The following is a 57,671-nucleotide window of genomic DNA, read 5'->3' as shown; positions in this document are numbered from 1 at the left end:
CGAGTAATAGCGGGGCTATTGATTAGTTTTCTAACGCAGAAATTTAGCTTTTCAAACTTTTTAACATGATTCACGACTTATACAGAGGTCTCCTTTAAATAAGATACAAAATACTGTGTCGTATGCGCCGTGAAAGGATGGCTTTGGCGCCTAAGTACATCGGTTCCAGATTATCGGTGAGAATAATCTTGCCGGTATCGTCAATCTCAATAATGTTTTCTTCTGCCAACTGTTTGATAAAATGTTTAAACAGATTTTTATCAAAAAAGTCCGGTGAATTAAACTCGTATAAGAGTGTGAGCTGGCTGGCAATTTGATGGCACAGCAATTCCAGTTCGTTGGCGGTTAATACACCGGAGCCTTTGGATTTAAGCACCGCTATGACAATAAAAAAGCGTTCATAAGTTTGCATCAGGGCATTGGCCAACACCCGCAGTTTACCGGCTTGCAGGGATCCGCCCACATGGCGTTGCAACTGGCGACCATCAGAAATCAGCAAATCATATTGTTTAAACAACTGCAGTGTACGGCGACCGTATTCAATAAATTCTTCGCGATTCCATTTTAAGAACAGTTCATTTTTGATGTAGGGGTAGATAATCGCCATGATGCGCAGCAGGTCCTTGCGGGGGTATTTGGCCTGATTAATAAAAAACATGGCAATAAATGAACTTGCCGCAAACAGATGCAGGACATTATTGCGGTAATAAGTCATCATCACACCCATGTCTGATTTGACTCGAATCACATCCCCAAGATCATGCTCTACCCGTTCGATAAAACCGAGTTTAATACCGTGTTTGATGATTTCAGCTTCGCTTAAACCGGTGACAGTGGTTCGGTTCGAGTACGGCAGACCTGTTAATAAGTCTTTGTAAAGCTGAATTTGTGCGGTCAGGTTGGTGACCGAAGCTGCCTGGTTGGGGGTTGCCAGTAAACTGACCGCCAATAAGTTAACCGGGTTGACATGTGATGACTCATTGATGTGGGTTAAAATCGAATTGCCGGCTTCAGAAACCACCGCCTTAAACCAGCTTGGTTTTTCTTTAACACCGAGCTTTAAACCCCGCCAATCCGGTTTGTGTTTATCTAATAAATCATCCAGTTCAATGGCTTCGGCAAAGTTCACGGTTAGGCGACCGTATTGATCTTTCAAAAGTTTCAGGGTTTTAAACAAACCGCCGATGGACTCCTTTTTCTTGGCCTGACCACCCAGTTCGGATTTGTAGGATGCTCCTTCCATCAGTTTTTCATAATTGAGTGAGGCCGGTATAAAAACCAATGGTTTGCCGCGTTCATTAATATAACTGCGCACCGTCATGGCCAGCATACCGGCTTTGGGGTGCAGTAAACGGCCGGTGCGGCTGCGGGTGCCCTCGATAAAATATTCAATCGACACACCATGACTGATTAAAGAACTTAAGTACTCTGAAAAGATGGTTGAATACAGTGTTGAATTAAAGGAACGACGAATAAAAAAAGCGCCTGACCCCCGTAAAATCCGACCGATGACAGGCAGGTTTAAATTGATGCCGGCGGCAATATGCGGCGGCACCAAGCCTTTTTCATACAGGGAATAGGACAGAATCAAATAGTCAATGTGACTGCGGTGACAAGGGGTGTAAATAATTTCTTTTTCGGTGGTGAGGTTGCGAAATTCAGCATAAAAATTCAGTTTAACGCCATCATAAACCTTGGTCCAAAACCACCTGAACACCTTATGCATCAGACGAATGCTGCTGTAGGAATAATCAGCGGCAATTTCCCGAATAATTTTTTCGGCTTCGCGTTGGGCTTTTTCGGGGCTTATTTTTTGGCGTTGTGCATATTGCTGAATTTCATTGTGAACCACAGGTCGCGATAAAATGTTTTTGGCGATGGTGCGCCGGTGTGATAAATCTTGACCCACCACTGCGGTTTTGACGCGGTTAAAATGTAAGCGCAATACCCGTGATAGTTTATGCGCCAGTGCTGTTGGGTTATCGTCAGCCGAGCCCAGATTTTTATCCACCAGAATCGGACGACTTAAACGTACCAGGGTGTGATTGCCATGGGCCAGAATGCTGAAAAATTTGCGCAAACGACCGGTCAGTCCCCAGCGCTCTGAGAACAGAATTTTAAATAATCCGTGGTTTTTGTCCGGTGCCCGACCTAAAAACACCGACACCGGTATAAGCTGAAATGATTTTTCAGGGTTGTGCTGAATAATCTGAATCAGTTCATTCAGTTGTTCCTCGAAAGGTTTGTATTCAACCCGACGACGAAACCATCCGGTGATTTTTTTGTTGGCCAAAACATCATGGCTCTTGGAAGTGCCTGTGGCATCAGAGGGATTTGTTAAAGCCACCGGTTTGGGTAAATGACCCCGCCTGATTTCTTCGCGTAAAATACTCCTTGAAACGGTGGAATCTGCCGACAACACATAAATAAAGGGTTTTTGCGTGTCCACTTCAAGGGTGGTCAAGTCATCGGGACTGAATTCAACCCGAACCCGAAGATAGAGAATTTTACTGAGCAATGACATGGTCATGACGGGTGACCTGAACGGTCACCCGATAACTAATTAAGGTTGGGGATTGATCACCCAAAAGCCGTCTCTTTTTGCCATGTGCACTTGTGAACAGGCGGTTTTACCGAATACCTCAAAGCTGGCAATCAAAGTGGCTTTATCTCCGCTGATGTTGACATCGCTGACTTCAGCAGAACGTAAGATGCCGTTGACATCAATACCATGGGCATTTAAAGCATTTTTAAAGCCGGTCAAGACTTCGCCACCCATATCCAGCGCCTGGTTGAAGTCCAGTTTTTGCAAGTCATCAGCGGAAGACAGGTTCAGGCCCTGTCCGGTTTTGACCAATTCTGCAACGCTGTTTTTGACTTTGTCTTCTTGCAAAATATCGTTATCCATAATCCAGGTGACGGTGCCGTCCACCACTTCTGAATTGCTGTTGCAGCGTGGGGCTAAACTGTTCTGATCGCCACCCAATTGCTGACTAATCTGGTCTTTGGCGCCCATCAGCATCATCGGCATAAAAGCACGTATTTGTGTCAATTGTGGTGCAATCATGTTATAGATTTGCTCCTCAGCATTATCCTGATTAATCATCTGTAGTGCCTGATTGAACTGCATTTTTTGCTGTTCGTCCATGGGTTGTTTTTGCTGACTTTCAAACTCACTGACCAGTTCAGTGTATTTTTCTTCAGACAGGCTGTTCTGGATGGCTGATTTAAGGTCGCTGTCCGCCAGCGTGTGCATGGTCAGTAAAAAAGCGCCGTCTGGGGAATTTTTGTCTAAATCCGAAGCATCAATCTGTCCCGGTTCATCGCCGCCACAGGCCGCCAGTAAAAAAGCAGTGGTTATCAGTAATAAGGAGTTACGCAATAAATTATTCATCATTTGTTATTTTTTAAAAAAGGGGTTCATTATCCCTTTAAATTATTGGGTTCACAAGTTTTGCTTACAAAATATAACGGCTTAAATCTTCATTTTTGGCCAGTTCACCCACGGTTTTATCGACCAGTTCGGCGTTAATGACATAATCTTTACCGGCATTGTCGCTGGCCACAAAAGCCACTTCATCGAGAATTTTTTCGAGTACGGTGTGTAAGCGTCTGGCGCCGATGTTTTCGGTGGTTTCATTCACTGAATAAGAAATTTCGGCAATGCGTTTAATGCCGTCTTCAGTAAACACCAGGTCCACATCTTCAGTACCGATCAGGGCTTTGTACTGTTCGGTTAAGGAATGTTTTGGTTCGGTCAGGATGCGTTCAAAATCTTCGCTGGTTAAGGCCCGCAGTTCGACCCGAATCGGTAAACGGCCTTGCAGTTCGGGGATTAAATCAGAGGGTTTAGCCAGGTGAAAAGCCCCCGAGGCCACAAATAAAATATAATCGGTTTTAATCTGCCCGTATTTGGTGTTGACCACGGTGCCTTCAATTAAAGGCAATAAATCACGCTGCACGCCTTCGCGTGACACCTGACCGGAATCACCCAAACCGCTGCCTTTGGCCACTTTGTCAATTTCATCCAGAAATACGATGCCGTTTTGTTCGGCATTCTGCAAAGCCTGGTGCTTAATTTCTTCTTCATTAACCAGTTTTTGTGCTTCTTCTTCTACCAGAATAGGACGCGCGGCTTTGATGGTGAGTTTTTTTGTCTGGGTTTTTTTGCGACCCATACTCTCAAACATACTTTGCAGTTGGTCAGTCATTTCTTCCATGCCGGGTGGTCCCATGATATCGACACCGAGGTTCTGGCTGACTTTAATTTCAATTTCCTTGTCTTCCAAATCACCGTTGCGTAAGCGTTCCAGGAATTTTTGACGGGTGGCGTTCTCACGTGGGGCGTCGGTTTCGCCGGGCAGGGTGGACGGTTCACTGCGTTGCGGCAGCAAATAATCCAAAATACGCTGTTCGGCAGCGGCTTCGGCTTTTTTCACCACTTTTCGTTTGGCCGCTTCGCGGGTCCGTTTCATTGACGTTTCCACCAAATCGCGGATGATGGATTCCACGTCTTTTCCCACGTAGCCGACTTCGGTGAATTTGGTGGATTCGACTTTAATAAACGGCGCATCAGCCAACACCGCCAGCCGTCGGGCAATTTCAGTTTTACCGACACCGGTGGGGCCAATCATTAAAATATTTTTCGGGGTGATTTCTTTGGCCAGCTGTGGATCCAGTTGCATACGTCGCCAGCGATTACGCAAGGCAATGGCAACCGCGCGTTTGGCCTGACTTTGACCAATGATGTGTTTGTCCAGCTCCTGGACGATTTCTCGGGGTGTCATGTTGTTCGACATAAGGTTTCCTTATAAATCTAATGTTTCAATGGTGTGGTTGTGGTTGGTGTAGATACAAATATCGCCGGCAATGGTTAAGGCCTCTTTAACCAGTTGATCCGCCGGTATTTCACTGTTCTTCATCATCGCCAGGGCCGCTGCCTGGGCAAAGGGTCCGCCGGAGCCGATGGCAATCAAACCATGCTCCGGTTCAATGACATCACCGTTACCGGAAATAATCAGAGAAGTGGTTTTATCGGCCACCGCCAACAAAGCTTCTAAGCGACCCAGTCGGCGATCAGTGCGCCATTCCTTAGCCATTTCCACCGCCGAGCGCGTCAAATGACCGGAATGTTTTTCGAGTTTGCCTTCAAAAACCTCAAACAGGGTAAAAGCATCGGCGGTGGCGCCGGCAAAACCGGCCAGTACTTTATTGTTGTACAGTCGGCGAATTTTACGGGCATTGGATTTCATGATGGTGTTGCCCAGGGTAACCTGACCGTCGCCGCCAATAACCACCTGGTGTTTGTTGCGGTAACTGACAATGGTGGTACCGCGGTAATTGTGCATGGATTCTTTCATGGTGTCGGGAATGTTGAGGTATCCCCTAAAATGGGTCGTTCAGTATAAAATTCAAGCAAAAAGGTTTAAACGGACAGATATTATGACCAATGGCGGTTTTTACTTTAGACTGGCAGATACTATAATAATCCCATGAAATTAAATTCTAAATCACTGCTGGCAGCGGTCTTATTGGTCATCGGCCTGGTATTACTGTTGTTGTTATTGGTGTTGGCTGAAAAACTGCTGAGCATCTGGCATTATCTGCAGCAAGCGCCGCTGTGGTTTTGGATGTTATACGGCCTGGCGATAGTGGTTGTGGCGGCTTTGCCCTTGTGGCTGTGGTTTAAGTGGGCAGTACCCAAAGATCCGCAGAACAAAAAACCACAGGTTGTCGATGAGCCAGGCTTGCAACAGGCTTTGGAAGCGGCTGAACAACGCGGTGTTGATACTTCACAAGCCCGGCAAGAACTCGATGAGCTGGCGCGCCGAAGAGACAATCAGCGATTTTATATTTGTTTGTTAGGTCAGGCTTCCAGTGGTAAATCATCTTTTGTTCAGGCACTGATGCCCGAAGCCAGAACCGACATAGATGTGATCAAAGGCACCACCCTTGAGGTGTTGCGTTATCAATATGAAAATCTGGAAATCACCGATTTACCCGGATTTGATGCGGTGCAACAGGAGCAGTTAGCGCAGCTGGCGGTGACAGAGGGCCAGCGCGCTCATGTGGTGGTGTTTATCTTAAACAGTGATTTCACCCGCACCGAGATGGATTTTTTTCAGGCCTTAAAAAAATGGCACAAGCCGATGGTGATTGCGCTGAATAAATCTGACCGTTACAGTGAACAGGAACTGGCGCGCGTTAAACATGCCATCAGCGCCAAAGTGGATGCCCGTTATCCGGTGGTCAGCATCTCAACCGGCGGCCATGAAACCGTGATAAAAACACGGCCTGATGGCCGTCAAGTGACTGAAACGGTACCCAGGTCTGTGGATATTGAGCCGTTAATACAGGCTTTACAGCAGGTGCTCAAAGATAATGCGGACAGTCTGCATCGTTTTCGTGATGCCGGATTGTTGATGTTGGCCGAACAAAAGCTAAGTGCAGCCACCGCCGAACACAATGAAACGGTTGCACTGCGGACCATCGAGCGCCACAGCAAACGTGCCATGGTCGGTGCCATGGCTTCGATTGCACCGGGTTCTGATATCATTATCCAGGGCGCCATTGGCAGTCAAATGCTTAAAGAATTGTGCCAGATTTATCAGGTGCCTGTGAAGCAATTGCAGATTGACGATGTTTTAAGGGCGGCCGGCAGCAAACTGAAAACATCCACCTCGATGGTGCTGGCAGTGTCCGGCAATGCCCTAAAATCATTTCCCGGTCTTGGCACCATCACCGGCGGATTGTTACATGCGGTGGCGTACGGGCTTATTTTTAATGCTCTGGGGCGGGCTGTGATGACCACCCTGACTGAAACCGGTCGCTTAGACACGGAACAAACGAAACTAACTTTTGAGGATAATTTACTTGGATCTTCTGACAAAATGGCAAAAAATCTGGCGCAAATGGCGCTCGCCGTCAAAGCCAAAAAAACAAGCCGACCATAAGTCACATCGAGACAACGGGGTTAATGACAGACCGGTTGTCGAGGCGGTGTCACCGCAGGCAAATCCCGAACAGAAAACCGCGGACAGTTTGCGCAAGCTGTTGTATGACAAACGTATTCCCGCGGCTGTGCGTCAACAACTGTCCGGTGAGTATCAACAGCTTGAGCAACTGATTGAAAAACTCGACAAAAGTGCGGTCCATATTGTGGCCTTCGGCCGGGTCAGCACCGGCAAATCATCTTTGCTCAATGCCTTGTCCGGCAGCGATTACTTTTCAGTCAGCCCTTTGCATGGTGAAACCAAGCACAGTCGGCCCATGGATTGGCCAACCCGTCGGGATCAGTCGATGGTACTGATTGACACCCCCGGGACCGATGAATTGGGCGGTGAGGAACGTGAACAGATGGCCCGCGATGCAGCCCGTCTTGCCGATGTGATGTTGTTTGTGATTGACGGTGATGTCAGTGCATCAGAATTAAACCAGTTAAAAGCCATCAGTAACCCGCATCGGCTGGTGATTGTGGTAATCAATAAAGCCGACTTGTACCCCGAAAATGAATTGGCGCAATTAAAAGCCTCGGTTGAACAAAAATTGGCAGGTTTGTGTCATGCGGTGGTCACCGCCAGCGCCGATCCGCGGCCAATTAAAGTGATTAGTTGCAACGCACCCGGTGAGGAGCAGGTGGACTACCGCAAGCGTTCACCGGATACCGATGCCGTGAAGCAGGCTTTGTGGCAGTTGCTGGATAAAGAGGGTAAAGCATTGACCGCCATCAATGCCGGAATATTTGCCGGTCAGATCAGTGACCAGATTGCCGATAAAATGGTGGCCGCCCGCCGCCTGGCAGCAGACAAAATAATCCGCACCCATTGCATGGCCAAAGGTGTGGGCGTGGCTTTTAACCCCATTCCGGTTGCTGACTTGCTGGTGGCGGCGGGTGTCGATGTGGCCATGATCCGACAATTGTCAAAATTATACGGACTGCCCATGGGGCGGGCAGAGGCCACCCGTCTGGCGGTGACCATTATGACCCAGTTGGCGCTGTTAATGGGCGCTGTTTGGGGTGTTAATTTATTGTCCTCTGCCTTGAAAACAGTGAGCGTCGGCTTGTCCACCTCGGTGACCGCAGTGGCACAGGGTTCACTGGCTTATTACGCCACTTATCTGGTCGGGCAAATCGCAACCCATTATTTTAAATCCGGTTATTCCTGGGGAGAAGACGGCCCCAAAAAAGTGGCCATGAAAATTCTCAAAGAACTGGATCGGGATTCTGTTTTGCAGGAAGCGAGGAACCAAATTCTGGCATTGATTAAAAACAAATCTGACGGCAAATGATAATGGTTTTGATTTAACCGGTTAAACGTTCAAATATCAGGATAATCTCACGGTATGGCTATGAAAAAACCTTAAAATCTTGTAAAATTGCGCGAGTTTATTCACACTACTTTTTTAGCTCAAGCCTCTGGCCTGTTGGTCAGCTGCCGTGAGTTTTATCACATTAGGGGTTAATTCAATGACTGATAATGTCAATAAAAGCCGCCGTAATTTGTTAATGGGTACCTCTGCAGTCGGCGTCATCGGTGCCGGTTTTGCTGCCGTGCCTTTTATTAAATCATGGCTACCATCGGAACGGGCCAAAGCGGCCGGCAGTCCGGTTAAAACAGATATTTCCAAGATTGAACCGGGTCAAATGATCAACGTCCTGTGGCGAGGCCAGCCGGTTTTTATCGTTAACCGAACAGAAAAGCAAACTGCTGTGCTGGATTCTCTGGATGATCGGTTAAAAGATCCGAATGATGAAACCAGTATCCAGCCTGATTTTATTGACAGCAAATTCCGCGCCAAACGTCAGAATTTACTGGTTGTGATTGGTATTTGTACGCACCTGGGCTGTTCGCCAAAATATTATCCCGATCTGGTGCCGCAATCCTTTGACAGCGAATGGCAGGGCGGTTTTTATTGTCCATGTCACAACTCACGGTTTGATATTTCCGGACGGGTTTATAAAGGTTCACCGGCAAGCCGTAATCTGGACATTCCCCCTTACACATTTTTGGATGAAAACATCATCGAAATTGGTACTGATGGAGGCACAGCCTGATGGGTAAAATAGCAAGTTCAAGAACAAAAAGCCGCAACAGTCTGATGGACTGGTTTAATCAGCGCTTACCGGTGACGCAATTCTATAAAGACCATTTGTCAGAGTATTACGCCCCGAAAAACTTTAATTTCTGGTACTTTTTCGGTTCTCTGGCCTTGTTGGTTCTGGTGAATCAGATTTTAACCGGTATCTGGCTGACGATGCATTACAAACCTGACGCCGATCAGGCGTTTGGTATGGTTGAATACATCATGCGCGATGTACCCTGGGGGTGGTTAATCCGGTATCTGCACACCACCGGCGCCTCGGCCTTTTTTATTGTGATTTACCTGCATATGTTTCGTGGTCTGTTGTACGGTTCGTACAAAAAACCGCGTGAACTGATCTGGGTTTTTGGTATGATTATTTACCTGGCACTGATGGCTGAAGCCTTTATGGGTTACGTGTTGCCATGGGGTAACATGTCTTACTGGGGTGCCAAAGTGATTACCCAGTTATTTGCTGCCGTGCCTTGGGTGGGTGATGCATTGGTTGAATGGGTGCGGGGGGATTACCTGATTTCCGATGCCACCTTAAACCGCTTCTTTGCCCTGCATGTGGTGGCTTTACCACTGGTTATTCTGGTTTTGGTGGTATTACATCTGGCCGCCTTACACACCGTAGGTTCTAATAACCCCGAAGGTGTTGACATTAAAAAACACAAAGATGAAAACGGCGTGCCCAAAGACGGCATTCCATTCCATCCTTACTACACCGTGAAAGATATCTTTGGTGTGGGTATGTTTTTATTGATATTCCTGTTTATCGTCTTTGTTAAGCCGGATATGGGCGGTTTGTTCTTAGAGCATGATAACTATGTGCCGGCGGATCCCTCTTCAACACCCGAGCACATCAAACCGGTGTGGTATTTCACGCCGTTTTACGCCATGTTGCGAGCGGTGCCTGACATGCAAATGGGTGCCTTGATTATGGCGCTGGCGATTGTGGTATTGTTCTTCCTGCCCTGGTTAGACCGGTCTCCGGTGAAATCAATCCGTTACCGCCGCTGGCCTTATAAGCTTATGCTGAGTTTGTTTGCCATTTCATTTGTGGTGCTTGGTTGGCTGGGTATGCAATCGGGCAGTGTATTGCAAAAATTAATGGCCCAAATCTTGACCGGATTTTACTTCTTCTATTTTGTCTGGTTATTCTTTTACAGTCGCAATGAGATCTACCACGAAGTCCCTGAGAGGATAGAAAAATGATGAAAAAAGTAACTTTAACCCTGGCCTGTCTGATGTTTGCTTCGCTGGTTTCTGCCGCCGGTGGTGCTTACATCGGTGAACCGGCCAACACCAACATCAAGTCTCAGTCATCTTTGCAAAAAGGTGCTAAAACCTACATGAATTATTGCCTGGGGTGCCATTCAATGGAATTTCAGCGCTATAACCGCGTGGCTGAAGACTTGGGGTTAACCGAAGATGAAATGATGGAATCTTTGGTATTAACTGATGCTAAATTTGCCGATAAAATGACCCACACCATGACCCGGGAACAGGGTGAACAATGGTTTGGTAAAGCGCCACCGGATTTAACCGTGATTGCCAAAGCCCGAGGTGTTGATTGGTTGTATAATTATATGATCAATTTTTATGTGGATTCGAGCCGACCCAGTGGCTGGAATAACCTGACCTTCCCCAATGCTTCCATGCCCCATGTGCTGTGGGAGTTACAAGGTATCCGCAAGGCTAACTTTGAGACCCACACCGATGATCAGGGCGAGGACCACAAAGAGTTTGTGGGTTTTGAAACCATCGAAGAAGGGCAACTTAATGAAGAGGAATACAAAGATATGGTTCGTGATCTGGTGAATTTTCTGGATTATTCAGCTGAGCCGGCACAATTGATTCGCATGTCTTATGCACCGTGGGTTTTGTTGTTTGTGGCGGTGTTTACCTTTTTGGCGTACTTATTAAAGGTGAATTATTTTCGAGATGTTCATTAATGTGCGAAGCGCTCAGAAAGTACATTTAACAAAACATTAAATATTTGCTAAAATCAAGGGTTTTTCGTGGTTTACAGGATCGCAAAAACCCTTTTTGCGTATAATAACGAGATCTCTATCATGACCTCATAGGATCTCACCTTTAAGGAGAAAACCGGTGTCAACTATTGAACGTGGCCGATCAATCATTACAATCTATTCAGAAAAAGAAGCTTTTGATTCACACAGAATTCGCTTTTTACTGGCAACCAAAAACATCAACTGTAAAATTATTTCGATTGATAAGAATAACCCGCCAGAGGACTTGATTGCGCATAATCCGGATTTAGAAATTCCCCATCTGGTGGATCGTGACATGCACATATTTGGTGTTCAGGTGATAACAGAATATCTGGATGAGCGTTATCCGCATCCACCGTTGTTACCACCGGATCCCATGACCCGTGCGCGGTTACGTTTTACTGTGTATCGTCTGGAACAAGGCTGGTTTTCTTATGTCGATGCAATTGAAAATAATACCGGTAAGAAAAAAACCGAGGCGATAAAAGCGTTAACAGAAGAGCTCAGTGCCGCCGGTCCCTTGTTCGCCCAGCAGGATTATTTTTTGCATGATGACATGTCGCTGGTGGACACCAATCTGGTGCCATTTTTATGGCGGCTGGAATATTACGGAGTGGACTGGCCGAGCTTACCGGATGATTTAAGAAAGTACGCTCATCGGATGTTTAAAAGCAATGCTTTTAGAACCAGTATCACCGAAACAGAACGAGAGTATCGATTTGATTTTTGATGACAACATGACACCCGTTAAACCCTATTTAATTGAAGCGCTTTATCGTTGGATCAGCGATAACAACTTAACCCCCTTGGTGGTGGCTGATGCCGGTGTCAAAGGATTAAAAGTACCTGAAAACGCCATTGAAGACGGTAAAGTGGTGCTCAATATTTCCATGACGGCCACTCAGGGATTGGCGATGGAAGATGATGTCATATCCTTCAGTGCCCGTTTTTCCGGCCGGCCATTTTTGGTGGTCATTCCGATGGCGGCCGTAACCGCCATCTATGCCCGTGAAAACAGTCAGGGCATGATGTTTGACGTGGATCCGGATATGTCAGATGCAGAATATAATGACACGCCCGAAAACAAACCAAAACGGTCTGTCAGTGATTCCAATAAACCTAAGAAACAGGGACATCTTAAGTTGGTGGATTGACGATGCAAGACAAATCAACCCCGACACAAGATCAGGACATGACGGTCATACTCAATGGATTTGATCAGTACCTTCCCGACAGCTGGTCACCTTATTGGGATTATATACAGCAAATTCCGTTGCTGGGTTTTGTTCTGATTGTCGCTTTGGGTTATGTGGTGGCAAAAGTTGCGGTTTTTATCTTCAGCAAAAGCTTTAACCAACTCACCAAATTATCAAAAAATGAGGTGGATGATCAACTTATTGAAATTCTTAAACGCCCCATATTTTTGACCCTTTTCTTTATCTTTCTCGGTATTGCCATTAAAACGGTGGGTTTAAGCAGCGGTTTAGAGCGTGGACTTATTCGATTTTTGGCTTCTGTGTTGGTTTTGGTCTGGATGTTTCGGGGGTTTAAAATACTTACCTTATTACTTAACACGGTTTCCAAACTGACCCATAAATACGAGATTATTCAACCCAAAACCATTCCGCTGTTTGATTTAATTGGTAAATTGCTGCTGATTGGTCTTGGCTCTTATATTTTACTGATGTTGTGGGGGGTGGATCCGACCGCCTGGTTGGCATCCGCGGGTGTTATCGGTATTGCCGTGGGTTTTGCTGCCAAAGATACCCTGGCGAATTTATTTTCAGGTTTTTTTATCATTGCCGACACACCTTATAAGGTTGGTGATTATGTTAATTTAGACACCGGTGAACGCGGCATGGTGACGCAGGTGGGCATGCGATCCACCCGATTGTTAACCCGGGATGATATTGAAATTACCATCCCCAATAACATCATCGGCAACACCAAAGTGGTGAATGAAAGTGGTGGTCGCTGGGAGAAAAGCCGGGTGCGCATTCCGGTGGGTGTGGCTTATGGGGCAGATGTACGTCGGGTTTGTGAGGTCTTAAAAAAATGTGCCGAGACGCACAGAGAGGTCTTGGACGACCCTGCACCGCGGGTGCGTATGCGTGCCTTTGGGGCTTCATCATTGGATTTTGAATTGTTGTGCTGGATTGCACAGCCGGTTTTGCGGGGGCGGTTGCGTCATGAATTGTTTATGGATGTCTATGAAGCCCTGAATGCCGCTAAGATTGAAATCCCCTTTTCACAGCACGATTTGTATATCAAAGAATTTCCACGGCAGCCACATCCGTCTGAATCAGAACAATAGCCACTGTTCATGAATGAAGCCACCTCACGTCTGCTGCAAAATATGCAGAAATCGCTGTTGCGTAGCGATTATTATCGGTTGAAATCGGCCTTAAAAAAAGCCAAAAATACAGCCCAAAAAAATAAAGCCCTGACAGCGATTGACCAAGCACATCAGTCTTTTTTAAATCGCCAGAATCAGCGTCCTCAGGTGACCTTGGCGGCTGACCTGCCGGTCTCTGATCAGGCAGATAAAATCCGCCAAACCATTCAGGACCATCAGATCACCATCATCGCCGGAGAAACCGGCTCCGGTAAAACCACCCAAATCCCCAAAATATGTCTGCAGGCTGGCTTCGGTCAATTCGGACAAATTGCCTGTACCCAACCACGCCGCATCGCTGCCAAATCGGTGGCTGCGCGGGTCAGTGAAGAATTGTCCGTAGCGTTGGGTCAAGCGGTCGGGTATCAGGTGCGGTTTGATGAGCGCTACAGCGAAGACGGTTTTATTCGCTTTATGACCGATGGTATTTTATTACAACAAACCTTGCGTGATAAATGGCTGAATGACTACGATACAATTATTATTGATGAAGCCCATGAGCGCAGTTTAAACATTGATTTTCTGCTGGGTTTTCTGAAAAAGCTGTTATCAAAACGACCAGATTTAAAAGTGATTATCACATCGGCCACCATTGATACCGAGAAATTCAGTGCCCATTTTGATGATGCACCGATTATCAATGTTTCCGGGCGTTCTTATCCTGTGACCACCCATTACCGCCCCCCTGAAGTACTCGGTATTGACATGGAAGAGGCGATTGCGCGCGCGGTGGATGAATTTTACAAAGAGAAAAAAACCGGCGACATACTGGTGTTTTTACCCGGTGAGCGTGAAATCAATGACACCATCGATCGCTTAAAGAAAAAGCATTTGCCCAATACCGAAATTTTGCCCCTGTATGCCCGTTTAACCGCTGCACAACAAATGGCGATTTTTAACCCCGGTGATAAACGCCGCATCATTGTCAGTACCAATGTGGCTGAAACCTCACTTACGGTGCCAAGGATTCATGCGGTGATTGACAGCGGACTGGCCCGAATCAGTCGTTATTCGGCCCGCAGTAAAATACAAGGACTGCAGGTGGAAGCGATTGCCCAGGACAGCGCCAACCAGCGTCAGGGCCGGTGTGGGCGGATTGCCCCGGGCCATTGTTATCGGCTGTACAGTGAAACGGATTTTGAATCGCGGCCTGAACACACCGATGCTGAAATATTAAGGACTTCACTGGCGGCGGTTATCTTGCAGACCCAAATCCTCCGATTAGGTGATTTAGAAGACTTTCCGTTTATCGACAGCCCCGACTTTAAACAAATCGCTGATGGCTATCAGTTGTTGCAAGAACTGAAAGCCATTGATGAAGGCCGGCAATTAACCGACATCGGTCGCAAGATGGCACACCTGCCGCTGGATGTGCAGTTGTCCCGTATTTTACTGGCCGCCGGTGAACTGGGTTGTTTAAAAGAAATTCTGATTATGGTGTCCATGCTGGCGGTACAAGACCCCAGAGAGCGTCCGCTGGATGCGGCCAAGGCTGCCGACAAAGCCCATCAGAAATACCACGATGATCATTCTGATTTTACCGGTATTCTAAACTTGTGGCGACTATTGGCTCAAACGCGTAAAGAGCTCGGCAATAAACAATTTAAAGACTGGTGTCGAAAAAATTTCATCAGCATCAAAAAATACATGGAGTGGAAAGATGTTCACCGACAACTGTCACAACTGGCCAAGCAACAAAAATTAACCTTAAATTCCGGGCAGTCAACTCAGGACAGTCAACACGAAGCCATTTTATGCGGTTTTATTTCGCACATTGGTCAGTTTCACAATGAACGTATTTATATGGGAACCCGGAATAAAAAGTTTATGCTGTTTCCGGGCTCGGTGTTATTTAACCGCATGCCACAATGGGTGGTGGCCGCTGAAATTGTCCACACCAGTCAGGTTTATGCCCGCATGGTGGGGCAGGTTACTGTGGAGCAAATCAGCCGTGCCGGGGCCCATTTAATCAAGCACAGTTATTACGATCCCTATTGGTCAAAAAAGCAGGGCTCGGTCATGGGTTATCGCCGCAGCACATTATTAGGCTTAAATTTAACAGAACGTGAGCGTGTGCATTATGGGCCTGAAGACCCTGAAACAAGTCGTCAGATATTTATTGAGCATGGATTAGTGGCACGCCAGTTAAACACCCGCATGGAGTTTTACCGGCACAACAGTCGGCTTATGGCTGAAATTGAAGCTGAAGAAGACCGCCACCGTAAACGTGACTTACTGATTGAGCCGGCTGCTTTGTATCAATTGTATGATGAACGGATCCCCGAAGGCATTTATTCTGAACCATTGCTCAAAAAATGGTTAAAAAAACAAACCGGCAACCCACTTCATTTTAAAGCCGAAGATTTCTACCAAAACCAGGCACAAACACCCGAACAGGAACAATTCCCTGATCATATCCAGATCCGACAACTGGCTATCCCACTGAGTTATGTGTTCGCACCCGAACAACAAGATGACGGTGTTACAGCACACCTGAAACTGGCGTGGATTAATGCCTTAAATAGTAATGATTTTGAATTTCTGGTGCCCGGTTTAATCCAGGAAAAGGTAGTGGCTTTAATCAAAGGTCTGCCAAAAAGTCTTCGGCGAGGTTTAATACCTGTGAATCATTATGCCGAAATTATTGTGGCGTTGTTAGAACATGACCGTGACTTTTACCAGCAACTGGTGGCCATTGTCCGGCAGAAAAATGGCCTGGAAACCACCGTTGAAGACTGGCAGGACGTGGAACTGCCACCCCATCTGCGCTTTCGCTATGAAGTGAAAAACCGCAAAAATAAAACTGTTTATCAAGGCCGAAGCTTCAAAGAGATGCAAGGCGAACATCAACAAGCCGCCAATGTCAGCTTCCAAAAATCTGCCAGCGAAAACCGGCAAATTAATGGCGCCACGGATTGGGTGTTTGAAACCATCGAACCGATGGTCACCCTGGATAATGGGCTACCGGCTTATCCGGCCGTGGTAGATCAGCAAGATGCCGTGGGTTTGCGATTTTTTGAAACCGAAGAACAGGCCAAACAAGAACACACGCAAGGTATTAAACGCCTGATACAGCTTAAATATCCGAAAATCACCAAGCAATGCCAGAAAATCAACCCTGACCTAAAAGCTAACCTGGCCTGGGACAGTCTCGGTACAGATAAAAAGTTTATCGAGGCAGTGATTGATGCCAGACTGGAAGCCGCTATTATTGAACATCAAACCGTCCGAAGCCAGACTGAGTTTGATCAACTCGCCCAACAGCTGTCTTCGAATCTCTACCGCGATGTTTATCAATGGCTGGAAATTTTAAATCAGGTTTTAATCAAGTGGTACGAGATCTGGCAAGCCATCGAAGATCACAGCGAGTCGCTGAGTGATGAAAGCTATGCCGATATGATCCGAGAACTCGATTATTTAATCTACGGCGATTTTTTAAGAATTGTCCGCCTCGATCAACTAAAACACTATCCCCGCTATTTAGAAGCCCTTAAGCTACGCTTGGAAACCGCCCTGCATTCACCGCAAAAAGAAGCCGATAAACTCAGCCAATTACACGAAATCAGCGAGCCGTTTTATCAACTGTGTGAAGATGCGTCTATTTTCACCCTTGCCCATCAAGAATTTTTGATGACCTTACAAGAATACCGTGTTTCATTGTTTGCGCAGAGCTTAGGTGCACAGCAGAAGGTGTCGGGAAAACGCTTGAAGAATATGCTCAAAAAAGTGGTTTAAAGAGGCTGTTGAAATTATCTTGAATCAAGGTAAAAAGGGACATGGTTCATCCTTGAGTACCATGTCCAAATCAGACTTTAATCAAAGCTGTTTTTAAATATAATATCTGTGCTAATGTCTTCATAGGCACCTGCATCAAATGTTCCACGCAAATTAACAATATTGGGGTCATCATAGCCCCGGGTATTTCCATTTAAGTCTTTATGTTGACCTTGCGCTTGATTGTTATTGCAGAGATCTTTTGCCAAAGAATTAGATGACAAATGGTAATCACCATTGGCCGGGTTAACAAAATTTGGGTCAAGATTAAAATTGTCTTGATTAAAATTTGGATGGGCTGAAGTGGCGCTATTAATGGAGTCCATTTCGTGCACATAATTACAGCTAATCATTAAATCCGGGTCAATATTGCCAGTATCTATATCTAAGATATCACCTTGATCTCTTAAGATTGAGTTGTGTATTCTTACCCACTGTTGTGAAGAGCCGTGTAAATAAAAATGTTTAGCGACATTATTTTCAACCACTGTGTTATATGAAAAGTCTAAGTTTGAGCCAAACGAATTGTTGCCTGTTACATCAATCAATTCTGATGAAAATGGTTGGCCCAATGGACCATTGTTGATAATTAAATTACCTTCTAGTTTTAAATAACCTACATGGTTTAACTCAAATAAAGCGGCTTGATTGGCATTATTTTGGTTGATATAGGTACCGGAAATAGAGGCCGTGGATGCATCATAGATGTAACCGGCCGCGGCATTTCCTGTGGCGTCGGTAACAAAATTTAATGATAAACTTGAGCATTTGTCATTGTCCCAACAGTTTTCATCAGCCCTTTTCATCGTAAATATACCTCCTGATGTGACCCCAAAGCCGGCGCCGGCATGTTTAGCTGTATTAAATTCAATCCGACCGTTGGTGGATCTGAAACTACTGCCATCGCTTGGAATATTTCCATTACCTTGAATATAAACACCACCGCCGCCGATAATCACATTGGTGGTGTTGATATTGGAAATATTTCCAATGATACTGGCGGGGTGATTCCGATTGCCCGTTAAGTTTACATTGGCACCGCCAGTGATATAGACGCCACCGCCTTGACCTTTCGCAGTGTTACTAATAACGCCATTATCAACGCTGAACAAATCATTGTTGTCACCACTTAGCAGGCTGGCCTGACACAACGAATGGGCATAAAGGCCACCACCGTGACCCGGTTCAAGATTGAGGTCAGCCCCGCCCAGCGCTTCATTGTTACGAATACTTGAGTTTTGCATCAGGGTGAATTGTGCCGAATTGGTACAAGAGACACCGCCACCACCATATAAACTGGTGTTATCTTTGATGACAGAGTTAAGTACCAGAACAGACACATCACCACCGGACAACTGGATTCCTCCACCTAAATGACTTTCATGATCTCGTATGATACTGTTTGAAAGGGTTAACGTAACATCGCCTCTAACACGTATACCACCTGTTTCAAATTCAGCGGTATTGACGCCGCCATAAATATCGAAGCGATCTAATACAATGATACTGTTACTTCCGTCGGGCGTATTGATATCAACTGTGGTCATATTATCGAATGGCGCCAGCCAATGGGTTGTGCCATTAGGTAAATCACCTGCTGCAGCTGAGGCACAACTTGAGTAACCCCCTGTAATCCATTTGGTTTTTGTGAATGTGAAGTTTGGATTAACCGTTTTATTGGATGTTACTCTTACGAATGGATCGGCATCATTATAGGCGTCTTCCAGATTATGGTAGTCACAATTATTATCCGCTGCCGGACCCACAGTGACAAATGCAGAGCCATAGGATAGAAATGTTAATAAAAAAATTGATAACATTGTTTTAAAAGATGTATTCATTGGTGCCCCTAAATAATTAATGAGCTTTTATTTAATCCAAATGAAGTTTGAAAATCCTGAATAAACTCTGAAAAAGTCTGAATATGCGTTGTAAAGGTCGATTATAGATTGCTATACAAGGTCAAAATCAATAAATAGCTTTACGCCCAATAGGGATGTGATGTGTGTGAGCGCTATATTGATATTTATGGTTAAATTCTGTTGATGTTATTTCGACCACTTCATGTGATTTCGTTAAGCAAACGTCTTAGTAGGGAAGGACCTTGTAAAATAAATAGAAATAATAGGGTGTTGATAAAATCAAAATTAATTTTATATAAGGTGTGTTCTTGGGACTTACGCTTCCGCTCCAGGCTCACGCAGAATTACTTTGCGGGTATTTTCTGTGTTATCAAATAAAGAATAAAGGCGCACAAGGTTGTGCGCCTTATTATAATGAAACATTAATTAGTAAATAAAAACCATAATTGGTCCGGGGCTTAAGTTGCCGGTACCTGCGTTATATCTTTCGCACAGAAGTTTTGTGGTTCCGCTACCTATTCTGCAGGACACTGATCTTAAACCGGGAGAGCCTGTGTCACTTGCGTAAACTGCCGAGGCCTGCCAATAGCGTTCAGTAATATTAATTGGAAAACTTATCTCGCACCTGCCGTTGCCGCCGGTTGAAATTATACTGGGCGCTGTGGTGCTATTAGTCACTCCATTATATGATTTTTCGATGGTCGGGCTTGAGTCACATCCGGCATGAACCATAAATTTCATCATTCCATTGCTGAAGGATGATTGCTTTGTGTCGCCATAAAAACTACTGCTGCCGTCTTTCTTCACCCAAAATTTTGTTGTGTTATCTACTCGCACACGTAAAGGATCTTGGGTGTCATCATCACTTTGAACGTGTAATTTTGCTAACGGGTTGCTGGTACCAATACCCACTTCACCATCAGAATAATAGGTATCACCCCCATTTTCTTGCCAAATTAAATTAGGTGCTGAGGGTGTCCATTGGTAGCCATTAAAAGTTAAGACTTCACCGGTTGATGCGCCTCCATTTGTCAGATTTGTGGCAAGTGGAACGGCTTGAACTGTATGAGAACCTAATGTGGTAAATGGTCCACTGGGGCCCTCAGAGGTTTTACGGATGCTGACAGTCACAGTAAAATCTTTGTAGCCGTCATAAGCTGCAATATCAAAATCAGCATTAACGCTAAACACGCCATTGACCACATCGACTGCCTGATGAACCGAAGTATTTCCCCAGGGGTTTAAATCACCGTCAACTAAATCCAGGTTAATGTCATATTGTCCATTCGCGGGCGAACCATTATGAATTAATTCACCCTGATAGGTGAAAGAGCTATCTACTTGACTCACTGCCTCAGTATTAATCACTAGTGTAAAAATTAATATCACTAATGTATTATAAATTATTTTATTATTCATCATTATCTCCTGGATTTATTTAAATCCATCTTTAAAAATTAAATCGGTATTTTCGTGCCAAAATCCAGCATTTAGAGAATAACTTCCCCCTGTTAGCGTATTGTTGGCGTCGGTTTGTCCAATGCTCGCTGTCAGCTCATACTGACCTGCGCTCATCTTCTCACCACCACTATTAATTGTGTATTTTTTCATTTCATACTGAGCATAGGCTTGACTGAATATAATGCTGAGAATGAGCAAAAATAATAACTTTTTAAATTTGAATGCTTGTTTAATCATTTCATATCTACTCCTCTGTTGTTTTTAGGAGAGTCTATTGTAATCAGGTTAGAATAAATATTTATATTGAATACTGAGACGTGGTTCACATATATAAAAATAAAGTTTGTAAATTTCAGGTTTAATATTTTTTTTATAGTCAAGAATGAAAATATTAGGTAAATGGTTTCTTCTGATTTTTCAACAGTTTAGATAAAAGCACCATTTCAGCTCATTCGTAAAAATATTAATATTACTTGATGGATGTCAATGTGAATTAAATTTAAAACGATAAACTGAGACTTATGCAAAGGTCTCAAACTAACATTTTCATTATTAATAATTATAAACATAGCTTAAGACAAGCGGGTTGTTTAAGTGTTTGCTAATTCAATAAAACAATTAATTTTATTCTGAACATCCGCTGTATGAATTCTTGTTTTAAAGTTTGAAAGCTTTACTTTTTAGATAAGAATAAGTATCATTTACACCTTTAAAATCTAAACGAATTGAGCATGACTTTAATTAAAATAATTCCCACGACATTACTTGCTGCGTTCTTATTAAGTGCTTCAATGAGTCAGCAGGCGGTTGCCAATGGTGAAATCACCGATCAGGTGAATCATTTGCAGGATCATATTTCGGAATACACCGAGGAAGTTCATTGGTTACTGGACAAATATAATTCAGTGGTGGATGCCTATGAGAAACAAGGCCAGGAAGCCACGGACACGCAGAAACTCATTGATTTCTGGGAAGAGGTCGATTTTCATGCGGCCATTGAAACCCAGTTTGTGCCGATTTATGCCAATGTCTGGCAGGGTATTTATGGTATTAAACAAGGCATTGATGAGGGCAAAACGGTTCAAGAAGTGCGCATGGAACAGGACAAATTAAATCAGGCCTTATGGCAAGCCTTGGGTGCGGTTAAACTGGCTGCCAATTTACAGCAACGTGGCATCATCGAAAAAATTAAAACCACCGAAGTTGAACCCACCAGTGCGCCTGAAACCATTGATGATATTAAAGACCGATTGGACCGGGTTGTGGCAAAATATGCCGAGCAATTAAGCGACGTGGCGGTGACTTTGGTTCATGACACGTATATGCAACGCTTTGAAGGCATAGAAGGTGCTTTGATTGAGCAGGATGCCCAATTGGTTGAGGATTTAGAAAAGGATTTTAACGTGACCTTACCGCAAGCGATTGAGGGTGAAAAAAGTGTTGATGAGGTTCGTCAAGTGATTGGCATGATGAAGCAGAAATTAAACAAAGCCAAACAATTACTGGTGGCCGCAGAAGCCGACCGTCAACCCGTTTTTTAAGGACTTTTATGCAACGCAGACAATTTATACAAGGCATGGCAGTGGCCGGTTTAGGCGCCACTTTACCTTGGTCGTTGGCATCAGCTGTGAACGCTGTCCAACAGGCGGTTTCGGTTAATTCATTGCCTAAACTGGTGGGTGAATTAACGCTTTATTTGGGGCGTGGTGAAGGCGGTTTGTATGAAAATGTGCTGGAAGCCATCAAAAAACGCAACCCACAATTAACCCTGAATATTCGCCGTGGCGGTACGGCGGCTCTGGCCAATACCATTGTCGCCGAAGCCCAGGCCGGGGTTCGTCGTGCCGATGTATTCTGGGCGGTGGATACCGGTGCCATTGGTCTGATGACCGATGAGAAATTGGCACAACCTTTGCCCGATGATTTAACCGAGCAGTTAAAACCGGGTTTTCAGTATGCTGGTTGGTCGCCGGTCACCGGACGAATTCGCACCTTACCTTATAACACTGAGCGGGTCACTGCGGCGCAGATTCCTGATGATGTGATGGCACTGGCGGACAGTGATTTACAGATTGGTTGGGCGCCGGCCTATGCTTCGTTCCAATCCTTTGTCACCGCCATGCGAATTTTGGAAGGTGAAGACGCCACCGCTGAGTGGCTTAAAGGCGTTAGTGGCCATGCCAAATCCTATGCCGGTGAGCTGGGTGTGGTGATGGGCGTGGAACGTGGTGAAGTGGATATGGGTTTTGCCAATCATTATTACACGCTGCGCTTAAAAGCCGGTAAGCCCGATGCCAAAGTCGATTTAGCCTTTACTAAAAATGATGCCGGTTGTCTGGTTAACGCCAGTGGTATTGTGGCCTTAAGCGAAGGCGATCTGCCGGTGAACTTTATCCGCTATCTACTGACCCAAGAAGTGCAGTCTTATTTGTCGAGTGAGGCTTATGAAATTCCTTTGGTGAAAGGTGTCGCTGAGCCCCAAGGTTTGGTGCCACTGAATACTTTGTCACCACCGAAAATTGACTTAAGAAAACTGGCCGATATCCGACCCACCTTAAATCTGATGCGAAAAGTCGGCGTCTTGTGAGAACCTGGCCGAAATCCTATCCACTGGCTTTTTTGATTGCATTATTGGCTTTGTTGCCGGTGTTTGTGCTGATGCAACTGGCCTCGGACAGTGCCGAAATTTTTGATAGCCGAAATTTAACCGTTTTGGGCAACACACTGGCACTGATGGGGCTGACGGTGGTGGGTGCAGTGATGATCGGTGTGCCATTGGCATTTTTTACCGCTTATGTCCATATGCCGTTACGGCGACTGTGGTTAATACTGTTGGCGGCACCTTTGGCGATGCCCAGCTATGTGGGGGCATTCACCCTGTATTTTTCTTTTGGTCGCGGGGGTGAGATTGAACAGTGGTTGGGCATTCCCACGCCGCCGGTCAGTGGCTTGTGGGGCACGGCTTTGGTGATGGCGCTATACACCTACCCTTTTGTGATGATGACCACCCGCGCGGCTTTATTAAGTCAGGATGCCAGTCTGATCAATGCATCACGCACGCTGGGCTTATCGCTTGGGGCCAGTATCCGGCGCATTGTGATGCCGCGATTATGGAACAGTGTGGCGGCCGGTGCTTTATTGGCCGCCTTGTATGCCCTGTCTGATTTTGGCACCCCGGCGATATTGGGTTTGGATACCTTTACACGGGTGATTTTTGTTGAATACAATGCCTTTGGCCTGAGTCAGGCAGCCATGTTATCCCTGCAGCTGATGGTGATTGTGATATTGGTCTTGTATTTAGAGTCCAGGGTTAAAGCCACACCTGAACAACCCGGCCGGCATCTGTTGTTTTGGCCCACAAAAGTCCAAAGATGGCTGATGCAACTGGCGGCTTTGCCACCGTTTTTACTGGCCATTGTTTTGCCGCTGGTTATTTTTGTGACGTGGTTATTGCGTGAAGGCAGTGGTGGTTTTGAATGGGCTTATGCCTGGAATTCAGCCTATGCCTCTTTTCTCGCGGCGATGGTGGCGGTGGTTCTGGCCTTGCCGGTCGCCCATGCTGCCTTGCGTGGTCAAGCCGGTCGGTTGATGGAGCGCATCACCTATTTTGGTTTTGGTGTACCGGGCATTGTGATGGGAACAGCGCTGGTGTATTTGGGGCTAAAATTACCCTTTTTGTACCAGACGCTGGCGCTTCTGGTCATCGCTTATGTATTGCGGTTTCTGCCACTGGCGGTGGGCAGTGTGCGTACCGCCACTGAAAATCTGGACGGTGGTCTGGTCAATGCCGCCCGGGTGTTGGGCGCATCCCCCCGGGAAGCTTTTATGCGGGTAACCCTGCCATTGACGCTGCGTGGTATGGTGGCGGGTGCGGCTTTGGTGTTTTTAGAAGCGATGCGTGAGCTGCCGGCCACGTTAATGCTGGGACCCACCGGATTTGAAACCCTGGCAACCTACTTATGGCGTGTCTATGAAGCGGGTTATTTCGGTCATGCCGCATTACCCGGTATAATGTTGGTTGTGATTTCCGGTTTTGGCCTTATTTTAATGCTGAGCGGCGAGCGCCGCACCGAATTTTCTATCTAAGAGACACGCCGATAACCATGCTCAAAGTATCCAATTTATCCGTCAGCTACAGCGATGTCCGGGTGGTTGATCAGCTTAACCTCACGCTGGGTGAGGATGAAATATTGATGCTGATTGGTCCCACCGGCTGTGGAAAAACCACGGTGTTACGGGCACTGGCCGGATTGATTCCGATTCAGACCGGAGAAATCAGTTTGTCGGACTGGACGGCAAGCCCGCAAAAACACATTGCGCCGGAAAAACGTCGGGTGGGAATGGTTTTTCAGGATTTTGCCTTGTTTCCACATCTGACGGTGGAACAAAATGTATGTTTTCGCCTGAAAGACACCACCCGGGCTGATCATTGGATCAATTTATTGGGTCTGGAGGCGTTAAGAGATGCCAAACCCGGTCGCTTGTCCGGCGGTCAGAAACAGCGGGTGGCACTCGCCAGAACCCTGGCCCATGCACCATCGTTGGTGTTGCTTGACGAGCCATTGTCCAATTTAGACGCGGCGTTGAAAGACAGTCTGCGCTGGGATATTCGCCATGCTTTGAAAATGGCCAAAGTGCCGGCGATCTGGGTCACCCATGATCAGGATGAAGCCTTGTCTGTGGGAGATCGAATCGGTATTCTGGACAAAGGACAAATCAGTCAAATCGACACCCCGGAACAGTGTTTTGATAAACCCCAAAACCGTTTTGTGGCTCATTTTCTCGGCGAAGCGTCCTTTTTGCCGGGACAATTTTCAGGGGAAAATGCACTAACCGAATTGGGTGCAGCGCCCATTCGACAACAGCCTGAATTAACGCAAGGTGATGTCTTATTCCGACCCGATGATTTAAGTCTGCACGCCGTGGCCGAAGATGGCAACGGCCGTATTGAATGGCAACGTTTTGAAGGTGAATCAAGGCTCTATGCAGTCACCCTCGACAGTGGTCGTCTGGTCAAAGTCCGTGCCAGCCATGAAAATGCGATTGCCATCGGCGACCGGGTCGCCGTCAACATTGCCACCACACATCCGCTGGCGGTTTTTGGCTAAAAACGCATAGAGCGAACACAGAACGCCCACTTGGGTAGCCACTAAAATTGTTTTAAAAATGTAACCAACTGATTGACCTCTTCGGGGCTGTTATAGTGGGCAAAAGAGGCGCGTACAACGCCTTGCTGGTCGCGCAAACCCAAAGTGTTGATAAGTTCCACAGCATAAAAATCTCCATAACGGATGCCTAAACCCTGACGATTTGCGCTTTGGACAATCTCCTGACTGCTGAGCTGATTGTGTGTAAAAGACAGGGTGGCAACACGCTGAGATTTGTCGGCGATTGCATCACCGATAATGTGCATGTTTCCATGGTTGTTTATGAACTCAGTAAGCGGTTCGATCAGTGTTTCTTCGTAATCTGCCATGACCCTATAAGCGGTTATTAAATCATCACGCAGAGAGGTATTTCGTTTTTCTTGTTGCCCCAGTTTTTGCAAGTATCTGATGGCGCCGTGGATGCCGCACATCAGTTCATAATTCACATTGCCGGGTTGAAAGCGGTAGGGCGTGTCTTTAATAAAATGATGGTTGATACCCGGTAGGCGTTTCAGGCATTGATGCTTGCCATATAAAACCGCTTGATGCGGGCCGAAGGTTTTATAAAAACTGAAAAAATAATAATCCACATCCAAGTCTTGAACATCGGGTAGTCGATGCGGCGCATAAGCCACCCCATCCACACAAATTTTAGCACCGTATTGGTGGACAATTTCAGTCCATTCTTTGATGGGATTAATATGACCGTATATATTGGAGACATGGGTGCAGCAGACCAGTTTGGTTTTATGGCTGAGCAGTTTTTTCAATTCGGCTGTTTCCAGTTCATGGCTTTGGGTATTGACGGTCCAGTGCCTAATGACAATACCTTGTGCCTGCAAATCCAGCCAGCAACCGCGGTTGGCCTCATGATCGACATCGGTGATGATGACTTCATCGCCCGCTTGCCATGTTTGCATCAGTTGTAAACTAAGTAAACGGGTCAGCCAGGTACTGGATGGGCCGACAATCACTTCTTCTGGCCGACGGGCATTTAGCCAGGTGGTGATGGCGGACTGAGCTTGTGCAACGCGCCTGGCCGCTTCCTGTGACGTGCTGTAATCGGCACCCAACTGGACATTGCACCCGGTCATAAATTCCTGAACCCCGGTGATGGCCTGCCGGGCAATCTGAGAACCACCGGCATTGTCCATGAAAATGTCCCCGCTATTATGAAGTCCCGGAAATTGGTTGCGCACCCAGTTTAAATCGTACATCGGCATCACTGAAAAAATAAAAGACGTTAGTCTAACAGAGACCTCCTTTCTTGACCTGAATTTCACTGGTTTTTTGCTAATATCGTATCAAGACTTCTGCATAAGTCGTGAATTAATAAATCAGAGAGCAAAACCATGAAAATCATTATTACATTTGTATTGTTAGTGACATTGCTGGCGTTATATGCCTGTCGTTCAACCTCACCGATACAACAGGCCGAGAACGTTGATTTAAATGCTTTTATGGGTGACTGGTATGTGTTGGCGCATATCCCCACGTTTATTGAGGATGAAGCGTATAATGCCGTCGAAAGCTACTCCAGAGAGTCTCCGCAGAAAATTGCCACCACCTTTCGCTTTAATGAAGCAGATTTCAAGGGCGAAGAAAAAATTTACCACCCCACCGGTTTCGTACAGGATGAATCGAGTGCCTATTGGAAAATGCAGTTTCTATGGCCATTCAAATCAGAATTTATCATCAGCTATGTGGATGCGGATTATCAGCACACCATCATTGCCAGAAGTAAACGTGATTACGTCTGGATAATGGCACGAGAACCGGTGATTGATGATGACAAATTAAATCAATTGATTGATAAGGTGGAAAATTTAGGTTATGACCGCGATGAGATAAGATTTGTGCCCCAACAACCACGATAAACAGGTATATATTTGATATTAAATAAAAATTTATATTCTGTTAAGATTTGTTTTACATCTTATTAACCTCCGTTTGATACCCTTTAGACTCTTCACAAAAAGAGTATCGAAAATGAAAAGAATAATGATGTCTCTCCTTATTATATTACCAGCCGGCTTATTAATGGCACAACCGGTGACCGTGGTTGAGGATAATTTACTCTCAGCCAATTATTTCACCGCCATTATCACCGGTGTAATTCTGGCGCTGGCGATTCAGTTTGTGCTGACGGCTTTGTCTGTGGCCATGGGCATATCAGCCATTGGCGATGTGCGCAGTCGTTATGTGGACGCCAAACTGGATGTCTCACCGGATGATTCACAAAACCGTGATATCAATAGCGATGCGGGAGATTCAATGAGTCTCGGCGTGAAAGTGACCAGCGGATTTGGTCTGTGGAGCGTATTGACCACCTGTATTGCCTTATTTGTCGGTACAGCGCTGGCAATTAATCTCAGTGTGATACAAACCCCCGTGACCGCGGCTGTGATGGCCTTGGTGATTTGGGCGGTGTTCTTTATTTTGCTGTTTTACTTAGAAACCAAAGTGGCCGGAACGGTGTTGGGCAATTTAATTGCCACGGTGACCGCCGGTATTAAAAGTGGTTCTCAAGCGGTGGCGGGCTTGTTTGAACCGTCTGAACAAAAAAAGCTGGATCAGATGATTCGTCATGGCATCGGAACCTTTAAAGATGAACTGGACAGTCAATTCGACTGGAATGAGGTATCACAAAAAATCGATGCATTTACCGCGCAATTGGACCGCAAAGTACCGGATTATGACGAACTGCGGGCAGACCTGAATGACATGGTGAAAACCTCACGACACCGTGATAACAGCGCCATGTGGATGGTGATTCAGCAAGTGTTGACGCAGGCAATCAACAAGCAGAACAATTTACCTGAAGACGAAGCCAAGAAAAAAGCGCTACAGTTGCGTGAATTGATAGATGAAATGCGTGACAGTTATGCCAAAGGCGACAATGCCGTCGAGGGCTTAAAATATGTGGTGGCAAATTTTTCCAATCAGGAAAAAGCCGATGTGGATAAACGTCTTGAAGAATTTAAAAAGCGTTTATCAGAAGCCACACCGGAGCGTTTTTCAAAAGCGCAATTACAACAGGATCTGGATGACGTGCTGAATGACCCCAATACCCTGACCACCATCATCGCCAATAAATTTGAAGGTGTTAACCGGGAAAGTATTATTGAAGCGCTGGATAACAACACCCGTTTAGATAAAGATCAGCTCAATGGTTATGCCGATTCCATTGAAGCAGGCATTGAGCGCATTGTGTCTGAATTTGACAAAGACAATGTCAATCGTCTATCCAAACGCATGGAACGCAAAGTGGCGGCCTTTTTGGATCGAACCGGTCGCGATGAACTGGCTTATGCCGAGCTGAAACAGGATGTAATGGATATGGTGGATGAACCGCGACACAGTGTTGAAGTATTAAAAGCGCGATTGGATCAGTTTGACCGTGACACCATCCGGGCACTGGTGACCAATAACCGTTTTATCAATGATGAACACATCGATCGGGTTGTTCAGACCATTGAAGACGCCAAGCAAACGGTGGCCGATAAATTACACAAAGCCGATGAATCGATTCGCCGAACTGCACGTAATTTACAACGCAAAGCCGTTATAAAAGCCGAGCATGCCCGTAAGTTAGCGGCGGTTGCGGCCTGGTGGCTGGTGGCTTCTGCGGTGTTATCAGCAGGGGCAGCCGTACTGGCAACTATGGTTGTGATGTAAATTTTTAAACTGAAACAGTCGGATAATCCCACACCTAAAAAGCCGGACTATTTGTCCGGCTTTTTAGGTGTGGGACAAGAACGTCAATATACAATCAGCCACCGTTTTCGCATTGGTCATATGCAGATGATGGGGTCCCTCGATTTTATCAACCTGCTGTGGGTTTAAGGCATTCAGGCGATCTTGAAAACTGGGATAGTTCATGGCATAACTGAGCGGTTGGGCCAGAATCAATTGAGAGGGTACTTGAATATCAGCCAGGAATTCCTGAATTTGTTGTTCATTCAATCGAACCAGGCTGCCCAGACGTAAGCGTTTATCGGTGATCCAGTGATAACCGTTTACGGTCTTACCCAGGCCGCGTTCGATCATTGGACGTAAAATATCTGCCGGCATCGGTGTGGCTTTTTGGCGGGCTTTAATGGCATGATCAATGCTTGGGTAGTGGCGCTGATGTTCCAGACTGTGATTGCGCCATTCATCGAGTGCAGTGCGCAACTTGGCAGTGGCCTCACCTTGTTGGTAGGGTGGGATGGCGCCTAAATTTTCGATTAAAACCAGTTTATCCACGGCTTTGGGATAAGCCGCCACATACATGGAAACGATGGCTGCACCCATTGAATGGGCCACCACAGTGAGGGGCTGGGTTAATTGATCAAACACCGGTTGGATGTCCAGTAAATAATCAATAAAACCGTAGTTATGACCCACGGCACGGTGGTGAGAGCGGCCATGCCCGGGGAAATCAATGGCAATGACATGATAATCCTGTTTGGCTAATAACGGTGCCAGCTGAGAAAAGCTGGCGGCATTATCCAGCCAGCCATGCAGTGCCAGGATAAGGTTTTTATTGCCGCCCCCCCATTCCAGGGCGGCTAAATCGCCGGAGCGGGTGGCAAAAGTCAATTCCGAAGGGGTCATATCAACACCAGTAATAATAAAAAGGCTAACAACAAACGGTAAGCCATAAACCAGACAAAATCAATGCGCTCAATAAATTTCATCAACACGGTTATCACCAGCCAGGCGCTGAGAAAACTTAATACAATCACACTCCCCACGGCACTGTAATCCACAGTGACCGGTTGTTGATACCATTGTAAACCGGCATAAGCCGCCGCCATGAGCAAAGTGGGGATGGCCAGCAAAAAACTAAAACGCGCCGCGTCGGTTTTGTTGAGGCCCAGGGCCATGCCGGCGGTTAGCGTGACGCCTGAACGAGAAGCCCCCGGGATTAGAGCCAGGCATTGGGCCAGACCAATTAAGAGAGCAGTTTTGTTGTCAAGTTCAGCCTGTTTTGCCAAGCGCTGGCTCCACCATAACAGCACACCAAATACCGCACTGGACAGGGCAATCACCGCCATTGAGCGGCCCATGTCACTGACCACACCGGCAAACAACAAGCCGGCCACACCAATCGGTAAGGTGGCGATGATAAGCTGGATCAGTAGTTGATTCTGCTTTCCGCATAAAAGCCTGAAAATATCCCGTCGAAAATAAATCATGACAGCCATTAAAGAGCCTATATGAGCGGCGATGTCCATCAGCACGCCCTGATCCTGCCAGTCGCCGAGCAAACCCACCAAAATCAGGTGAGCCGAAGATGATACCGGCAAAAATTCAGTGAGTCCCTGTATCAGGGACAGGATTAAAATGTGCCAAAAATCGATCACGAAGTGGCCGGCTGCAGGAATTGTCGGTAAGCCTTCCAATGGTTTTTGGGCAGCATCAGGCGTTCCATGGGCGCCCTTTGCGGTGCTTGCCAGGGAATGAAATCGGTATTAAACAATCGGCCAAGGGTGTCAAGAACGGTGGCATCATTGGTCAGCAAAGCGTCAATATCCAGCAGGGCAATATTTGGGTTCATGGCAATCAGTTGGTTTTTAAGGCGACCGAAATCAGTGGTTGAATAACGGCCGTTGCCAAACACTGCCTGATGCAGGTGACGATCGGGCATGTTGCGGTCTAAGACAATCACGGCTGCTGCCGGAAAGACTTTTTTAATCAAGACCATATTGAGCGCTGTCATGGGGATAAAATCGGCAAAAGTACCGGTTTGATGACGTCTTTTGAGGTGTTGTTGGTATTTTTTGCGTAACAAATGACAGCGGGATTCATCCAGGGCAGCGATGTCTTCAAAACGCCAATGCTGAAAAAACAGATCCTGACGGGTGTTGCGCTGATAACGATCGGTCAAGGTGGCGATACCGTGATGACGTAAACGCCGGATGAAAGCTTCATGGCCGCTGACGGTGTCACTCATCACAAACACCGGTTGTTCGTTGGTTTCTGCGGAAGGCCATTTTTGTACGGTTTTTTCGTCTTTTTGATCTAACAGGGAAACCGATTGCGGCTGAGTTTGTTGTTGTGCCGAAAAATGTATCCAGGCGGTGTCATAATCACTCATGTCATCACACAATAAACCGGCATACAGGTGTAAATCATTGGTCATATTTTCCGGATAGTCATTCGACAGTGCCGTTTCAAGTACAGTCAGTGCTTGTTGCTTTTTATCCAGATGCATGAGGGCGTAGGCTTTGACCACCGCTGCTTCGTGATTATCGGCACGATCTTGGAGGATTTCATCCGCCACTGCCAGTGCCTGCGACCATTGTTGTGCCTGGTGGTGGGCCTGCATTTTTTGTTTTAATGCCGCCATATAATGGGGACTGTCGGTGTCGATGGCCTGTAAACGGTCGATGGCCTGATCCAGATTGTCTTGTCTGACATCAATCATGGCCATCATCACATGGGCCCGGTCATTATTGCCCCTTTGCAGCAAGCGCTCTAAAACCTGCTGGGCTTCTTTAAGCCGGTTTAAAGCCACCAGGGTCTGGCACAGGGTGATAAACCAGCCGGGGTAAGCCAGAGATGAACGGCAAACATGGATTAAATAATCGGCCGCTTCCTGGAAGTGTTTTTGTTTAAAAGACAGCATTGCCGTGGCTGCCATAAGTTCGGGTGATTGGTGCTTGGATTCAATCAATTCATTGAGCATCTTGGCGGCCTGTTTTTGGTCGTGGTTGATGAGGCTGATGGCGAGAAAAGCCTTGGCCAGGGAGAAGTTGGGATGGTCTTCGAGTAATTTTTTAAAGTGCATTTCGGCAAAAGCCAGTTCGCCGTTTTCTAAAGACACCACACCCTGATAGAGTTTAATTTCAGGGTCATCGGGGTGGTGCAAAGCCGCCGCTTGCAAAACACTGCCGGCTTCTTCGCTGCGACTGGTTAACAACATCAGTCTGGCCAGTTTTACCGCCGCCGGCGGGGCTTCCTGGTGAACCCGTTGCGCCAGACGGTATTGTTCTTCGGCTTGCTGAAATTGTTCGCGATGAAGGTAAATATCACCCAGCGCCAGATACGAAAAATACAAATTCGGATTGTGCTTTAAAGAGGTCCGAAAGGCTTTTAAAGCCGCATCGCTTTGTCCCAATGCCATGTGCATCTGGCCTTTGAATTGGTGATAGCGTTCCGCTGACGGCGCCAGTTTCACAGCTTCGTCGGCGGCCTTGAGGGCCTGCTCAAAGTTTTTGATGTCTTTGTAGGCCAGCGCCAGGGCAAAGTGGGCATCATCATCGTTGGGTTTTTTGCTGATGTATGCCAGATAGCCTTCAATGGCTTTTTTCACATGTCCTTTTTGGTGTTGCTTCTTAATCTGTTCTAATTGGCTCATGATTGTATCTCATTGATAATGTAATCTTCCACCCAGCTGTGCAGGCGCCAGTTTTTGATAAATCCGCAGTGACCACCTGTGGGTGTGGTCACCAGTTTGATGTTGGATAATCGGTCAATTGTACTAAAATCCGCAAAAGGAATCACCGGATCATCCCAGGCGGTGATGATTTGCGTTGGGCTGTTGATGTTTTTAATCACTTCAGGGGTCAGGCTGTAACCATAAAAATAGGCCTCGATGGTTTTATATTCAGTGTGTTTGAGCACCAACGTTTCGGTTAATTCTTTGAGAGAATTGAGCTGTTGCCACGGATGGCCTTCGAATAAATGCGGGAAGTGGTTTTGTTTTATGGCCAGGGATCGTTTCCACTTGCGCAAAAAATAAGGGCCGTAAAGTTTTGAAGCTTCAATGGCTTGCATGCTGTTTTCGGGATTAACAGGTGGTGAAACCGCATACACGCCTGTGAAACTTAAATCACGGTCTGCAGCCGCGCGCACCGCAAAGTTACCACCCAGCGAAAACCCAATCAGATAAAGGTCTTGTCCCACAAAGCGCGCTTGAAGCTGCTTTAAGGACGCCACCACTTCATCTAAACGGCAGGAATGAAACAGCGCTTCGTTTAAATGGTGTGAGTCACCATGATCGCGTAAGTTCAAACGATACACGCCGATGCCGGCAGCATAAAGTTGGTGCGCCATGCGTTGCAGATAAGTGGACATTGCACTGCCTTCCCAGCCATGAATTAAAATAGCGGTTTGCTTGTTATTTTTCGGCTGCGGACTGTAAAAACCTTGCAAGGTGGCCAGCGGCGTTTTGATGAGTTCTTTTTGTCCGACTTCTTTAACCGGATTGTTATGGCGCAAGGGCCACAGACGCCATTTGGCACTGGCTAAAATAGATTGCAGATGACGGTTTTTGGGTTTAAGCCGCGGGCGATAAATAATCATCTTGTAAAAGCTGCTGTTCGATGTAATTGCGGGCCAAAATTGTCAGCGTGCGGGTACCGGCTCCGTATTCTTTGAGGGCCGGGCCACAATGAATTTCCACGGTGGTTTCGGGCAGTTTTAACATCCTGAATACATGGTGTAAAAAGGGTTCGTCTTCGATAAAAGCCACCCGTTTTTCTCGCCGCCCATGTTCATCAATGAACTTTATGGCCAGTGGCACGATGGGCGTTTGGGTTTCCACGGCGGCATGAATTAATTGTCGGTGAAAGATACGCAGGTGGCTGCCATCTGTGACTGTACCTTCCGGGAAAATAGCCACGGAACGGTCTTGCAGAAGACGTTTTTTTAGCTGATTGAGCACCACTTTTCGCGAGGTGCTGTCACCGCGGTTCAAAAATAAAGTATCACCGGCCATCGCCAACCAGCCCAGGATGGGCCAGTATTTGATTTCTTTTTTGGCCACAAAACCGGCCAGGATAAAGGCGTGAATAATCGGAATATCCAGCCATGACACATGGTTGGCCACCAACATAACCGGTGATGTGGGACGGGTGCCGTAGATTTTAATTTTTAAACCCATTATGTGGCACAATAAGCGTGACCAGAAAGACACTGCCCACTGATTGAGTTTCCTGAGTCGCAATAATTTGGAACAGACTATAATCAATATCACAAACGGCAAAACACCCAGCAATGCAAATAAAAAAAACAACAGGCGCACAGACAGCCGTGAATAATGAATGATGTGACTCAAGGTTTCGTGGTGTGAAAAACAGCCGATATTATAGTGGAATGTGTCCCAAATTTACACTCCCGCACAGGGTTCGCATTGAACAGCTGTAACCCCAATGGTGTTTATTTCAGTCAAAAGGCCGGGTATTCGAGACCTCAGGTCGCGAAAATCAAAGGGCAGACCCTATCCGGATGCTTGACAAAATTAACACCAATAACTAATCTGCTTTCATGAATCATCCATCTTCCAAAACACTGACAGCGCTGTGGCTTGCCGCTCTTGTTATGCTGAATGCCTGGGTCATGACAAATTCAGTTTTGTTAATGGATTCTGCACGGGATTTTAGTGCGGCTTTGTCGATAGCCCAGGGACAACACTGGCCTTTGATGGGGCCTGAGTTTGGTGGCTTTATTCATTCCGGTCCCATCTGGTTTTATTTGTTGGCTGTGCCGTTATTAAGCGGTTCCTTGTGGCTGAGCGCTTTTATGATCGGCTTATTGGCCGGATTAAAATTTTTGTTGGCGTTTTATCTGGGCAAAGCGTGGTTTAACCGCCGGTTTGCTGTCCTGTGGTCAGCCTGCTTTTTACTGCCGGGTTGGCACAGCATAAACACATTTATTCCAGGTCATATCAATGTCATTGACACTTTGGTGTTGGCCTTCGTGGCATCACTTTGGCAATTCAACCAAAGTAAACATATCGGCTGGTTTTATTTATCCGGGCTACTGTTGGCGCTGGCCATGCATGCGCATATGACGGCATTGATAGCCGGGGTTTTCTACCTGCCGATTCTTTGGCACATGCGTCACCATCTGCGGTTTTGGCATGTATTCGTGGCCGGTTTGCTGTTTTTAGTGCCTTTTGTGCCCTATATGGTGAGCCAGTGGCTCGATGGCATGGGTGACTGGATCCGCTGGCAAGCGCTGAGCCGGGAGGTGGATCAGGCCAGACGCGGTTTAAGCGGTGTTGATGCATCTTTTTTGTCCGCTTTTAGCGGTAACCTGCAGGCTTTGATGGTGGGTGGTTTACAACGCATGCAGGGTTTTGTGGCTTCTGTATGGCCGACTGCGGGAATTGTTTTTTGGGTACTGCTGAGCAGTTTAGTGGCATTAGCCGTGGGTTATTGGGGATACAGCTTATTGACCAAAAAAGGCTTCAGGCCCCTGCAAACCAAAGTTTTCATCACGGCCGGTGCACTCTTGTTAATCGGATTGGCGATGATAACGGTGCTGCGCAGCTTTACCCCTTTTTATATGTTGTTTGTGTTAACCCCCTTATTGACTTTTATCTGGGCCTGGTGCTTGTCATTGGGCGGTCAACTGCCTCATACACTGACGGTATTGTCAGTGAGTGTACTTTTGGTGTTAGGCGCGTTACCAGTGGCAGCCTTGCAAAAAGCGGTGTATGACGGTCAAGTGCATCTGGGTCCGCTTGGGAATGTGCGGCAAGCGGTGAACACCGATTGGCAAACGGACAACAACACCCTTGATGCGTTAACGGTCTCACAAGTGGATGACTGGGCAACGTTTTTGTGCCGACAAAACAGTCAAGTTCATGGGCCCGGAGCGGCACTGCTGGATTTACTGTCGGCTTTGCCGGTTAAATTGGTCTGTCCTGATAATCCGGTTTTGCTGGGAGGAAAACCACAAGCCGGTTATCATCAGTACTTATTGATGCACCGTTCCTTTTGGGCACAATCAGACAGGCATCCAAATCAGTGGATTACACCGGCCTGGGGGGTGTCTGAGAATATTGAGTTGATCAATAGCCATGCGGCTTTGCAGGCGGCTGAATTTGATGATTATGTGCACCCGCCCAGAAGTTTGCGTCAAAAACAGCCCATGCAGACAGTTCACAAAAGCTTTCAAAGCAATCATGATTCTCTGGTGGTGGTCAGTCATTTGCTGCCTTTTTATACGGCCAATAACATCAAAGCAGTGACCGCTAATGGCCATAAAGTCAAAAAGCTTATGGCGAATATTGGTAACAGCCTGTATTATTGCGCAGCGTGTGAACCCGGTGCGGTGACCTGGGACTTCACCCTCCAGAGTAATGATCCGGCAGCGCTTGACATAATAATATTGAAAAAACATGACCCATGACCCGACTTTAAAACATGCTCACCGAGACGCACTGATTGCGTTGTCTTTATACAGTGTTATGGGGCTGGTGTTTTTTTATCCGGTACTGTGGGGATACCTGATTTCACAAACGGATTATCTGTTCTTTGTGAGTCCCTGGAGCTCGGTCCGTCCGGATGATTTATTGCGACCGGCCAACCCGTATATACAGGACCAGACCACCGAATTTCTGGCTTTTTTTATGGCCGCCAAGTCCCAGATATGGCAAGGTATGTGGCCCCTGTGGAATCCGTATATTCTGACCGGTACACCGCTGCTGGCCAACACCCAATCGGCCCTTTTATTTCCCTTGAACTGGGGTCATTACATGCTGCCAGCCGGTTGGGGTTTTACGGTCAGTGCCTTGTTAAAGGTGATTTTAGCGCCGTGGTTTACTTATTTATTGGCCCGTCGTTTGCTCTTGGCACATTCAGCGGCGTTGATTGCCGGTGTGGCTTACGGGTTTTGTGCATTTCATATCTTTTGGCTTAATCACCCGCACAGCAATGTCACTTTGCTGATTCCACTGTGTTTTTATGCCACCGAAAACTTGGTGTTGCGTCAGGGTTTGCGGCAAGTGGCTTTACTGGCATTGGTGACGGCGGTGAGCTTGTTGGCCGGTCATGTTGAAATTGCGTTTTATACGGCGATTGCCTGCGCCGTGTATTTAATGGTTCGGGCCATTCAGGAAGAACAAATGTGCTGGCGTTTAGGGTGGCATTTTGGCGCCGCTTATGTGGGCTCGTTGTTATTGGCGGCGGTGATGATACTGCCATTTTTAGAATTTCTCAGCGTCGCGGCGGTATGGCAGGAACGCAGTGCTGACTGGGTATACACCATGCCGCTGTCGGCCATGGCCACTGCAGTGTTTGCCGATATCTTTAGGCTACCGGGTTGGGTTGAACACTATATGGGTTATCACATCAGTTCAGTGTATTTTGGTGTGAGCGCCTTGCCATTGGTGGCTGTGGCCATCATGAAAGGGGGGCGGTCAAAGTGGCCTTGGCTGGTGATGTTATTAATCACCCTGATGTTGGCTTTTGATATCGGACCACTTTATGCTGTGGTTAAACACTTGCCGCTGATGGGTCACCTGCCGATGTTTTATTGGGCGGTCTTTATTGCTTTTGCCGGTAGTATGCTGGCAGGCATTGGCTGGCAATGTTGTGTGCAGCGTCAAATAAAGCCCCGAGTTGTTATTTGCATTGTTGTGACATTGCTCGCAGTGGTCGGCTTAATGGCTGCATTTTGGCAAGGGACTGATTATCCTGGCGCTGTGGCACAGTTGGAATCATTGCAAGCGGCTTTGCGACAACGTGCCTGGCTGATTTCAGCATGCCTGATTTTGGTGGCTGCTATTATGCTGATGGTTCGTCATCAGGTGCGCTGGATGTCTGGGTTGATGTTGCTGGTGGTGTTTGCCGATTTGGGGTGGTTTAACCATGGCTGGAACCCGACGTTGCGCCCTGAGCATGTGTTTCCCGAACAAACACCCCAATCGATTCAATTTTTACAGCAACAGTCAGGAATCTATCGAACCCTGGGACTGAATCATATCCTAAAACCCAGCACCAATATGCTGGCTGAACTGGAAGAGGTGCGCGGTTATGATGTGCCGGTTAATTTGCGATATCACCAATTTTTTAAACAGGTTTTGCAGGGTACCGTGTCTTTCTGGGTGTATGAAAAAACCGCATTACAAGCATCCGTTTTGCCTTATTTAAACATTCAAAATGTGCGTTTTATTTTATCCAAAAAGTTTCTGGATGACGCAATTGATTTGCCCTTGGTATATGACGATGAAATTAAAATTTATGCAAATCCGGACGCCGAACAGCGCTTGTTTTATCGGACACAAGCGCATTATGTTAATTCGCCGGATGCGGCTTTACAGGCGCTTATGGCAGAACCAGGGAAAGTCATGGAGCGGGTCATTATTGAAGCAGAACACGTTCACCGACCGGATTCGCAGATTGCCGATCACAGTGAATTTGATTTTGAGCTGATTGCCCAAAATGCCCAAAAGCTCACCGCTGAAGTGACCCTGCCGAAAGCCGGCTGGCTCATTCATGCGGCGGCGTATTATCCAGGATGGCGTGCTTACGTAAATGGTGAGCAGGTGCCGATTTATGCGGCCAATTACAGCCAGCAAGCTGTTTATCTTGAGGCCGGAAAACACCGGGTGCGCTTTCGTTATGACCCCTGGAGCTTTAAAATAGGTCTTTTACTCACCGTATTATCCTGTGCAGGCGTATTATGGATTCTCATCAAAAACAAAAAATAGTCATTGTGATGCCGGCCTATCATGCCGAAAAAACCCTCAAAGACACCGTCAGGTCGATTCCGAAGGGTTGTTATGATGAGATTATATTGGTGGACGACTGCTCCACCGATAACACCGTTGAAACCGCCCGGCAGCTGGGTTTGAGCGTTTTTACCCATGAGGTCAATAAAGGCTATGGCGGTAATCAGAAACTGTGTTATCAGGAAGCCTTAAAAGCCGGTGCCGATATTATCGTGATGCTGCACCCGGATAACCAATATGATGCCCAGTTGATTCCGTATTTCACCGGCTTTGTGGAAAAAGGGGTGTGTGATTTTATGCTTGGTGCGCGTATCCGTACCCGTAAAGAAGCCCTTAAGGGTGGTATGCCCTTATACAAATATTTAAGTAACCGGATGCTGACCCTGATTATGAATGTGGTGTTGGGACAGAATCTGGCCGAAGGCCATTCGGGCTTTCGGGTGTACCACCGGCGGGTTCTAAAAACCATTGCGTTTAAAGACAATGCCGATGATTTTTCCTTTGATGCCGAATTGATTGCCCAGGCGGTTTACCATGGTTTTAAACTCGGCGATGCGCCGATGCCGGTGCGTTATTTTTCAGAAGCATCAAGTATCAGTTTTAAGGACAGCAGTGTTTACGGCCTTAAAATTCTCAGCACTTTAGGGAAGTTTATTATGACCAAATGGCGCATCAAAAAAAGCCCGCTGTTTAAACGGGCTTCGTCAGATGATGAGGTCACGGATTAGCCAAAAATAAACTTAAACAAAAAGAAGAATATAATCGACAGGGAGGCCCCGGCCGGGATGGTAACCACCCAAGATGCGAAAATATTACGCACCACTTTTAAATCGATGGCGGTTAATCCGCGCGCCATACCCACACCCAGTACCGCACCCACCAGCGTTTGGGTGGTGGAAATCGGCATACCGGTACCTGAAGCCACCACAATGGTGGACGAGGCGGCCAGTTCGGCGGCAAAACCACGTGATGGCGTTAAGTGGGTAATTTTCTGGCCCACGGTACGTATGACACGCACGCCAAAGGTGGCCAGACCGACAATGATTCCCACGGCACCAATCAGAAGTACCCAGGATTCGAGCGCCGATTCAGAGGCCACAATGCCGCTTTGTGCCGTGGTGATTATGGCGGCCACCGGCCCCACGGCATTCGCCACATCGTTGGATCCATGGGCAAAGGCCAATCCACTGGCTGTAATCACCATCAGTACGGCGAAAACTTTTTCAACCGTATAAAAATGAAAGCGTTTTTCTTTTTTGGGATTGGGTTTGACTTTGCTGACAAAATAACCGCCAATCAAGGCCACCACGATGCCAAGCAATACAGCGAGGCCATAGGATTGTACATCCGTAAAATTCAAACCAACGTGTTTGAGTCCTTTTTTAATGGTGACCAGGGTTAAGATAAAAGCCGTAACAAACATATAAGCGGGCACAAAACGTTTGGCTTTTTGCAGCGGGTCTTCTTGTTTTAAGATTAAATGATGAACCGACTGGAATATCATATAAGCAATGATTCCGGCAATCATGGGGGTCACAATCCAGCTCAAGACGATATTGGTGACTTTAGACCAGTGGATGGCATCGGTGCCGATACCCACTGCGGCAAAACCCACCACCGCGCCGACAATGGAATGGGTGGTGGATACCGGCCAGCCTTTTTTGGAAGCCAGCAACAGCCATATACCGGCTGCCAATAAGGATGACAGCATGCCGAACACCAGTAAATCCGGACTACCGTTAATGCTGTCGGCACTGATGATGCCCTTGCGGATGGTTGAGGTGACTTCGCCGCCGGCCAGTACAGCGCCGGCAAATTCAAAAATGGCGGCGATAATAATGGCTTGTTTAATGGTGATGGCTTTGGAGCCCACCGAAGTGGCCATGGCATTGGCCACATCATTGGCGCCGATGCCCCAAGCCATAAAGCCACCGAAAATGGCGGCCAGAACGATATAGGTGATTTGATATTCCATGGTGCCCCCTATTTGGCCAGTAAGATTTCTAAGCGCCGCCCGATACGCTCGGCATAGTCGGCAATGCCGCCCACCATGTCGATTAAGCGGTATAAGAACATCACCTCAATCGGTGGTAAATCATCTTCCATTAGGAATAACTGTTCCTGGAGGCTGGTTTGTTGGTTATCGGTTTCCGTCTCGATTTCATCCAGACTGTCTATCAGATTCTCCACCACCTTTACCTCGGCACCGCGAAAACCGGTGGTGTAAAGTTCATCCAGTTCATTGACGCTTTTTTTGGCTTTTTTTGCGGCAAACACACACAAAGACAAAAACTCATTAAAACAGTCCACCAGACCCTCAGGAATTTGTAACTTGCGCAAACGCACCATACCGGCGATTTGTTTGCTGATATTGGCCACTTTATCCTGAACCAGTACCAGCTCCAGCAAATCCTGACGCGGCACCGGCATGAACAGACTTTTGGGCATATTGGCGCGGATACTCATTTTTAATTCATCCGCCTGGTTTTCATAATCGCGGATTTTTTCGGTGATTTCATTGACCTTGATCCAGTCGTTGAGATTGGCGGCCTTGAATAAATCGGGCAGTAAGTAAGCCGCTTTACAAGCCGTTGCGATGTGTTCCTGAAGCGGGTCGACCGGGGAGCGCCCCAGCATATCGGTGATAAAATTTGCCATTGATTAAACCATTTAACACTTGATGCCTTGTGGCATCAAATTAAAAATTAAGGGCATACGTGCCCTCGACCATGGCAGCCATTATCGATGACGTTTATGACAGTTTTATGACAATGCCATATTTATTGAAATCTATCGTCTTAACTCAGCACTGCGTTGGTGTTCAATCAAACCTTCGGCCCGGGCCATTTCAACGGCAATCTCCGCCAAAATCCCGCGTCCACGGTTGCAGATACGCTGTCGAGTCAGTACTTTAACAAACTGATGAACACTGAGGCCGCCGGAATATTTTGCCGCACCGGCTGTGGGTAAAGTGTGGTTTGGTCCGCTGCAGTAATCACCAAAAGCCACCGCCGAGTTTTCACCTAAAAAAAGTGAACCGTAAGCGGTGAACAAGTCTGGGTTCAAGCCATCGACACAAACCTGTAAATGCTCCGGTGCATAGTTATTGATGAATTCAATGCTGGCAGACTGACTGTCACTGTGAAGCAGCACAATGTTACCCTGCCGGAATAAGTCCTTGGATTTATCCTGATTTTCTAAGGATTGTTTTATCTTATTCAGCAGTTTCGCGGATTCACTCACCACCACGCTTACCGCTGCCGGGTCGTGTTCGGCCTGGGCCAGGGCATCGGCCACCAGCCAGTCAATGTGCTGAACATCATTGGCATAAATCAACAGTTCACTGGGACCGGCCAGGGTGTCGATGGCAGTGCGATGCTGAATTTGGGCTTTGGCTTCATTCACATAGGCATTACCGGGTCCGACAATCAGATGAACAGGCGCCATATCCTGCCACCCATAAGACAGCGCTGCGATGGCTTGTGCTCCGCCAATTCTGATAAAGCCGGTGGCTCCGGCCAGTGAAGCGGCTGCCATAACCGCAGGATGGTCGCTCGGTGAACAGGCGATGCGCACCGGGCAGCCGGCCACCTGCGCCGGTGTGAGGGTCATCAAAGCGGTGGAAATCAAAGGAAACCGGCCGCCGGGAATGTAAGCACCGACCCGTTCAATGGGCTGATACAAAGACGTAAATTCACCGCAGTCGTCCTGATAGGTGTCGGTTTTTAGGCTTTCGGCCTGAAAACGACAGAACTGCAGTATGCGTTGGTGGCTAGTTTTGATGGCGGTCTTTAATCCATGGCTCAGCTTATAATCTGAAAAATCCTTGAGCCTCATAAAGCGGGGTTCAAAACCATCAATATCGCGGCTGAATTGTTCGATGGCAGTGTCACCATGGTGCATGACCTGCTGCATTAATTGACGGACGGTATCGGTAATGGTCGCCTGTTGTTGCAGCATTGGTCGTCGGTAATTTTGAATGGACATTATATCAGCGTTCATTGTTTCGACTCCTCAGTTCATGAACAATATCCCGGTGACTGACACCTTTGGCTTTGGCCATGGCCAGTGCAAAAAAGATAACGTCAGCGGCTTCCCAACGCACTTCTGTTTGGGATGTGGCTTCAATCAGTTCCCGGCATTCTTCTTCTAATTTCTCAATTTGCAAAGCGCTGCTGCGCAGCAATTTTTGGGTGAAACTTTTTGGGTTCACCGCTTCATTCATGCGTCGGCTAAAAATAGTATCCAGGTAATCCAGTGAATAAGGTAATCTTTGGCTGGCAAAGCAACTGTATCGATTCAGATGGCAAGCATTGTTATTTTGTTTCACCAAAAACAACAAGGTATCGCCGTCACAATCCACATCCACCTGAACCAAAATTTGTGTATCGCCGCTGGTGTCGCCTTTGCGCCACAGTTCCCGGCGTGAACGGGAATAGTAAATGCCCCGTTTTTGCTGCAGCGCCTGTTGCAGTGATTCGCGGTTTGAATAAGCCATCATCAACACCTGCCGGCTGTCAATATCCTGCACCACCGTGGGAATTAAATCGGCTTTATTAAAGTCCACCATGGCCAGCAGTGCTTCATCTAATTGGATTGCGCCGGAATAAATGGCCATACCGATTTGGGCGTTGCCGCCCTGTTGCGCGATCCAGGTCAGGTCATCGACGGTGCTGATGCCGCCGGCCACGGTCACCGGTACATGGGATTGTTTTATGACATCAGAAATGCGGGCTTTATCAATGCCTTGCATCATGCCCTCTTTATCCACCTGAGTGTATAAAAACTCACCGCAAAAGGGTGCCAGTTCAGTGATGGCCTCGGCAACGGTCTGGCTTTGGGTTTGTTGCCAGCCGTGGGTGGTGAGATAATCGCCTTTGGCATCAATGGCGAAAATCAGGGCATTGCGCGGTATTTCTTTCACCCAATCCGCGGTGGCTGACGTGCCTAAGATAATTTTACTGGCACCGGCCGCCAGATAACGTCGGGCGGTGGCCAGATTACGAATGCCACCACCGACCCGACAGGGTTTTCGCTGCAGTAATTGTTCAATCAGTAACTGATTATCACCCCGGCCCATGGCGGCATCGAGATCGATAAGTGCCACTTCGCCATAAAGGGAAAACGCATCCAGCAGTTCAAACACATCGTCGCGTTCAATCACTTTTTTCTGGCCTTGTTGCAGTTGCACGGCTTTGCCGTTCATCAGATCAATGGAAGGAATCATCATGGGGTTGTCCTCATCGGTATTTGGTGTTGGATTAGAAAATCTTTGATGTCTTTTACGGTGTACTCATTGCGGTGAAAAATACCGGCAGCCAGCACCGCATCGGCACCCGCCTGTATGGCCTGTAAAAAGTCCTCGGGACCGTTTGCCCCGCCTGAAGCAATCACCTGAATCGGATAATCGGCACCCAATTCATTCAGCAACCCACAGTCAAAGCCGGTGCCGGTTCCGTCTTTGTGCATGGCCGTGAGTAGAATTTCACCGGCGCCGCGATCCACCACTTCACGAACCCAATGGTGATAATCCAGGGTGGTTCGTTGACTGCCCCCGTGGGTGTACACCGACAGTTCACCGCCATCTTCGCGGTTCACATCAATTGCCACCACAATACTTTGACTGCCATATTGACGACTGATTTGGTTGATTAAATCCGGTTCAGTGACGGCCATGGTGTTCAAAGTGACTTTATCGGCACCGGCGTTGAAAAACCGATGGACATCATCCATGGTTTTAATACCGCCTCCGACCGCAAATGGAATGGACAGGTTCATGGCCACGTTCTGCACCATGGTTAAAGCAGAAGGTTGATGGTCAACACTGGCCTTAATGTCCAGAAACACCAGTTCATCGGCGCCCTGTTGTTCATATTTCAGTGCCAGTTCCACCGGATCACCCATGTCAATAAGCTGTTTGAAATTGGTGCCCTTAACCACCCGACCGGCGGCCACATCCAGACAGGGAATGATTCTTGCGGTCAAATCAGATAGGTGTTTACTGGCAGACATGCTGTAATAACTCCCGGCCGAAGCGGCCTGATTTTTCGGGGTGAAACTGAAAGCCATAAACGCGGTTTTTTTGGACCGCGGCACAAAACGTATCTCCGTAAGTCACTTTGGCTGTACTGTTTTCGCAGTCAGGGACGCCATAGGAATTAACGAAATAGGCATATTGATCTTTCATATTCAGTTTATAACTGTCCAGTTTGGCCCAGCCCACCATGGGTGTTTTGGGGTGATTAAGACGTTCACAACGGCCCGCAAAGAAACCCAGACCCCGGGTATCTGGATCTTCGGCACTGCCTTCAAATAAAACTTGCATACCCACACAAATACCCACCAGGTGCCCGCCGTTTATAAGCCACTTACTTAAAAAATCACGCCAGCCCAGGGCATCCATACGATCAGCGATAAAGCCAAAACGACCCTGACCGGGTAACACTAGAATCTCATCGCCGGTAAAATCATAAGCGTCGGGTTGTTGGATGCGGCTGAGCGGCTGGTGTTCACGGCTCAGGGCGTTTTCCAAACTCAATAAATTTCCGGAATTTAAATCAATCATAATGACCGGTTTCATAACACACCTTTGGTACTGCGTTGTTTGTCCGTGGGAGTCAGCGCTTCTTTTAAAGCGTAAGCCAGGGCTTTGAAACTGCTTTCTACCAGGTGATGGTTATTGCCAAAATACTGATTATTGATGTGCAAACAGATGCCGGCATTGATCGCCAGCGTGTAATAAAAATGTGACCACATTTCGGTGTTAATGCCTCCCAACATGGCCTGAGAAAACGGCAAGTTAATAACCGCATAAGGCCGGCCGCATAAGTCCACGGCACAGGTGGTGAGGGTTTCATCCATGGGTAATAAGCGTTGACCGTAGCGTTGATTACCCGGCGCTGCCTGCCAGGCTTGTTTTAAAGCCTGTCCCAGACATATGGCCACATCTTCGATGCCGTGATGATCATCCACCTGCCAGTCGCTGTTCATGTCCAGTTGCAGACACCAGCCGGCATGGGTGGCCAACTGATCCAGCATATGATCAAAAAACGGCTGTCCTGATTGAATCTTGCTTTGATCCGTCGGACCATTAATATCCAGGCTCAATTGAATGCGGGTTTCTTTGGTTTCGCGGTTTATGGTAATCATAAAAGAGACTCCAGTTGGTTGACATCATCCAGCACCACATCGGCACCGGCTTCGGTAAGTAGTGTCATATTCGGACCGACACCAATGCAGATAAAACCGGCAGCGCGGCCTGCCTGCATATCATCGACGGTATCACCGATAAACCAAAAGCCGCCATTGGTGACTTCAGATTGGTTTTTCAGTGCTAGTAAGCCTTCGGGATCCGGTTTCTGACGGCTGACATCATCGGCGCTGATAACTTTATCCGGTTGCCAGTTAATCGCTTGCAGGCCCAGTGAGGCTTCGGCACGCGGTCGACCGGTGACCACGGCGGTTTTGAATGATGATTGTTTTAATTGGGTGATAAATTTTACTGAGATCAGCGGGGTTTCCTGTTGAATTAAGCCGGGCCGTTGCCTTGTACCTAAATAGTATTTCTGGAAAAGGCTTTTAACCCTTTCAAAACCACCGGTATATCCTCGGTTTTGCAACAAAGCCAGCGTTAAATCCCAGTCATTGTTATAGCCCCCGGCGTCTCGCATACTTTGAACGTCCTTGAGGGTGACCGTGGCGCCGGATAAGTCCCGAACCGTTTTGATGATACACTGATCATAACTGTCTGTGGTGTCAATCAAAACGCCGTCCATATCAAAGGCCAGACATTGCGGTTCGTAAATGCTTTTAAGAACCGCCAACAAAGGTTCTAAATCATAGGGCACGGTCATTCGCACCGCTTCGGGCAGGCCGTTGAGCCGGATTTTAATTAAAATACCCTGTCGTTTCAGCACCGAGAACAGCAAGGTTTTTACGGCATTGTTGGTGTTAAACAGGATAAAATTGCCCTGGCTTGGAAAAACAGCGACGCCATAGCCACTCAGTACATCGCTTAAACGGCGACGATTGGCTGCGATTTGAGCCGTATAATCCAGTACCTGGTTGCGGTTTTGCCAGGCTTGGGCCGCCAATTGCAAAGCCACCCGAGAAACATTAAAAGGCGGTGCTAACCGCCTCAATTCATGAATCAATTCCGGTGCACCCAGTAAATAGCCGACCCGCACACCGGCCAGACCAAAAGCTTTTGAAAAGGTGCGTAACACCACCACATTGTCCATGGCGGCATAGTCTGCGGCGCTGAACATCTCGTTACTTTTGTCAGGATAAGCAAATTCAATATAAGCCTCATCGATAAAAACCCTCGCCTGTTTGACTTGAGCCGTTTGAATTAACGTCAATAACTGTTTTTTGGTAATAAATTCTCCGGTTGGATTATTCGGCCGGGTGATAATTAACCATTGATTAATTTTTAGATTCTCTGCTAATGCTGTTTGGTTGACAGCCAGCGGCTGAGACGGGTCTGGCGCCATAAAATGACAATCATTGCCCCAAATTTCTGCATTGTGGCTGTATTGACTAAAACACGGTTCAGGAATAAGTAACTGCGTTTTGTTGATGGTGCTGGATTTAAACAGCAAATCAATGCCTTCATCGCCGCCATTGGTCAGCAACAAGGCATCACCGGGAATGTCCATATCTTTACATAAAGCCTGCTCAAGTTGTGTCCGGTTAGGATAGCGCCAAAGCTTGTCAGTACGGACAACGGCCTCAGACAACCAGGCCGGTGTGTGGTCACTGCGCTCATTAAAGTCCAGCTTAAAACGATAATTGCTGTTATCGATGTCCATCAGACGGCCTTTCGGATGGGTAATTCTAAAATATCCACGGCACCGGCGGCAATGAGTCTGGGTATCAAACCCGGTGCGGACTTTGTCGGGACCGCGGCACGGATGGAATAGGCATCGCTGTTGTACAATTCACTGACCGTCGGCGAACGCATCGCCGGTAACAGTTTGACAATATCTGAGACCACCGCTTTGGGGCAGTTCATTTCCAGTAATACACGCTCACGGGCATTAAGAACACCATTCATCAGCAACAAAATATCATCAATAATGGCCCGTTTAGCCTGATTTTTCAGGGTTTGCTTGTTGGCAATAAACTGCGTTGAGCTGCGATACACGGTATCGATGATTTTCAGGCGGTTGGTTTTGATGGTGGTGCCGGTGCTGGTGTTGTCAATCACCATATCGGCATCCTCAGGCGGAAACACTTCAGTGGCACCATAAGAGCGAATCAGTTGATAGTCAAAGCCTTGGTTATCAAGGTATTGCCGGGCCAGATTTATGTATTCAGTGGCCACAATAATGGGCCGTTGTTTGAGTTCTTTGACATCCCAGTCTTCCGGAATACAGGCCACAATCCGAACCGGATTAAACCCGAGGTTATTAATCACTTCAACATCGGCATCTTGTTCTGCCACCCAATCAAGCCCGGCAAAACCAATATCGTGCTGACCAATTTCAATCAAAGAAGGAATATTCTGACCCTTGAGCAGTTTCACTTCCAGACGTTCATCGGAACAGCCGGGCCGGTAGTTGCGGACATCCCCGTAGAGTTTAATGCCGATGTCGGACAATAACTCAGTGATGGCCGGCTGCAGTTTGCCTTTGGGAATGGCGATTTTTAATGTTGTCATAAGTTCTCCGTGGTGGTTGTTTTATCGCCATTGACCCGAAAATAAAAAAACCCCGTGGCCAATGGCGACGGGGTTTTGAATAAATGAATTAAGCACGCTCAAAACCGTCGTCGCAGTGTACGATGATGGTGATGATGGTTTGTGTTTAATTTGTTAATCATGTTTTAATCGATTTTAGAAATATTGAGCAAAAAAAAAGCCCCGTTACAGTGAACGGGGCTCTTTAATCTGGTTTTTCTTTACGACACTAACCAACCCCGTTGATGACAACGTGATGATGATGGTTGTGTGCGTTAAATTTATTCATACTTCGCATGGTAATGGGATTTTAAAAGTCTGTCAATTTTTTATTGATATTTTTTGGCGGCGGCCTTTAAAAGTGCGCCAATTTTTTCCCGGTAAGCAGCCGGTTCCAGCACTTCCACATGTTCTGACTTGGATAAAATCCACCATTTAAGTGACCAACTGTCACGCATGGGCAGGGTTAACAGGCCACCGGTCTCGGTTTTCTCGAGTTGTTGTTGGTTCGATAACGGCGTTTCTTTGAGGATTTTATACATCACCGTATCCAGCTTGAGTCGCAATTTAATCGGTTCAGCCACCCCGAATTGCATCAGGTCACTGTCCAGGCAGGTTTTTAAGTTAAACCGTTTGCGCCGGGTTTTTTTATGTTTAAGCACTTTGACCGATTTAAATCGGTGCACCGCATAAGGCATCACCGTATCGTCTTCAGCGTCATGGGTTCTGGCAATCAGATAAGTCCGCACGCCCCTTAACACCAGCGCCAAAGGATGTAAGCGCAAATCTTTTGCGCGGGATTCCTGCAGTGAATGGTATTTGACCTGAATTTGTTGGTCGTTAATCAGGGCTTGTTTTATTGACTCAATAATCTCATCCTTAATTTTCGGGCTGACATAACCTAAAGTTTCTTCACTGATTCCCACCTTGTTGTGCCAGTCGCCGGGTTGTTCTTTGAGGTGTTTTCTGGCTTTGTTAATCCGGCCCGACAAGATGTCAATCATACTGCTTGGGACCAGGTTCTTTAAACGGTTGCCCAATAAATGCAAAGTCAGCGCATCTGAGGTGTCTAAGGCCGGTATATCGCCACCCATGCCCTTTTGCCAGCGCCAGCCGTAAGGTTTGCCTTTGTCGTTGCATTCAATGGCCATAACCTTTTTAAGCTTAATGAGATCTCGCTGGGTGGTGCGCAGGTCAGTTTGATACCCCAGGTCCTTTAAATATTCGGTAATGTGACGGGCGCTGATTCCGGCACCACCTGAAGGCAGGGCTTTTAACAACTGCCATTGGCGCATTAAAGTATCGTGATTGGATTGTTTGGGCATGGTTATTTCGGTTTATACCTGAACTGCCAGGAAACGCCGTAACTGTCGTTAAACCAGGCATATTGCTCGGCAAAGTCATAAGCATTTAATGGCATCATCACTTCACCGTCGGCGCTGAGCTGGTGATAGGCTTTTTTAAGTTTATCCGGGCGCTCAAAATCCACCATAAATGAAATCGCCGGGGTAAAACCAAAAGCATGTTCAACCGGTGAGTCAATCAGTATTAAGTCCTGGCCGTTGATACAGATTTCAGCATATTTCACACATCCGGCCATGTTTTTGGGTTTGTTGCCGAAGTAATCAATGTGTTTGATTTGACAATCGGCAAAGCATTTTTGGTAGCGTTTAACGGCCTCTTTGGCACGGCCTTTAAACATCAGAAAAGGTGTGGTTTTTTGCATAAAAAGACTACGTCAATGCAGTGGTTAGCCGGTTTAAATGACTGCGGCATGCGGCCAAATAACCCGGACCAAATAAATTGTAATGATTTAAGTAATGGTAGAGATTATAACAGATTTTCTTTAAGTCGTAATCAGTCGACATGGGTTGTTGTCGCTGATAGGTCTGATAAAAGACTTGAGGAAAGCCGCCGAATAACTCGGTCATGGCGATATCGGCCTCGCTATCGCCCCAGTAGACCGCGGGATCAATGAGCCAGACCTTGTTGTCGCTGAATAAAACATTGCCTGACCATAAATCACCATGTAATAAGACCGGTTGAACGGCTTGTTGATTGAGCCAGTTAATCAGGGGTTGTTGTAGTTTTTTGAGTTGTTGGCGTATTTCTTCGGACACAGAAGTATCTTGAATGCGCTGACACTGGAACATCAGCCGTTGGTTGTAAAAAAAATCTCCCCAGTTGTCTGACAGGCCATTTTTTTGCGGGTTTAAGCCAATGTAATTGTCAAGTGGGTAGCCAAAGTGTTTTTGTGGGATCTGATGAAAGCGTGCTAACTGATCCCCCAGTTGTTGCCATTGTTGTTTACTGGCTGACTGGTTGGGGATTCGCTCCAGAATTAATTGTTGTGAATTAACGGCTTTTATATCCGGTACACAAATGGCCAAATTGTGTTGTTTAATCACCTTTGAAAGCGCGCGCAAGCCATCAGCTTCTATGTGTAAAGCATGGGGGTCTTGACTTGGGTTGTTTTTGATAAAAGCCATGACAGGCATTCTACGGCAGGCCTTGTTAGGGTTCAGTTAACCCCGGTGCTTGAATCAAAGGTGGTTTGTAACCATATAAAAAACTCAGCTTTCATTCCAAAGGGTTATTTAGTATGCGGGATTACAGACAGTTTTATATTAATGGAAATTGGCAATCAGCCGAAAATCGTGATGTCATCGACGTAATTAATCCAGCCACGGAAGAAGTGGCGGGTCACATCGCAGCCGGTCAGCCGTCAGATGTGGATGCGGCGGTTCAGGCTGCTCAAGCGGCGTTTCAATCCTTTTCCCAAACAAATCGAAAAACGCGTATCGATTTACTGTCGCGGATATGTGAGGTCTATCAAAAGCGCCAGGATGACATCGCCGCAGCGATTACCGAAGAAATGGGGGCACCCGGGTGGCTGGCCGGTGATTATCAGGCCAAGAGTGGCTATGGTCACTTAAAAACAGCGTTGAATGTTTTAAAAGATTTTGAGTTTGACAAAACCTATGCTAACCATACTGAGCGCTATGAGCCCATCGGTGTTTGTGGTTTAATCACCCCCTGGAACTGGCCCATGAACCAGATTGCCTGTAAACTGGCACCGACTTTGGCCACCGGCAACACAGTGGTGTGGAAGCCATCGGAAGTGGCGCCCTTTTCAGCCAAAATCTTGATGGAGGTGCTGCATGAAGCCGGTGTGCCGGCGGGTGTGGTGAACATGATTCACGGTGACGGGCCCACCGTGGGCTCGGCCATTTCTAAACACCCGGACATTGCCATGGTCTCTTTCACAGGTTCTACTCGGGCGGGTATTGAAGTGGCCAAAGATGCGGCAAACAGTATTAAACGCGTGACCCAGGAACTGGGTGGCAAGTCAGCCAACATTATTCTGGATGACTTATCGACGGAACAATTTGCCAAAGCGGTGGCCGGCGGTGCCAAAGCCCTGTGCTTAAACTCCGGACAAAATTGCAATGCACCTTCTCGTTTGTTTGTGCCGATAGCAAGACAAGAGGAAGCCGAAGACATTATCAAGAAAACCCTGGAAAAAATTCATGTGGGTGATCCGACCAGTGCAACCACTTTTACAGGTCCGGTGGTGTCTGAAAGTCAATGGCAACGGATTCAGGATTATCTGCAAAAAGGTTTGAACGAAGGGGCGCGATTAATTACCGGTGGACCGGGTAAACCGGCCGGTTTGAACAAAGGTTATTATGTTAAACCAACCGCCTTTTCTGATGTCGAAAACGATATGACGATTGCCCGAGAAGAAATATTCGGTCCGGTGCTGACCGTGCTGACCTATGAAGATGATGAGGAAGCCATTGAATTGGCGAATGACAACGATTACGGTTTGTCCGGTTATGTATCAGGGGCTGATGAGAACCGGGTTAATCATATTGCCAATCACCTCAGAGCCGGTGTTATTCACATCAATGGCGCCATGATGCAAGGCACTGAACCCTTTGGCGGCTACAAACATTCAGGCAATGGCCGCGAGCGCGGTGAGACCGGATTTTATGAATACCTGGAAACCAAAGCCATTTTAAGGAAAGCATAAATTGTGAGAAAAATTGAAATCAAAAACAGGGTACTGAGTTTTGTGCCCAATGGCCCCAATCCATTAGGTTGGTTGGTTTTTTTACTGATGCTGCTGTTACTGATACCCATTATTCTGTTGATTGTGGTGCTGGTGCCGGTGGTGTTGTTGGTGAATTACATACGCATGCGGTTTTTTCCCAATAAAAAACCGCGTATTTTCGCCACACCATTCGGATTTACCGTGTATTCACAAGCCCAACGGACGCTGGTGAATTACAGCTGGCATGAAATCACCAAAGCCGAAGTCTGGCAACAACAGGGTAAGGCCTTTGCAGTGCTGATTTTAACCAATGGCAGTCAGGTTAAATTACCGGGTATTGAGATTGAACAAGTAAAAGCCATGTGTGCCCAGCACAACATTCCTTTCTATGATGATGTGATTTTGTCAGGCGATTAACCACATTCATTATGTAAACTTAAGTCAGCCGTTACCTGTTGTGACGGCTGTTGTGTATTGGCGACCAACAATAACCATGAAACTTAAAAAGAACCAACAACAAATTTTCTACTTTGAGCTGATTGTCTTGCTGGCCATGCTCAGTTCCTTAGGGGCTTTAACCATTGATCTGCAATTACCGGCGATGCCCGATATTTTGGCTTCTTTTGGTTTGCATGAAGCCAATAAACAACAGTGGATTGTCAGTGCTTATATGCTCGGGTTTGCCTCGGTGCAGATTATTTATGGTCCTATTTCTGACTCAGTGGGACGTAAACCGGTGGTTGTTTTCGGTTTATTGGTTTATATCGGAGCCTCGTTGTGGTTGTTGGTGGCCGATGAGTATTGGGTGTTTTTACTGGCCCGTGGCTTACAAGGCGTGGGCGCTGCTGCGGCCAGAATTATGATAAATGCCATCACCCGGGATTTTTTCAAAGGCGATGAAATGGCCAAAGTCACCTCCTTGGTGATGTTGATTTTTATTCTGGTGCCGGTGTTTGCGCCAACGGTGGGCAGTTTATTGTTGTGGCTGGGACACTGGCATTTAATTCTTTATGTGTTTTTAGGTTTTGGGCTGGTTGTGCTTTTGTGGGCCTGGTTTCGTTTACCGGAATCTTTGGCTGAATACCATAAAAAACCCCTTCGGCTGGGGCGCTTAAAAACAACCTTTATTCAGGTGGTTACAGAGCCTTTGGCGATTGTGTTCGGGGTGGTCAGTGGCGTCATTTTCAGTGGTTTTATGGCTTACCTCAATAGCGCTGAACAAATTTTTGCCAACTTATATGGTGTGCCGGACAAATTTCCGTTCATTTTCGGATTGTTGGCTTTGTTTTTTGGCTTGGCCGCGTTTATTAATTCTCGGGTGGTGATGCGCTTTGGCGCCATGCGGGTGACTTTGTTTGCTTTGCTGGCGTTGGTGGTGGTTAATGGCTTGCATCTGGGGCTGATGGCGCTGTATGGTGGCTTGCCGCCGCTGTGGCTGTTTGTGTCAGCAGTGGCCCTGATTAATATGTGCGTGGGCCTGGTGTTTGGTAATGTCATGGCGATTGCCATGTTGCCTTTGGGTGCAGTGGCCGGCATGGGGGCATCGGTGATCGGCAGTATCTCAACCTTGATTGCTGCGGTTATGGGAATTGCCATTTCACAGCAATTAGACGGCACCTTGTGGCCCATTGCGCTGGGTTTTGCCGGTACCGCCGTGGTGTCTTTGTTATTGGTGTCGCGCTATAAAAATGCCGTTCCCAATAAAAGAAATCTGACTGCGACGACTTAACGTATCCCTTAGTGACCACTTTCACTATAATTGACCACCGGATCCACTGCCTGTTGCGCCAGCGGGTGATAACCGGGGCGGGCCTTGGCGTAAATGCGTTTGCCCAATTGCTGTAAATCATCGGTTTTCATCATCGCCTCATATAAGGGCACGATTAATTTCATCCGACCGATGCTGTTGAGGTATCGAATTAACCGGTCATAAGCGGGCTGATAGCGGTTTTGAATGCTCAGCAGTAACCAGTCATGGGCAATTTCGCTGTTCTGACTTTCGCTGAAATGAAACGCCCGATCCAGTGCCTGCATGGTTTTTTGATCCAGCGATTCGGGTAGAGCGCGTAAAAAGTGCAGCCATTCCTGGGTGGTCCAATCTTCGGTTTTTATTTCATCCAGTCGAAGCCGGCCAGTTTGCCAGGCGGATATACGGTCGTTAATCACTTCAAAGCGATCCGTGACCGGCACATAAAGTACATCCGGTAAGCCCGGGCCATAAATCCATTCTTTGACCGTTTCCAGTGGCAATTTTTGTGGATATTTTGAGATTAAATTGTCCTGTAAATACGTCAAGAACTGGCTACTGGTGATGCTCTGAAAAGCAAAATCAGCAAAATATTGATTCAAAAAGGCATCAAATTCAGCCCGTCCCACTTGTTTTTCCATCCATTCTAAAAAGAAGCGACCCTTGTCATAAGCCACACCGCTGAACACATCTTCACTGTCCAGTTCAACTTCGCAGGTTGACAAGCGTTGTTCGGCTTCCGGTAAATCGGCCATTTCTTTTTGCAGACCCTGTAAGTTTAAAGCCGCTTCCATAATCATGCGTTCCTGGCCGTGGACTTTTTCGGTGATGCGCGCTTCGATATATGAGGTAAATCCCTCATTCAGCCATAAATCGCACCAGCGGGCATTGGTGACCAAATTACCGGACCAGGAATGTGCCAGTTCATGGGCAATCAACGAATCCAGCGACCGGTCACCGGCAATCACCGTTGGCGTAATAAAAGACAGGCGCGGGTTTTCCATGCCGCCAAAGGGAAAGCTCGGTGGTAACACCAACAGGTCATAATCGCCCCATTGATAGTCACCATAAAGTTCTTCGGTGGCTTCAATCATGTCTTCGGTTTTGGCGAATTCATAGGCCGCAGGTTCTAAAAAGGGTTGTTCTGCGAAAATCGCCACATGTTCACTGATTTTTTTATAGGCCAGATCGCCCACCGCAATCGCCATCAAATAAGAAGGAATCGGCTGTGGCATATCAAAACTATAAACACCTTCGGGATTGAGTTCGGGGCTGTTTTTGGCACTCATCACCGCGCGTAAACCTTTGGGCACTTCAATCTGCGCCTGGTAAGTAAAACGCACCGCCGGTGTGTCCTGTAATGGAATCCAGCTGCGGGCATGGATGGCCTGGGATTGTGAGAATAAAAACGGGTGCTTGCCGGTGGCGGTTTGCAGAGGTGTCAGCCATTGCAGGCCGGTGGCTTGTGGCCTACTTTGGTAATCAATTTTGATGGGGGCACTGTTTTCAGGTAATTTAATCTGCAAGGCGCTGCCCAAAGGTGGCTGTGAACTGGCCAGTTTCCACGACAAAGACTGGTTGCTGTCGGCCGCCGAAACCCGTCGGATTTTTAAATCGCGGGTGTCCAGAACCATGTATTCGGTTTCGGGTTTTAATTTTTTATACTGAATGATGACCTGCCCTTTGAGTTCTTTGTCATCAAAATCGGTTTTCAGCTCCAAGCTCAGATGGGTGATCACCACATCCTCAAAATTGGCCATCGAATGGGGATCGGGCCTGGTCAGCGTGCGATCGTTAATCGCATTGGGTACATGATTGTTTTTTGGCAAAGAATGACAAGCACTCAGTAAAACAACAAAACAAAAGGCCAGTAATCTCATAATCAGTCCGCTTTAAAAAACACCCCATGATACCTAAAATCAGGCCATGCATAAACTATAATATTGGTTTCACTCAACAAAGGTCAGACAATGAGCATAAGCAATCACCCGGCGGCCCGGCAGGTTTTAGATTTTTGGTACGGTCTTAAACCAGCGCAATGGTTTAAAAAAGACCCAACGTTTGATGATGAGATTCGAAACCGGTTTTTTGACAGCTGGCAACAAGCGGCGGCCGGCGAACTCAGTGACTGGCGTGAGACGGTCGCTGGTCGATTGGCGGAAATCATTGTTCTTGATCAGTTTTCCAGAAATTTATTCAGAAATCAGTCTCTGGCATTTGCCCAGGATGGTATGGCTTTGGTTTTGTCCCAGGAAGCGCTGCGGCATTGTGATTACCTTGAACTGCCCCAGGATCACGCCAAATTCCTGATTATGCCGTTTATGCACAGCGAATCCAAAGTCATTCAGGCGCAATCAGTGGAACTGTTTAAAGCCTTGGGTGATGCCAGCAGTTTAGATTATGCCGAACAGCACAAAGCCATTATCGATCAGTTCGGGCGCTATCCACACCGGAATAAAGCGCTGGGTCGGGAAACAACAGAAACAGAACAAGAATTTTTAAATCAACCGGGGTCGTCGTTCTGATTTTGGATTTAAACTAAGAAATATGGCGAGACATGAACTGGCGGAGCGGACGGGACTCGAACCCGCGACCCCCGGCGTGACAGGCCGGTATTCTAACCAACTGAACTACCGCTCCACAGTCAGCCGCGCATTCTACTCACTTTTCATTGGCGAAGCAAATGTTTTGTTTGACCGTTTAGAATTTTAGCTAAATATAACTATCGATAGACTGACTGAACACACCCCTCAATCCCCTCTCAAGAGGGGAGGCAAATAAACATTTTTCTGGTTTGGACGTGCTTTGTAAATTAAAGCGTTGATCAATCTCAGCAAAAGAGCAAATCCAGTCCCCTCTTGAGAGGGGTGCAGGGGTGTGTCCGGCCAGATTATCGAGATGTGACGATAAAGGTATTATTTTCATTTTAATGACAATTGGTTCCAAACTGTTTTTTTGCTGTACTATGAATAAATATTTGAGTATTTTTTGGTTATT

The 57,671-nt window shown here is 47.0% G+C and carries 48 protein-coding genes and 1 tRNA gene; 22 read left to right on the top strand and 27 right to left on the bottom strand.

Going from position 1 to position 57,671, the window contains the following annotated elements; translation table 11 throughout:
- Positions 1-94: 94 nt before the first annotated feature.
- From plsB to hslV, 4 genes are all read right to left on the bottom strand, one after another.
- On the bottom strand, positions 95-2,530 hold the full coding sequence (gene plsB / locus IEV16_RS02555; protein ID WP_188364105.1) for a glycerol-3-phosphate 1-O-acyltransferase PlsB: 2,436 nt from the start codon (positions 2,528-2,530) through the stop codon (positions 95-97).
- A 33-nt stretch (positions 2,531-2,563) separates the two neighbouring features.
- Complete coding sequence (locus tag IEV16_RS02550) at positions 2,564-3,397, bottom strand: hypothetical protein (RefSeq protein ID WP_188364104.1); 834 nt, start codon at positions 3,395-3,397, stop codon at positions 2,564-2,566.
- A 61-nt stretch (positions 3,398-3,458) separates the two neighbouring features.
- Positions 3,459-4,799 carry an ATP-dependent protease ATPase subunit HslU gene (gene hslU, locus IEV16_RS02545; RefSeq protein ID WP_188364103.1) on the bottom strand — a complete coding sequence of 447 codons (1,341 nt, stop codon included), beginning with the start codon at positions 4,797-4,799 and terminating at the stop codon, positions 3,459-3,461.
- Between the two features lie 9 nt (positions 4,800-4,808).
- Positions 4,809-5,360, bottom strand: a complete 552-nt coding sequence (gene hslV / locus IEV16_RS02540; RefSeq protein ID WP_443093938.1) for an ATP-dependent protease subunit HslV — start codon at positions 5,358-5,360, stop codon at positions 4,809-4,811.
- A gap of 132 nt (positions 5,361-5,492) precedes the next feature.
- On the opposite strand from hslV, the gene IEV16_RS02535 reads away from it, so the two are divergent.
- The 9 genes from IEV16_RS02535 to hrpA all read left to right on the top strand — a co-directional run bounded on the left by IEV16_RS02535 (position 5,493) and on the right by hrpA (position 17,229).
- Positions 5,493-6,953: a GTPase gene (locus IEV16_RS02535; protein ID WP_188364102.1), complete on the top strand. Its 1,461-nt coding sequence runs from the start codon at positions 5,493-5,495 to the stop codon at positions 6,951-6,953.
- Positions 6,874-8,289, top strand: a complete 1,416-nt coding sequence (locus tag IEV16_RS02530) for a YcjF family protein (RefSeq protein ID WP_188364101.1) — start codon at positions 6,874-6,876, stop codon at positions 8,287-8,289. The genes IEV16_RS02535 and IEV16_RS02530 overlap by 80 nt, the downstream gene beginning before the upstream one ends.
- A gap of 178 nt (positions 8,290-8,467) precedes the next feature.
- A complete protein-coding gene (petA, locus tag IEV16_RS02525; protein ID WP_188364100.1) occupies positions 8,468-9,055 on the top strand; it encodes a ubiquinol-cytochrome c reductase iron-sulfur subunit in 588 nt (195 codons plus the stop codon).
- 8 nt (positions 9,056-9,063) lie between these two features.
- Entirely contained in the window at positions 9,064-10,299 is a 1,236-nt protein-coding gene (locus IEV16_RS02520; protein ID WP_443093941.1) for a cytochrome b, read from the top strand.
- Positions 10,296-11,039 (top strand): cytochrome c1, encoded by a 744-nt coding sequence (locus IEV16_RS02515; protein ID WP_229728220.1) that lies wholly within the window; start codon positions 10,296-10,298, stop codon positions 11,037-11,039. The genes IEV16_RS02520 and IEV16_RS02515 overlap by 4 nt, the downstream gene beginning before the upstream one ends.
- Positions 11,040-11,196: 157 nt before the next feature.
- The gene (locus tag IEV16_RS02510; protein ID WP_188364099.1) at positions 11,197-11,829 is read left to right on the top strand and encodes a glutathione S-transferase N-terminal domain-containing protein; all 633 of its coding nucleotides are present in this window, start codon (positions 11,197-11,199) and stop codon (positions 11,827-11,829) included.
- Between the two features lie 7 nt (positions 11,830-11,836).
- A complete protein-coding gene (locus IEV16_RS02505) occupies positions 11,837-12,253 on the top strand; it encodes a ClpXP protease specificity-enhancing factor (RefSeq protein ID WP_188364098.1) in 417 nt (138 codons plus the stop codon).
- A 2-nt stretch (positions 12,254-12,255) separates the two neighbouring features.
- On the top strand, positions 12,256-13,413 hold the full coding sequence (locus IEV16_RS02500) for a mechanosensitive ion channel family protein (protein ID WP_229728219.1): 1,158 nt from the start codon (positions 12,256-12,258) through the stop codon (positions 13,411-13,413).
- A gap of 9 nt (positions 13,414-13,422) precedes the next feature.
- On the top strand, positions 13,423-17,229 hold the full coding sequence (gene hrpA / locus IEV16_RS02495; RefSeq protein WP_188364097.1) for an ATP-dependent RNA helicase HrpA: 3,807 nt from the start codon (positions 13,423-13,425) through the stop codon (positions 17,227-17,229).
- 77 nt (positions 17,230-17,306) lie between these two features.
- Here hrpA and IEV16_RS02490 read toward each other — a convergent pair whose 3' ends face one another.
- From IEV16_RS02490 to IEV16_RS02480, 3 genes are all read right to left on the bottom strand, one after another.
- Positions 17,307-19,109: an autotransporter outer membrane beta-barrel domain-containing protein gene (locus IEV16_RS02490; protein WP_188364096.1), complete on the bottom strand. Its 1,803-nt coding sequence runs from the start codon at positions 19,107-19,109 to the stop codon at positions 17,307-17,309.
- A gap of 447 nt (positions 19,110-19,556) precedes the next feature.
- On the bottom strand, positions 19,557-20,552 hold the full coding sequence (locus IEV16_RS02485; RefSeq protein ID WP_188364095.1) for a DUF8740 domain-containing protein: 996 nt from the start codon (positions 20,550-20,552) through the stop codon (positions 19,557-19,559).
- Positions 20,553-20,564: 12 nt separating this feature from the next.
- Positions 20,565-20,828, bottom strand: coding sequence for a hypothetical protein (locus IEV16_RS02480; RefSeq protein ID WP_188364094.1), 264 nt, complete (start codon positions 20,826-20,828; stop codon positions 20,565-20,567).
- 494 nt (positions 20,829-21,322) lie between these two features.
- On the opposite strand from IEV16_RS02480, the gene IEV16_RS02475 reads away from it, so the two are divergent.
- The 4 genes from IEV16_RS02475 to IEV16_RS02460 are packed head-to-tail and all read left to right on the top strand — an operon-like array spanning position 21,323 to position 25,699.
- Positions 21,323-22,132, top strand: coding sequence for a hypothetical protein (locus IEV16_RS02475; protein ID WP_188364093.1), 810 nt, complete (start codon positions 21,323-21,325; stop codon positions 22,130-22,132).
- A gap of 8 nt (positions 22,133-22,140) precedes the next feature.
- Positions 22,141-23,178: an extracellular solute-binding protein gene (locus IEV16_RS02470; protein WP_188364092.1), complete on the top strand. Its 1,038-nt coding sequence runs from the start codon at positions 22,141-22,143 to the stop codon at positions 23,176-23,178.
- On the top strand, positions 23,175-24,677 hold the full coding sequence (locus IEV16_RS02465; RefSeq protein ID WP_188364091.1) for an ABC transporter permease: 1,503 nt from the start codon (positions 23,175-23,177) through the stop codon (positions 24,675-24,677). Before IEV16_RS02470 ends, IEV16_RS02465 begins: the two co-directional genes overlap by 4 nt.
- 17 nt (positions 24,678-24,694) lie before the next feature.
- Entirely contained in the window at positions 24,695-25,699 is a 1,005-nt protein-coding gene (locus IEV16_RS02460) for an ABC transporter ATP-binding protein (RefSeq protein WP_188364090.1), read from the top strand.
- A gap of 41 nt (positions 25,700-25,740) precedes the next feature.
- On the opposite strand, the gene IEV16_RS02455 is transcribed toward IEV16_RS02460, so the two are convergent.
- Positions 25,741-26,955 carry a cysteine desulfurase-like protein gene (locus IEV16_RS02455; RefSeq protein ID WP_229728218.1) on the bottom strand — a complete coding sequence of 405 codons (1,215 nt, stop codon included), beginning with the start codon at positions 26,953-26,955 and terminating at the stop codon, positions 25,741-25,743.
- 135 nt (positions 26,956-27,090) lie between these two features.
- On the opposite strand from IEV16_RS02455, the gene IEV16_RS02450 reads away from it, so the two are divergent.
- Together IEV16_RS02450 and IEV16_RS02445 are read left to right on the top strand one after the other, a co-directional pair.
- The gene (locus IEV16_RS02450) at positions 27,091-27,615 is read left to right on the top strand and encodes a lipocalin family protein (RefSeq protein ID WP_188364089.1); all 525 of its coding nucleotides are present in this window, start codon (positions 27,091-27,093) and stop codon (positions 27,613-27,615) included.
- Positions 27,616-27,727: 112 nt separating this feature from the next.
- Entirely contained in the window at positions 27,728-29,416 is a 1,689-nt protein-coding gene (locus IEV16_RS02445; protein WP_188364088.1) for a hypothetical protein, read from the top strand.
- 63 nt (positions 29,417-29,479) lie between these two features.
- Here the strand turns inward: IEV16_RS02445 and IEV16_RS02440 are convergent, their stop codons facing one another.
- From IEV16_RS02440 to IEV16_RS02420, 5 genes are read right to left on the bottom strand one after another with little or no spacing between them, the layout of a single operon-like run.
- Positions 29,480-30,337 (bottom strand): alpha/beta hydrolase, encoded by an 858-nt coding sequence (locus IEV16_RS02440; protein ID WP_188364087.1) that lies wholly within the window; start codon positions 30,335-30,337, stop codon positions 29,480-29,482.
- On the bottom strand, positions 30,334-31,089 hold the full coding sequence (locus tag IEV16_RS02435; RefSeq protein WP_229728217.1) for an undecaprenyl-diphosphate phosphatase: 756 nt from the start codon (positions 31,087-31,089) through the stop codon (positions 30,334-30,336). The genes IEV16_RS02440 and IEV16_RS02435 overlap by 4 nt, the downstream gene beginning before the upstream one ends.
- Positions 31,086-33,086, bottom strand: a complete 2,001-nt coding sequence (locus tag IEV16_RS02430; RefSeq protein WP_188364086.1) for a tetratricopeptide repeat protein — start codon at positions 33,084-33,086, stop codon at positions 31,086-31,088. The genes IEV16_RS02435 and IEV16_RS02430 overlap by 4 nt, the downstream gene beginning before the upstream one ends.
- Positions 33,083-34,033, bottom strand: a complete 951-nt coding sequence (locus IEV16_RS02425) for a YheT family hydrolase (protein WP_188364085.1) — start codon at positions 34,031-34,033, stop codon at positions 33,083-33,085. The genes IEV16_RS02430 and IEV16_RS02425 overlap by 4 nt, the downstream gene beginning before the upstream one ends.
- Complete coding sequence (locus IEV16_RS02420) at positions 34,008-34,787, bottom strand: lysophospholipid acyltransferase family protein (protein ID WP_188364084.1); 780 nt, start codon at positions 34,785-34,787, stop codon at positions 34,008-34,010. Before IEV16_RS02420 ends, IEV16_RS02425 begins: the two co-directional genes overlap by 26 nt.
- Positions 34,788-35,068: 281 nt before the next feature.
- On the opposite strand from IEV16_RS02420, the gene IEV16_RS02415 reads away from it, so the two are divergent.
- The 3 genes from IEV16_RS02415 to IEV16_RS02405 are packed head-to-tail and all read left to right on the top strand — an operon-like array spanning position 35,069 to position 39,919.
- Positions 35,069-36,868: an ArnT family glycosyltransferase gene (locus IEV16_RS02415; RefSeq protein ID WP_188364083.1), complete on the top strand. Its 1,800-nt coding sequence runs from the start codon at positions 35,069-35,071 to the stop codon at positions 36,866-36,868.
- Complete coding sequence (locus IEV16_RS02410) at positions 36,858-39,170, top strand: YfhO family protein (protein WP_188364082.1); 2,313 nt, start codon at positions 36,858-36,860, stop codon at positions 39,168-39,170. Before IEV16_RS02415 ends, IEV16_RS02410 begins: the two co-directional genes overlap by 11 nt.
- Positions 39,143-39,919, top strand: coding sequence for a glycosyltransferase family 2 protein (locus tag IEV16_RS02405; RefSeq protein WP_229728216.1), 777 nt, complete (start codon positions 39,143-39,145; stop codon positions 39,917-39,919). Before IEV16_RS02410 ends, IEV16_RS02405 begins: the two co-directional genes overlap by 28 nt.
- Here IEV16_RS02405 and IEV16_RS02400 read toward each other — a convergent pair.
- From IEV16_RS02400 to IEV16_RS02345, 12 genes are all read right to left on the bottom strand, one after another.
- Positions 39,916-41,166 (bottom strand): inorganic phosphate transporter, encoded by a 1,251-nt coding sequence (locus IEV16_RS02400; protein WP_188364081.1) that lies wholly within the window; start codon positions 41,164-41,166, stop codon positions 39,916-39,918. The genes IEV16_RS02405 and IEV16_RS02400 overlap by 4 nt on opposite strands.
- 8 nt (positions 41,167-41,174) lie before the next feature.
- Complete coding sequence (locus tag IEV16_RS02395) at positions 41,175-41,849, bottom strand: TIGR00153 family protein (RefSeq protein ID WP_188364080.1); 675 nt, start codon at positions 41,847-41,849, stop codon at positions 41,175-41,177.
- Positions 41,850-41,981: 132 nt separating this feature from the next.
- Entirely contained in the window at positions 41,982-43,193 is a 1,212-nt protein-coding gene (gene hisD / locus IEV16_RS02390; RefSeq protein ID WP_188364079.1) for a histidinol dehydrogenase, read from the bottom strand.
- The gene (gene hisI, locus IEV16_RS02385; RefSeq protein WP_188364078.1) at positions 43,183-44,421 is read right to left on the bottom strand and encodes a phosphoribosyl-AMP cyclohydrolase; all 1,239 of its coding nucleotides are present in this window, start codon (positions 44,419-44,421) and stop codon (positions 43,183-43,185) included. The genes hisD and hisI overlap by 11 nt, the downstream gene beginning before the upstream one ends.
- Complete coding sequence (hisF, locus tag IEV16_RS02380; RefSeq protein ID WP_188364077.1) at positions 44,418-45,203, bottom strand: imidazole glycerol phosphate synthase subunit HisF; 786 nt, start codon at positions 45,201-45,203, stop codon at positions 44,418-44,420. The genes hisI and hisF overlap by 4 nt, the downstream gene beginning before the upstream one ends.
- Entirely contained in the window at positions 45,190-45,771 is a 582-nt protein-coding gene (gene hisH / locus IEV16_RS02375) for an imidazole glycerol phosphate synthase subunit HisH (protein ID WP_188364076.1), read from the bottom strand. Before hisH ends, hisF begins: the two co-directional genes overlap by 14 nt.
- The gene (locus tag IEV16_RS02370) at positions 45,768-46,340 is read right to left on the bottom strand and encodes an imidazoleglycerol-phosphate dehydratase (RefSeq protein WP_188364075.1); all 573 of its coding nucleotides are present in this window, start codon (positions 46,338-46,340) and stop codon (positions 45,768-45,770) included. The genes hisH and IEV16_RS02370 overlap by 4 nt, the downstream gene beginning before the upstream one ends.
- Positions 46,337-48,001, bottom strand: a complete 1,665-nt coding sequence (locus IEV16_RS02365; RefSeq protein WP_188364074.1) for an aminotransferase class I/II-fold pyridoxal phosphate-dependent enzyme — start codon at positions 47,999-48,001, stop codon at positions 46,337-46,339. Before IEV16_RS02365 ends, IEV16_RS02370 begins: the two co-directional genes overlap by 4 nt.
- Positions 48,001-48,852: an ATP phosphoribosyltransferase gene (hisG, locus tag IEV16_RS02360; RefSeq protein WP_188364073.1), complete on the bottom strand. Its 852-nt coding sequence runs from the start codon at positions 48,850-48,852 to the stop codon at positions 48,001-48,003. Before hisG ends, IEV16_RS02365 begins: the two co-directional genes overlap by 1 nt.
- Positions 48,853-49,199: 347 nt before the next feature.
- Positions 49,200-50,195 (bottom strand): helix-turn-helix transcriptional regulator, encoded by a 996-nt coding sequence (locus IEV16_RS02355; RefSeq protein ID WP_188364072.1) that lies wholly within the window; start codon positions 50,193-50,195, stop codon positions 49,200-49,202.
- A gap of 2 nt (positions 50,196-50,197) precedes the next feature.
- On the bottom strand, positions 50,198-50,596 hold the full coding sequence (locus IEV16_RS02350; protein WP_188364071.1) for a VOC family protein: 399 nt from the start codon (positions 50,594-50,596) through the stop codon (positions 50,198-50,200).
- Positions 50,597-50,603: 7 nt separating this feature from the next.
- Positions 50,604-51,359 (bottom strand): fructosamine kinase family protein, encoded by a 756-nt coding sequence (locus IEV16_RS02345; RefSeq protein WP_188364070.1) that lies wholly within the window; start codon positions 51,357-51,359, stop codon positions 50,604-50,606.
- Between the two features lie 113 nt (positions 51,360-51,472).
- Between IEV16_RS02345 and IEV16_RS02340 the strand changes: the two genes are divergently transcribed.
- From IEV16_RS02340 to IEV16_RS02330, 3 genes are all read left to right on the top strand, one after another.
- Complete coding sequence (locus IEV16_RS02340; RefSeq protein ID WP_188364069.1) at positions 51,473-52,906, top strand: aldehyde dehydrogenase family protein; 1,434 nt, start codon at positions 51,473-51,475, stop codon at positions 52,904-52,906.
- A 3-nt stretch (positions 52,907-52,909) separates the two neighbouring features.
- Positions 52,910-53,344, top strand: coding sequence for a hypothetical protein (locus IEV16_RS02335; protein ID WP_188364068.1), 435 nt, complete (start codon positions 52,910-52,912; stop codon positions 53,342-53,344).
- Positions 53,345-53,420: 76 nt separating this feature from the next.
- Positions 53,421-54,656 carry a multidrug effflux MFS transporter gene (locus IEV16_RS02330; protein WP_188364067.1) on the top strand — a complete coding sequence of 412 codons (1,236 nt, stop codon included), beginning with the start codon at positions 53,421-53,423 and terminating at the stop codon, positions 54,654-54,656.
- Positions 54,657-54,664: 8 nt separating this feature from the next.
- Here IEV16_RS02330 and IEV16_RS02325 read toward each other — a convergent pair whose 3' ends face one another.
- Entirely contained in the window at positions 54,665-56,554 is a 1,890-nt protein-coding gene (locus IEV16_RS02325) for a M1 family metallopeptidase (RefSeq protein WP_188364066.1), read from the bottom strand.
- A gap of 90 nt (positions 56,555-56,644) precedes the next feature.
- Here IEV16_RS02325 and IEV16_RS02320 point away from each other — a divergent pair, with 90 nt between their 5' ends.
- Positions 56,645-57,199 carry a DUF924 family protein gene (locus tag IEV16_RS02320; protein WP_188364065.1) on the top strand — a complete coding sequence of 185 codons (555 nt, stop codon included), beginning with the start codon at positions 56,645-56,647 and terminating at the stop codon, positions 57,197-57,199.
- Between the two features lie 38 nt (positions 57,200-57,237).
- Here the strand turns inward: IEV16_RS02320 and IEV16_RS02315 are convergent.
- A tRNA-Asp gene (locus IEV16_RS02315) sits at positions 57,238-57,314 on the bottom strand.
- Positions 57,315-57,671 lie beyond the last annotated feature (357 nt).

The organism is Marinicella pacifica, assembly GCF_014636635.1.
GTDB classification, from domain to species: Bacteria; Pseudomonadota; Gammaproteobacteria; order Xanthomonadales; family Marinicellaceae; genus Marinicella; species Marinicella pacifica.
The sequence above is the reverse complement of the archived record's forward strand: the minus strand, read 5'-3'. Positions and strand labels throughout refer to the sequence as shown.

What these genes read in the sequence shown, in the direction of transcription:
- plsB (WP_188364105.1), bottom strand. Translation starts at nt 2,530, where the DNA reads ATGACCATGTCATTGCTCAGTAAAATTCTCTATCTTCGGGTTCGGGTT.
- IEV16_RS02550 (WP_188364104.1), bottom strand. Translation starts at nt 3,397, where the DNA reads ATGATGAATAATTTATTGCGTAACTCCTTATTACTGATAACCACTGCT.
- hslU (WP_188364103.1), bottom strand. Translation starts at nt 4,799, where the DNA reads ATGTCGAACAACATGACACCCCGAGAAATCGTCCAGGAGCTGGACAAA.
- hslV (WP_443093938.1), bottom strand. Translation starts at nt 5,360, where the DNA reads ATGAAAGAATCCATGCACAATTACCGCGGTACCACCATTGTCAGTTAC.
- IEV16_RS02535 (WP_188364102.1), top strand. Translation starts at nt 5,493, where the DNA reads ATGAAATTAAATTCTAAATCACTGCTGGCAGCGGTCTTATTGGTCATC.
- petA (WP_188364100.1), top strand. Translation starts at nt 8,468, where the DNA reads ATGACTGATAATGTCAATAAAAGCCGCCGTAATTTGTTAATGGGTACC.
- IEV16_RS02515 (WP_229728220.1), top strand. Translation starts at nt 10,296, where the DNA reads ATGATGAAAAAAGTAACTTTAACCCTGGCCTGTCTGATGTTTGCTTCG.
- IEV16_RS02505 (WP_188364098.1), top strand. Translation starts at nt 11,837, where the DNA reads ATGACACCCGTTAAACCCTATTTAATTGAAGCGCTTTATCGTTGGATC.
- IEV16_RS02500 (WP_229728219.1), top strand. Translation starts at nt 12,256, where the DNA reads ATGCAAGACAAATCAACCCCGACACAAGATCAGGACATGACGGTCATA.
- hrpA (WP_188364097.1), top strand. Translation starts at nt 13,423, where the DNA reads ATGAATGAAGCCACCTCACGTCTGCTGCAAAATATGCAGAAATCGCTG.
- IEV16_RS02490 (WP_188364096.1), bottom strand. Translation starts at nt 19,109, where the DNA reads ATGAATACATCTTTTAAAACAATGTTATCAATTTTTTTATTAACATTT.
- IEV16_RS02485 (WP_188364095.1), bottom strand. Translation starts at nt 20,552, where the DNA reads ATGATGAATAATAAAATAATTTATAATACATTAGTGATATTAATTTTT.
- IEV16_RS02480 (WP_188364094.1), bottom strand. Translation starts at nt 20,828, where the DNA reads ATGATTAAACAAGCATTCAAATTTAAAAAGTTATTATTTTTGCTCATT.
- IEV16_RS02475 (WP_188364093.1), top strand. Translation starts at nt 21,323, where the DNA reads ATGACTTTAATTAAAATAATTCCCACGACATTACTTGCTGCGTTCTTA.
- IEV16_RS02470 (WP_188364092.1), top strand. Translation starts at nt 22,141, where the DNA reads ATGCAACGCAGACAATTTATACAAGGCATGGCAGTGGCCGGTTTAGGC.
- IEV16_RS02460 (WP_188364090.1), top strand. Translation starts at nt 24,695, where the DNA reads ATGCTCAAAGTATCCAATTTATCCGTCAGCTACAGCGATGTCCGGGTG.
- IEV16_RS02455 (WP_229728218.1), bottom strand. Translation starts at nt 26,955, where the DNA reads ATGTACGATTTAAACTGGGTGCGCAACCAATTTCCGGGACTTCATAAT.
- IEV16_RS02450 (WP_188364089.1), top strand. Translation starts at nt 27,091, where the DNA reads ATGAAAATCATTATTACATTTGTATTGTTAGTGACATTGCTGGCGTTA.
- IEV16_RS02445 (WP_188364088.1), top strand. Translation starts at nt 27,728, where the DNA reads ATGAAAAGAATAATGATGTCTCTCCTTATTATATTACCAGCCGGCTTA.
- IEV16_RS02440 (WP_188364087.1), bottom strand. Translation starts at nt 30,337, where the DNA reads ATGACCCCTTCGGAATTGACTTTTGCCACCCGCTCCGGCGATTTAGCC.
- IEV16_RS02430 (WP_188364086.1), bottom strand. Translation starts at nt 33,086, where the DNA reads ATGAGCCAATTAGAACAGATTAAGAAGCAACACCAAAAAGGACATGTG.
- IEV16_RS02425 (WP_188364085.1), bottom strand. Translation starts at nt 34,033, where the DNA reads ATGATTATTTATCGCCCGCGGCTTAAACCCAAAAACCGTCATCTGCAA.
- IEV16_RS02415 (WP_188364083.1), top strand. Translation starts at nt 35,069, where the DNA reads ATGACAAATTCAGTTTTGTTAATGGATTCTGCACGGGATTTTAGTGCG.
- IEV16_RS02410 (WP_188364082.1), top strand. Translation starts at nt 36,858, where the DNA reads ATGACCCATGACCCGACTTTAAAACATGCTCACCGAGACGCACTGATT.
- IEV16_RS02405 (WP_229728216.1), top strand. Translation starts at nt 39,143, where the DNA reads ATGGATTCTCATCAAAAACAAAAAATAGTCATTGTGATGCCGGCCTAT.
- IEV16_RS02400 (WP_188364081.1), bottom strand. Translation starts at nt 41,166, where the DNA reads ATGGAATATCAAATCACCTATATCGTTCTGGCCGCCATTTTCGGTGGC.
- IEV16_RS02395 (WP_188364080.1), bottom strand. Translation starts at nt 41,849, where the DNA reads ATGGCAAATTTTATCACCGATATGCTGGGGCGCTCCCCGGTCGACCCG.
- hisD (WP_188364079.1), bottom strand. Translation starts at nt 43,193, where the DNA reads ATGAACGCTGATATAATGTCCATTCAAAATTACCGACGACCAATGCTG.
- hisI (WP_188364078.1), bottom strand. Translation starts at nt 44,421, where the DNA reads ATGATGATTCCTTCCATTGATCTGATGAACGGCAAAGCCGTGCAACTG.
- hisF (WP_188364077.1), bottom strand. Translation starts at nt 45,203, where the DNA reads ATGTCTGCCAGTAAACACCTATCTGATTTGACCGCAAGAATCATTCCC.
- hisH (WP_188364076.1), bottom strand. Translation starts at nt 45,771, where the DNA reads ATGAAACCGGTCATTATGATTGATTTAAATTCCGGAAATTTATTGAGT.
- IEV16_RS02370 (WP_188364075.1), bottom strand. Translation starts at nt 46,340, where the DNA reads ATGATTACCATAAACCGCGAAACCAAAGAAACCCGCATTCAATTGAGC.
- IEV16_RS02365 (WP_188364074.1), bottom strand. Translation starts at nt 48,001, where the DNA reads ATGGACATCGATAACAGCAATTATCGTTTTAAGCTGGACTTTAATGAG.
- hisG (WP_188364073.1), bottom strand. Translation starts at nt 48,852, where the DNA reads ATGACAACATTAAAAATCGCCATTCCCAAAGGCAAACTGCAGCCGGCC.
- IEV16_RS02355 (WP_188364072.1), bottom strand. Translation starts at nt 50,195, where the DNA reads ATGCCCAAACAATCCAATCACGATACTTTAATGCGCCAATGGCAGTTG.
- IEV16_RS02350 (WP_188364071.1), bottom strand. Translation starts at nt 50,596, where the DNA reads ATGCAAAAAACCACACCTTTTCTGATGTTTAAAGGCCGTGCCAAAGAG.
- IEV16_RS02345 (WP_188364070.1), bottom strand. Translation starts at nt 51,359, where the DNA reads ATGGCTTTTATCAAAAACAACCCAAGTCAAGACCCCCATGCTTTACAC.
- IEV16_RS02340 (WP_188364069.1), top strand. Translation starts at nt 51,473, where the DNA reads ATGCGGGATTACAGACAGTTTTATATTAATGGAAATTGGCAATCAGCC.
- IEV16_RS02330 (WP_188364067.1), top strand. Translation starts at nt 53,421, where the DNA reads ATGAAACTTAAAAAGAACCAACAACAAATTTTCTACTTTGAGCTGATT.
- IEV16_RS02325 (WP_188364066.1), bottom strand. Translation starts at nt 56,554, where the DNA reads ATGAGATTACTGGCCTTTTGTTTTGTTGTTTTACTGAGTGCTTGTCAT.
- IEV16_RS02320 (WP_188364065.1), top strand. Translation starts at nt 56,645, where the DNA reads ATGAGCATAAGCAATCACCCGGCGGCCCGGCAGGTTTTAGATTTTTGG.